This window comes from Streptomyces sp. NRRL F-525 (assembly GCF_000716605.1).
In the GTDB taxonomy this organism is placed as follows: Bacteria; Actinomycetota; Actinomycetes; order Streptomycetales; family Streptomycetaceae; genus Streptomyces.
The window spans coordinates 1-57,671 of sequence record NZ_JNXE01000027.1 but is presented as its reverse complement, the minus strand read 5'-3'; the positions used below and the strand labels follow the sequence as shown (position 1 = coordinate 57,671).

The 57,671-nt window shown below is 70.1% G+C and carries 49 protein-coding genes and 1 tRNA gene (1 of these 50 running past the window's edge); 25 read left to right on the top strand and 25 right to left on the bottom strand.

Annotated features, from left to right (window positions below; translation table 11 throughout):
- From mfd to OO69_RS31845, 3 genes are all read right to left on the bottom strand, one after another.
- Positions 1-2,399, bottom strand: partial view of a transcription-repair coupling factor gene (mfd, locus tag OO69_RS31855; RefSeq protein WP_033284320.1) — the 5' portion only. It extends 1,132 nt beyond the left edge of the window; the window shows 2,399 of its 3,531 coding nt (coding positions 1-2,399); it begins with the start codon at positions 2,397-2,399; its stop codon lies off the left edge, out of view.
- 297 nt (positions 2,400-2,696) lie between these two features.
- Positions 2,697-5,270 (bottom strand): ABC transporter permease, encoded by a 2,574-nt coding sequence (locus OO69_RS31850; RefSeq protein WP_033284319.1) that lies wholly within the window; start codon positions 5,268-5,270, stop codon positions 2,697-2,699.
- Positions 5,267-6,055 carry an ABC transporter ATP-binding protein gene (locus OO69_RS31845; protein ID WP_033284318.1) on the bottom strand — a complete coding sequence of 263 codons (789 nt, stop codon included), beginning with the start codon at positions 6,053-6,055 and terminating at the stop codon, positions 5,267-5,269. The genes OO69_RS31850 and OO69_RS31845 overlap by 4 nt, the downstream gene beginning before the upstream one ends.
- Before the next feature lie 393 nt (positions 6,056-6,448).
- On the opposite strand from OO69_RS31845, the gene OO69_RS31840 reads away from it, so the two are divergent.
- Positions 6,449-8,038, top strand: a complete 1,590-nt coding sequence (locus OO69_RS31840; RefSeq protein ID WP_420707922.1) for an MFS transporter — start codon at positions 6,449-6,451, stop codon at positions 8,036-8,038.
- On the opposite strand, the gene OO69_RS31835 is transcribed toward OO69_RS31840, so the two are convergent.
- Positions 8,025-8,453: a DUF3592 domain-containing protein gene (locus OO69_RS31835; protein WP_033284316.1), complete on the bottom strand. Its 429-nt coding sequence runs from the start codon at positions 8,451-8,453 to the stop codon at positions 8,025-8,027. The two genes, OO69_RS31840 and OO69_RS31835, sit on opposite strands and share 14 nt — an antisense overlap.
- A 188-nt stretch (positions 8,454-8,641) precedes the next feature.
- On the opposite strand from OO69_RS31835, the gene OO69_RS31830 reads away from it, so the two are divergent.
- The 4 genes from OO69_RS31830 (at position 8,642) to OO69_RS31815 (ending at position 13,278) form a co-directional block, all read left to right on the top strand.
- Positions 8,642-9,148, top strand: a complete 507-nt coding sequence (locus OO69_RS31830; RefSeq protein ID WP_033284315.1) for a DUF485 domain-containing protein — start codon at positions 8,642-8,644, stop codon at positions 9,146-9,148.
- The gene (locus tag OO69_RS31825) at positions 9,145-10,839 is read left to right on the top strand and encodes a cation acetate symporter (RefSeq protein WP_420707921.1); all 1,695 of its coding nucleotides are present in this window, start codon (positions 9,145-9,147) and stop codon (positions 10,837-10,839) included. Before OO69_RS31830 ends, OO69_RS31825 begins: the two co-directional genes overlap by 4 nt.
- 127 nt (positions 10,840-10,966) lie before the next feature.
- Entirely contained in the window at positions 10,967-12,682 is a 1,716-nt protein-coding gene (locus tag OO69_RS31820) for a PHP domain-containing protein (protein ID WP_033284314.1), read from the top strand.
- Complete coding sequence (locus OO69_RS31815) at positions 12,679-13,278, top strand: hypothetical protein (RefSeq protein WP_033284313.1); 600 nt, start codon at positions 12,679-12,681, stop codon at positions 13,276-13,278. The genes OO69_RS31820 and OO69_RS31815 overlap by 4 nt, the downstream gene beginning before the upstream one ends.
- A gap of 128 nt (positions 13,279-13,406) precedes the next feature.
- Here OO69_RS31815 and OO69_RS31810 read toward each other — a convergent pair whose 3' ends face one another.
- The 3 genes from OO69_RS31810 to OO69_RS31795 all read right to left on the bottom strand — a co-directional run bounded on the left by OO69_RS31810 (position 13,407) and on the right by OO69_RS31795 (position 18,137).
- Positions 13,407-14,294: a cellulose-binding protein gene (locus tag OO69_RS31810; RefSeq protein ID WP_033284312.1), complete on the bottom strand. Its 888-nt coding sequence runs from the start codon at positions 14,292-14,294 to the stop codon at positions 13,407-13,409.
- 178 nt (positions 14,295-14,472) lie between these two features.
- A complete protein-coding gene (locus OO69_RS49590; RefSeq protein WP_051801318.1) occupies positions 14,473-17,127 on the bottom strand; it encodes an SUKH-4 family immunity protein in 2,655 nt (884 codons plus the stop codon).
- Between the two features lie 8 nt (positions 17,128-17,135).
- Positions 17,136-18,137 (bottom strand): SMI1/KNR4 family protein, encoded by a 1,002-nt coding sequence (locus OO69_RS31795; protein ID WP_078652651.1) that lies wholly within the window; start codon positions 18,135-18,137, stop codon positions 17,136-17,138.
- Positions 18,138-18,534: 397 nt separating this feature from the next.
- On the opposite strand from OO69_RS31795, the gene OO69_RS31790 reads away from it, so the two are divergent.
- Positions 18,535-19,074 carry a YwqJ-related putative deaminase gene (locus tag OO69_RS31790; RefSeq protein ID WP_033284309.1) on the top strand — a complete coding sequence of 180 codons (540 nt, stop codon included), beginning with the start codon at positions 18,535-18,537 and terminating at the stop codon, positions 19,072-19,074.
- A gap of 114 nt (positions 19,075-19,188) precedes the next feature.
- Entirely contained in the window at positions 19,189-19,689 is a 501-nt protein-coding gene (locus OO69_RS31785) for an SUKH-3 domain-containing protein (protein WP_033284308.1), read from the top strand.
- 295 nt (positions 19,690-19,984) lie between these two features.
- On the opposite strand, the gene OO69_RS31780 is transcribed toward OO69_RS31785, so the two are convergent.
- On the bottom strand, positions 19,985-21,307 hold the full coding sequence (locus OO69_RS31780; RefSeq protein ID WP_033284307.1) for a sensor histidine kinase: 1,323 nt from the start codon (positions 21,305-21,307) through the stop codon (positions 19,985-19,987).
- Between the two features lie 194 nt (positions 21,308-21,501).
- Between OO69_RS31780 and OO69_RS31775 the strand changes: the two genes are divergently transcribed.
- The 6 genes from OO69_RS31775 (at position 21,502) to OO69_RS31750 (ending at position 26,324) form a co-directional block, all read left to right on the top strand.
- Positions 21,502-21,573 (top strand) — tRNA-Gln (locus OO69_RS31775).
- A 175-nt stretch (positions 21,574-21,748) separates the two neighbouring features.
- Positions 21,749-23,194: a bifunctional UDP-N-acetylglucosamine diphosphorylase/glucosamine-1-phosphate N-acetyltransferase GlmU gene (glmU, locus tag OO69_RS31770; protein ID WP_078652650.1), complete on the top strand. Its 1,446-nt coding sequence runs from the start codon at positions 21,749-21,751 to the stop codon at positions 23,192-23,194.
- A 77-nt stretch (positions 23,195-23,271) separates the two neighbouring features.
- Positions 23,272-24,252 carry a ribose-phosphate diphosphokinase gene (locus OO69_RS31765; RefSeq protein WP_033284305.1) on the top strand — a complete coding sequence of 327 codons (981 nt, stop codon included), beginning with the start codon at positions 23,272-23,274 and terminating at the stop codon, positions 24,250-24,252.
- A gap of 193 nt (positions 24,253-24,445) precedes the next feature.
- Positions 24,446-25,030, top strand: coding sequence for a 50S ribosomal protein L25/general stress protein Ctc (locus OO69_RS31760; protein ID WP_033284304.1), 585 nt, complete (start codon positions 24,446-24,448; stop codon positions 25,028-25,030).
- 103 nt (positions 25,031-25,133) lie between these two features.
- Entirely contained in the window at positions 25,134-25,736 is a 603-nt protein-coding gene (gene pth, locus OO69_RS31755; RefSeq protein WP_033284303.1) for an aminoacyl-tRNA hydrolase, read from the top strand.
- A gap of 87 nt (positions 25,737-25,823) precedes the next feature.
- On the top strand, positions 25,824-26,324 hold the full coding sequence (locus OO69_RS31750; RefSeq protein ID WP_078652649.1) for a hypothetical protein: 501 nt from the start codon (positions 25,824-25,826) through the stop codon (positions 26,322-26,324).
- A 65-nt stretch (positions 26,325-26,389) separates the two neighbouring features.
- On the opposite strand, the gene ppc is transcribed toward OO69_RS31750, so the two are convergent.
- Positions 26,390-29,131, bottom strand: a complete 2,742-nt coding sequence (gene ppc, locus OO69_RS31745) for a phosphoenolpyruvate carboxylase (RefSeq protein ID WP_033284302.1) — start codon at positions 29,129-29,131, stop codon at positions 26,390-26,392.
- A 307-nt stretch (positions 29,132-29,438) separates the two neighbouring features.
- Here ppc and OO69_RS31740 point away from each other — a divergent pair, with 307 nt between their 5' ends.
- Positions 29,439-30,455: an acyl-CoA desaturase gene (locus OO69_RS31740; protein ID WP_033284301.1), complete on the top strand. Its 1,017-nt coding sequence runs from the start codon at positions 29,439-29,441 to the stop codon at positions 30,453-30,455.
- Positions 30,452-31,129, top strand: coding sequence for a TetR/AcrR family transcriptional regulator (locus OO69_RS31735; RefSeq protein ID WP_019064642.1), 678 nt, complete (start codon positions 30,452-30,454; stop codon positions 31,127-31,129). The genes OO69_RS31740 and OO69_RS31735 overlap by 4 nt, the downstream gene beginning before the upstream one ends.
- Before the next feature lie 74 nt (positions 31,130-31,203).
- On the opposite strand, the gene OO69_RS50545 is transcribed toward OO69_RS31735, so the two are convergent.
- The 3 genes from OO69_RS50545 to OO69_RS31725 all read right to left on the bottom strand — a co-directional run bounded on the left by OO69_RS50545 (position 31,204) and on the right by OO69_RS31725 (position 32,637).
- Positions 31,204-31,377 (bottom strand): CsbD family protein, encoded by a 174-nt coding sequence (locus OO69_RS50545; protein WP_078652648.1) that lies wholly within the window; start codon positions 31,375-31,377, stop codon positions 31,204-31,206.
- Positions 31,378-31,467: 90 nt separating this feature from the next.
- On the bottom strand, positions 31,468-31,830 hold the full coding sequence (locus OO69_RS31730) for a VOC family protein (protein WP_033284300.1): 363 nt from the start codon (positions 31,828-31,830) through the stop codon (positions 31,468-31,470).
- 3 nt (positions 31,831-31,833) lie between these two features.
- Entirely contained in the window at positions 31,834-32,637 is an 804-nt protein-coding gene (locus tag OO69_RS31725; RefSeq protein WP_033284299.1) for a trans-aconitate 2-methyltransferase, read from the bottom strand.
- A 119-nt stretch (positions 32,638-32,756) separates the two neighbouring features.
- Between OO69_RS31725 and OO69_RS31720 the strand changes: the two genes are divergently transcribed.
- The gene (locus OO69_RS31720) at positions 32,757-33,254 is read left to right on the top strand and encodes a MarR family winged helix-turn-helix transcriptional regulator (RefSeq protein WP_019064646.1); all 498 of its coding nucleotides are present in this window, start codon (positions 32,757-32,759) and stop codon (positions 33,252-33,254) included.
- Here OO69_RS31720 and OO69_RS31715 read toward each other — a convergent pair.
- Positions 33,213-33,980: a LuxR C-terminal-related transcriptional regulator gene (locus OO69_RS31715; protein WP_033284298.1), complete on the bottom strand. Its 768-nt coding sequence runs from the start codon at positions 33,978-33,980 to the stop codon at positions 33,213-33,215. The genes OO69_RS31720 and OO69_RS31715 overlap by 42 nt on opposite strands.
- Positions 33,981-34,241: 261 nt before the next feature.
- On the opposite strand from OO69_RS31715, the gene OO69_RS31710 reads away from it, so the two are divergent.
- The 4 genes from OO69_RS31710 to OO69_RS31695 all read left to right on the top strand — a co-directional run bounded on the left by OO69_RS31710 (position 34,242) and on the right by OO69_RS31695 (position 37,476).
- Positions 34,242-34,712 (top strand): GNAT family N-acetyltransferase, encoded by a 471-nt coding sequence (locus OO69_RS31710; protein ID WP_033284297.1) that lies wholly within the window; start codon positions 34,242-34,244, stop codon positions 34,710-34,712.
- A 76-nt stretch (positions 34,713-34,788) separates the two neighbouring features.
- Positions 34,789-35,700: a sulfotransferase family protein gene (locus tag OO69_RS31705; RefSeq protein WP_033284296.1), complete on the top strand. Its 912-nt coding sequence runs from the start codon at positions 34,789-34,791 to the stop codon at positions 35,698-35,700.
- Positions 35,701-35,755: 55 nt separating this feature from the next.
- Entirely contained in the window at positions 35,756-36,994 is a 1,239-nt protein-coding gene (locus OO69_RS31700) for an MFS transporter (protein ID WP_234444582.1), read from the top strand.
- Positions 36,995-37,011: 17 nt separating this feature from the next.
- Positions 37,012-37,476 (top strand): hypothetical protein, encoded by a 465-nt coding sequence (locus tag OO69_RS31695; protein WP_033284295.1) that lies wholly within the window; start codon positions 37,012-37,014, stop codon positions 37,474-37,476.
- A 42-nt stretch (positions 37,477-37,518) separates the two neighbouring features.
- On the opposite strand, the gene galK is transcribed toward OO69_RS31695, so the two are convergent.
- The 3 genes from galK to galT are packed head-to-tail and all read right to left on the bottom strand — an operon-like array spanning position 37,519 to position 40,704.
- The gene (gene galK / locus OO69_RS31690) at positions 37,519-38,661 is read right to left on the bottom strand and encodes a galactokinase (RefSeq protein ID WP_033284294.1); all 1,143 of its coding nucleotides are present in this window, start codon (positions 38,659-38,661) and stop codon (positions 37,519-37,521) included.
- A 22-nt stretch (positions 38,662-38,683) separates the two neighbouring features.
- Entirely contained in the window at positions 38,684-39,646 is a 963-nt protein-coding gene (gene galE / locus OO69_RS31685; protein ID WP_033284293.1) for a UDP-glucose 4-epimerase GalE, read from the bottom strand.
- Positions 39,646-40,704, bottom strand: coding sequence for a galactose-1-phosphate uridylyltransferase (galT, locus tag OO69_RS31680; RefSeq protein ID WP_033284292.1), 1,059 nt, complete (start codon positions 40,702-40,704; stop codon positions 39,646-39,648). Before galT ends, galE begins: the two co-directional genes overlap by 1 nt.
- A gap of 166 nt (positions 40,705-40,870) precedes the next feature.
- On the opposite strand from galT, the gene OO69_RS31675 reads away from it, so the two are divergent.
- Together OO69_RS31675 and OO69_RS31670 are read left to right on the top strand one after the other, a co-directional pair.
- Positions 40,871-42,559: a sodium:solute symporter family protein gene (locus OO69_RS31675; protein WP_033284386.1), complete on the top strand. Its 1,689-nt coding sequence runs from the start codon at positions 40,871-40,873 to the stop codon at positions 42,557-42,559.
- Positions 42,560-42,580: 21 nt separating this feature from the next.
- Complete coding sequence (locus tag OO69_RS31670; RefSeq protein WP_033284291.1) at positions 42,581-42,898, top strand: hypothetical protein; 318 nt, start codon at positions 42,581-42,583, stop codon at positions 42,896-42,898.
- Between the two features lie 172 nt (positions 42,899-43,070).
- On the opposite strand, the gene OO69_RS31665 is transcribed toward OO69_RS31670, so the two are convergent.
- Complete coding sequence (locus OO69_RS31665) at positions 43,071-43,757, bottom strand: methyltransferase domain-containing protein (RefSeq protein WP_051801317.1); 687 nt, start codon at positions 43,755-43,757, stop codon at positions 43,071-43,073.
- 74 nt (positions 43,758-43,831) lie between these two features.
- On the bottom strand, positions 43,832-44,281 hold the full coding sequence (locus OO69_RS31660; RefSeq protein WP_051801315.1) for a hypothetical protein: 450 nt from the start codon (positions 44,279-44,281) through the stop codon (positions 43,832-43,834).
- A 184-nt stretch (positions 44,282-44,465) separates the two neighbouring features.
- Between OO69_RS31660 and OO69_RS31655 the strand changes: the two genes are divergently transcribed.
- The gene (locus tag OO69_RS31655) at positions 44,466-45,758 is read left to right on the top strand and encodes a helix-turn-helix domain-containing protein (RefSeq protein ID WP_033284288.1); all 1,293 of its coding nucleotides are present in this window, start codon (positions 44,466-44,468) and stop codon (positions 45,756-45,758) included.
- 38 nt (positions 45,759-45,796) lie between these two features.
- On the opposite strand, the gene OO69_RS31650 is transcribed toward OO69_RS31655, so the two are convergent.
- The gene (locus OO69_RS31650; RefSeq protein WP_033284287.1) at positions 45,797-46,210 is read right to left on the bottom strand and encodes an ATP-binding protein; all 414 of its coding nucleotides are present in this window, start codon (positions 46,208-46,210) and stop codon (positions 45,797-45,799) included.
- 227 nt (positions 46,211-46,437) lie between these two features.
- Between OO69_RS31650 and OO69_RS31645 the strand changes: the two genes are divergently transcribed.
- A complete protein-coding gene (locus tag OO69_RS31645) occupies positions 46,438-47,289 on the top strand; it encodes a helix-turn-helix domain-containing protein (RefSeq protein WP_033284286.1) in 852 nt (283 codons plus the stop codon).
- An 8-nt stretch (positions 47,290-47,297) separates the two neighbouring features.
- Entirely contained in the window at positions 47,298-47,588 is a 291-nt protein-coding gene (locus tag OO69_RS31640) for a DUF397 domain-containing protein (protein WP_078652646.1), read from the top strand.
- Positions 47,589-47,776: 188 nt separating this feature from the next.
- On the opposite strand, the gene OO69_RS31635 is transcribed toward OO69_RS31640, so the two are convergent.
- The 6 genes from OO69_RS31635 to OO69_RS31610 form a co-directional block, all read right to left on the bottom strand.
- Positions 47,777-48,469 (bottom strand): helix-turn-helix transcriptional regulator, encoded by a 693-nt coding sequence (locus OO69_RS31635; RefSeq protein ID WP_078652645.1) that lies wholly within the window; start codon positions 48,467-48,469, stop codon positions 47,777-47,779.
- A gap of 232 nt (positions 48,470-48,701) precedes the next feature.
- Positions 48,702-50,519, bottom strand: a complete 1,818-nt coding sequence (locus OO69_RS31630; protein WP_033284284.1) for a PQQ-binding-like beta-propeller repeat protein — start codon at positions 50,517-50,519, stop codon at positions 48,702-48,704.
- 46 nt (positions 50,520-50,565) lie between these two features.
- The gene (locus tag OO69_RS31625) at positions 50,566-52,254 is read right to left on the bottom strand and encodes a PQQ-binding-like beta-propeller repeat protein (protein ID WP_033284283.1); all 1,689 of its coding nucleotides are present in this window, start codon (positions 52,252-52,254) and stop codon (positions 50,566-50,568) included.
- A 200-nt stretch (positions 52,255-52,454) separates the two neighbouring features.
- Positions 52,455-54,257, bottom strand: coding sequence for an ABC-F family ATP-binding cassette domain-containing protein (locus OO69_RS31620; RefSeq protein ID WP_033284282.1), 1,803 nt, complete (start codon positions 54,255-54,257; stop codon positions 52,455-52,457).
- Between the two features lie 118 nt (positions 54,258-54,375).
- Positions 54,376-55,497, bottom strand: coding sequence for an N-acetylmuramoyl-L-alanine amidase (locus tag OO69_RS31615; RefSeq protein WP_234444581.1), 1,122 nt, complete (start codon positions 55,495-55,497; stop codon positions 54,376-54,378).
- 117 nt (positions 55,498-55,614) lie between these two features.
- The gene (locus OO69_RS31610) at positions 55,615-57,612 is read right to left on the bottom strand and encodes a nitrate- and nitrite sensing domain-containing protein (RefSeq protein ID WP_033284280.1); all 1,998 of its coding nucleotides are present in this window, start codon (positions 57,610-57,612) and stop codon (positions 55,615-55,617) included.
- Positions 57,613-57,671 lie beyond the last annotated feature (59 nt).

Genomic DNA, 57,671 nt, shown 5'->3' with positions numbered 1-57,671 from the left:
GACATCTCGCGGATGCCGGTGACCGCCATCTCCAGGGTTCTGGGAATCGGGGTGGCGGACATCGTCAGGACGTCGACGTTGGCGCGGAGCTTCTTCAGCTGCTCCTTGTGCTCGACGCCGAAGCGCTGCTCCTCGTCGACGATGACCAGGCCGAGGTCCTTGAACTTGGTCTCGGAGGAGAACAGGCGGTGGGTGCCGATGACGACGTCCACGGAGCCCTCGCGCAGGCCCTCCAGGGTCGCCTTCGCCTCCGTGTCGGTCTGGAAGCGGCTCAACGCCCGTACGTTGACCGGGAATTGCGAGTACCGCTCGCTGAACGTCCCGAAGTGCTGCTGCACGAGGAGGGTCGTCGGGACGAGGACGGCGACCTGCTTGCCGTCCTGTACGGCCTTGAAGGCGGCCCGTACGGCGATCTCGGTCTTGCCGTAGCCGACGTCGCCACAGATCAGGCGGTCCATCGGGACCGACTTCTCCATGTCGTCCTTGACCTCGGCGATGGTCGTCAGCTGGTCGGGCGTCTCCACGTACGGGAAGGCGTCCTCCAGCTCGCGCTGCCAGGGCGTGTCCGGCCCGAAGGTGTGCCCCGGGGCGGCCATGCGGGCGCTGTACAGCTTGATCAGGTCGGCCGCGATCTCCTTGACGGCCTTCTTGGCGCGCGCCTTGGTCTTCGTCCAGTCGGCGCCGCCCAGGCGGTGCAGGGTCGGGGACTCGCCGCCGACGTACTTGGTGATCTGCTCCAGCTGGTCGGTCGGGATGTACAGCCGGTCGCCTGGCTGGCCGCGCTTGGCGGGGGCGTACTCGACGACCAGGTACTCACGCGTGGCGCCCTGCACCGTGCGCTGCACCATCTCGATGTAGCGGCCCACGCCGTGCTGCTCGTGGACGATGTAGTCGCCCGTCTCCAGGGTGAGCGGGTCGATGGTCTTGCGGCGGCGGGCCGGCATCCGGGCGCCGTCCTTGCCGGCGGCCTTCTGCCCGGAGAGGTCGGTCTCGGTGAGGACGGCGAGCTTGAGCGCCGTGTCGACGAAGCCGTAGTCGATCGAACCGGTCGCCACGTGGACGACGGAGGGTTCGATCTCCCCCAGCTCCGTCTCCAGGCGGGCCGCGACGCCCTCGGTACCGAGGACCTCGACCGTGCGGGCGGCGGGGCCGTGGGCCTCGGTGACGAAGACCGTGCGCCAGCCGTCCGCGAGCCAGCCCTTGGTGTCCGCGAGGGCCTTCGCGGTGTCGCCGCGGTAGGTCTCCGGGGCGTGCATCCCGAGCTTCAGGGTGTCCGCGTCGAGTTCTTCGTCGGCGGCGAACGGCGACACCGACCACCACATCATGTCCAGCTCGCGCGCCCGGTCCCGTACGTCCGCGATGGCCCACAGGGAGGCCGCGCCGACGTCGATGGGCGCCTCGCCGCCACCGGCGGTCGCGGCCCAGGACGCCAGGAGGAACTCCTGACTCGTCGCCACGAGATCGGACGCACGCGTGCGTACCCGCTCCGGATCGCATACGACGGCCATCGCGCCCTTGGGGAGCACGTCCAGCAGCAGCTCCATGTCGTCGACGAGCACCGGGGCCAGCGACTCCATGCCCTCTACGGCGATGCCCTCGGCGATCTTGCCGAGCAGCTCGCCCAGTTCGGGGTGCTGCTCGGCGAGGGCACGCGCGCGCGAGCGGACGTCTTCCGTCAACAGGAGTTCACGGCACGGGGGTGCCCACAGGCCGTGTTCGGCGACCTCCAGGGAGCGCTGGTCGGCGACCTTGAAGTAGCGGATCTCCTCGACGTCGTCGCCCCAGAACTCGATGCGCAGGGGGTGTTCCTCGGTGGGCGGGAACACGTCCAGGATGCCGCCGCGCACGGCGAACTCGCCGCGCTTCTCGACGAGCTCCACGCGCGCGTACGCGGCGGCGCCGAGGGCGTCCACGATCGCGTTCAGGTCGGCGCTCTGGCCCGTCCTCAGGGCGACCGGCTCCAGGTCTCCGAGACCCTTGACCTGCGGTTGCAGCACGGACCGCACGGGCGCCACGACGACGGAGACCGGGCCCGTCTCCGGGTCGTCCTCCCTGGGGTGGGCCAGTCGGCGCAGGACGGCGAGGCGGCGGCCCACGGTGTCGCTGCGCGGGCTGAGGCGCTCGTGCGGGAGGGTCTCCCAGGACGGGTAGTCCACGACGCCGTCCGGCGGGAGCAGTGAGCGCAGGGCTGCCGCCAGGTCCTCGGCCTCGCGCCCTGTCGCGGTCACCGCGAGGACGGTACGGCCGGTCTCGCGGGCCAGCGCGGCCACGGCGAAGGGGCGGGTCGCCGGGGGGCCCACCAGGTCGACGTGCATGCGGTTGCCGTCGGTCGCGGCGCGGGTGGCTTCCGCGAGGGCGGGGTCCTTGACTACGGCGTCGAGCAGACCGTGCAGGCTCATGGAGGGCTTTCCGTCTGGGGGTGGGCAACACGAAGGGCCCGACGCGGAGGGTGGGCCGGGGGGTATCCAGCGTACGTCGGTGCGCTGCCGTGTGCCGGGGCCTGTGGATAACCCTCGCTTCATCGGCACCCCGCACTGCCGAAAAGCCTTTCCCACCCACCCACCCGTTTACTGGCAACAGAGAAGTGGCCCTCAAAGACGACAGACAAACGACAAGAACAAACAAACCCGGCGCCAAGAAGTCCCCCGTGACTTCTCGGCGCCGGGCCTGCCCCCGTTGGACAGTGGCTCGGTTGGCTACTCCGTGGCGATCGCGTTGAGGACGTTCATCCGCCCCGCCCGGAACGCCGGGATCAAGGCCGCGAACAGGCCCACGAACGCCGACCCGACGAACACCGCGATGATCGTGCCCCAGGGAATCTCCAGGACCTTCAGCCCCTCCAGGGCGAGCAGCTGCTGGGCGGTGGCGCCCCAGCCCATGCCCAACCCCAGGCCAAGCAGCGCTCCGAAGAGGGCGATCACGACCGACTCCATGCGGATCATCCGGCGGAGCTGGCGGCGGGACATGCCGATCGCTCGCATCAGGCCGATCTCCCGGGTCCGCTCGACGACCGACAGGGCCAGCGTGTTCACGACACCCAGGACCGCCACGATGATCGCGAGGGCGAGCAGGCCGTAGACCATGTTCAGAAGCTGGCCGATCTGGTCCTTCAGTTCCTGCTTGTAGTCGGTCTGGTCGCGCACCTGGTACTGCGGGTACGGGGCCATGGCCTTCTTCAGGGACGCGTACGCCTGCTTCTCCTGGCCGTCCTTGGCCTTGGCGAACATGATCTCGTTCGGCGGGACCTTGTTGGCCGGGAGGTACTTCTGCATCGTGGCGATGCTGGTGTACCGCGCGCCCTGGTCGATGGCCACGTCGTCGTCCGTGATCGCGGCGACCTTCAGCTTCGCCGTCTCGCCGCCCTTGAAGGCGACGGAGAGGGTGTCACCAACATGCACTCCGTGCTTCTTGGCGTACTTGGAGCCGACCGACATCGCGTTGGTGCCGTAGGCCGCGGACAGGTCGCCGGCCGTGGTGGCGCGGCGCAGGTCCTGGGCGTAGGACGGGTCGGCGGCGGTGATGCCGTCGGTGTCCTTCTGGCCGTCGGGCGAGGTGAGCGTGGCGTCGATGTCCTTGTAGCGGGTGACGTGGACGAGGTCCGGCGCCTGTTCCATCGCCTTCTCTGCCTGCGGCACGATCCGCTGGTTGCCCTGGACGATGAAGTCGGCGCCGACGGACTTGTCCAGCTCGCTCGTCGCCGAGGCGACCATCGAGGAGCCGACCACCGACAGGCAGGCGACCAGCGCGAGGCCGATCATCAGGGCCGCACCCGTAGCACCCGTACGCCTGGGGTTGCGGAGCGCGTTGCGTTCGGCCAGGCGCCCCACCGGACCGAAGGCCCGCAGCAGGACCACACTGATGACCCGTACGACCCCGTTGGCGAGCAGCGGGCCGATGATCACGAAGCCGATCAACGACAGCACGACACCCGCACCCAGAACCAGTGAACCGTCCGTCGCCTTCTTGGCGGTCGCCGCCGCGAACAGGGCCGCGACACCGGCACCCGTCAGCACCAGGCCGATCAGACCCCGTACCCAGCCCGCCTTGCCGTCGGCCGGTGTACCGGCGTCGCGCAGCGCGGCCATCGGGGAGACCTTGCCGGCCCGGCGGGCCGGGAGGTAGGCGGCGAGGACGGTGACGATCACGCCGAGGAGGAGGCCGAGCACCGGGGTCGTCCACTTCACCGTCAGGTCCCGGGTCGACAGGTCCATGCCCGCCGCGCTCATCAGCTTCATCAGGCCTACGGCGATGCCGACACCGGCGCCGACACCGAGGATGGAGCCGACGATCCCGAGCAGGGTCGCCTCGACCAGCACCGAGCGGTTGACCTGCCCGCGGGAGGAGCCGACCGCCCTCATCAGGCCTATTTCGCGGGTCCGTTGGGCGACCAGCATCGAGAAGGTGTTGATGATCAGGAAGATGCCGACCAGGAACGCGATCCCGGCGAAGCCGAGCATGGCGTACTTGATGACGTTCATGAACTGGCCGACGCCCTTGCGGTTCTCGTCGGCGTTCTCCTTGGCCGTCTGGATCTTGTACGTCCCCGACGACGCGAGGGTCTGTCCCACGTTCTGCTTGAGCTGAGTGTCCGTCACACCGCTCGCGGCGGTGACGCCGATCTGGGTGAACCGGCCGGTGGCACCCAGGAGTTCGCGCTGCGCGGTGGCGGTGTCGAAGTAGACGACGGCCGCACCGGGGTTGGTCACCTTGAAGGTGGCGATGCCGACGATCCGCGCGGTGATGTCACCGGTCTGCGAGATGGTGCGCAGCGAGTCGCCCATCTTCAGGTGGTGCTTGTCGGCGGTGTCGGCGTCGACCATGACCTCGGTCGCGCCGCGCGGGGCGTGGCCGGAGGTGATCTCCATCGAACGCAGGTCGTTCTTCGTCCAGTTGCCCGCGATGGTGGGCGCTCCGGTCGACGAGCCCATGTTCTTGTCGGCGCTGTCGACGACGGTCACGTTCATGGAACTGACGCCGCCCTCAACGGACTTGACGCCCTGGGCCTTCGCCACCCGCGCCAGCGTGGAGGCCGGCAGCGACTCGGGCAGTCCGTTCTGCGGGGTGCTGCCGTCGGCCTTGGCCGCCTTCGGCATGACCGTCACGTCGGACGCGGTGGCCGCGAAGAGCTTGTCGAAGGTCGTGTTCATCGTGTCAGTGAACACCAGCGTGCCGCAGACGAAGGCGACCGACAGCAGGACAGCTATCGCCGAGAGCGCCATCCGCCCTTTGTGCGCGAAGAAGTTGCGCCTGGAGGTCTTCATGACGGTCATGACGTACGCCCCCGCGCGTCGAAGTCCTTCATGCGGTCGAGGACGGTGTCCGCGGTCGGCTTGAACATCTCGTCGACGATCCGGCCGTCCGCGAGGTAGAGGACGCGGTCCGCGTACGACGCGGCCACCGGGTCGTGCGTGACCATCACGATGGTCTGGCCGAGGTCGTCCACGGAGCGGCGCAGGAAGCCCAACACCTCAGCTCCCGCACGGGAGTCGAGGTTTCCGGTCGGCTCGTCACCGAAGATGATCTCGGGCCGGGCCGCCAACGCCCGTGCCACGGCGACGCGTTGCTGCTGACCGCCGGAGAGCTGGTTGGGCCGGTGCTTGAGCCGGCTGGAGAGTCCGACGGTCTCAACCACCTGCGCGAGCCAGCCCTTGTCGGGCTTGCGGCCGGCTATGTCCATCGGGAGGGTGATGTTCTCCAGCGCGTTCAGCGTCGGCAGCAGGTTGTAGGCCTGGAAGATGAACCCGATCCGGTCCCGGCGGAGTTGGGTGAGCTTCTTGTCCTTGAGGCCGGTGATCTCGGTCTCGTCCAGGTAGATCTGCCCGGAGGTCACGGTGTCGAGCCCGGCGAGGCAGTGCATGAGCGTGGACTTGCCGGACCCCGAGGGGCCCATGATCGCGGTGAACTGGCCGCGGGCGATGTCCACGTCGACATGGTCGAGGGCGACGACGCGGGTCTCCCCGGCCCCGTACGCCTTGACGACCTGCCGCGCTCGCGCGGCAACGGCCGTACGCCCTCCAGTGCCCCCGTGCCTGGGAATGGTCACAGCCGATGTCACGGTATGTCTCCTAAGTCGGTCGGCAGCAGAGCGTGCCGGTGCCCGGTCGATGCGGTTCAACTGGTTACGTCAACTGGTGACGACGATGAGTCTGGCGGCGGGAGGGGGTCCGGCGCGCTGGTGCTCAGCGCAGTCTTTCCCGGGGGAAAACCCCACCCTCCTGGGTTCGGCCTGCCGCCCCCCAGCGGCATAAAGCCAGGTTAAGGACGGCTCCCCGCCCTTCTCCTCCTCCGCCGGTACGAACCCTCCCCGGGTCGTAGTACGGAGAGACCCTTAGGGGCTCTCCACCGCCGGGTGGAGTCGATCTCGGGGTTCGGTCCACCCAGTGACACCGCCGGCTTCCGCCCTGCCGCAACGTGAGGGTCAAGTGGGAAGCTGGTGCCCGGCAGATAGATGCAAGGGGAAAGGATTCCTGTGGACCAGGGGGACAGGGACAGCGACACCGAGATACGAACCGAGGCGGCCGAGCAGCCCACGCAGACACCTCCCGGGCAACCGCCGACGCCTCCCGAGCAACCCGCACCGGCCCCTCCCGACCGCCGCAAGCGCGCGGTCGTCGCCGCCCTCATGCTGGCGATGGCCCTGGCCGCCCTCGACTCCACCATCGTCTCGACCGCCGTCCCGCAGATCGTCGGAGACCTCGGCGGCTTCTCCGTCTTCTCCTGGCTCTTCTCCGGCTATCTGCTGGCCGTGACGGTCACCCTCCCCGTCTACGGCAAGCTCTCCGACACCTTCGGCCGCAAGCCGGTGCTGATCGTCGGGGCGGCGGTGTTCCTCGCCGGTTCGCTGCTGTGCGCGGTGGCCTGGAACATGGGCGCGCTGATCGCGTTCCGGGTCGTACAGGGCCTGGGCGGTGGCGCGTTGCAGGGTACGGTCCAGACACTCGCCGCCGACCTGTACCCGCTGAAGGAACGCCCGAAGATCCAGTCGAAGCTGTCCACGGTGTGGGCGGTGTCCGCGGTCGCGGGCCCGGGCGTGGGCGGGCTGCTCGCCGCGTACGCCGGCTGGCGCTGGATCTTCCTCGTCAACCTCCCTGTCGGAGCAGTGGCGTTGTGGCTGATCGTCCGCCACCTCCACGAACCGGAACGCACCCGCACCTCCCGCCCCCGCATCGACTGGGCGGGCGCGCTGGCCGTGTTCGCGTGCGGAGGCGTGCTGATCACCGCGCTGGTGCAGGGCGGCGTCGCGTGGGACTGGCTGTCAGCACCTTCAATTGCCTTGTTCGCTACGGGACTTGGGCTCGCCGGAGTGGTCGTCGCGATCGAACGCCGGGCGGCCGAGCCCATCATCCCCGGATGGGTGTGGCGGCGCCGTACGATCGCGGCCGTCAACTTGGCCCTGGGCGCACTGGGGTTGCTCATGGTCGCGCCGAGTGTGTTCCTGCCGACGTACGCGCAGTCGGTGCTCGGGCTCGCACCCGTGGCGGCCGGATTCGTGCTGTCCGTCTGGACGTTGAGCTGGCCGGTGTCGGCCGCGCTGAGCCAGCACGTGTACCGGCGGATCGGGTTCCGCAACACGGCGATGCTCGGGATCGGGACGGCGACGCTGATCCTGTTCGCGTTCCCGTTCCTGCCGTATCCGGGCGCGGCCTGGCAGCCGATGGTGCTGATGCTGCTGCTCGGCGCGGCCCTCGGGCTCTTCCAACTCCCGCTGATCGTAGGGGTGCAGTCGACGGTCGGATGGGAGGAGCGGGGCGTGACGACCGCGTCCGTCCTGTTCTGCCGCCAGACCGGCCAGACGATCGGCGCGTCCGTCTTCGGGGCGGTCGCCAACGGGGTGCTGGCCTCCCGCCTCGGCGGCGCGAGCGACCTGGACTCGGTCACGCGGGGCCTCGACGGAGGCGCGGTCCCCGAGGCGACCCGGCGCGCGATCGCGGACGCGGTGCACGCGGTGTACATCGGCGCGGGGTGCGCGGCGGCGGTGGCCTTCCTGGTGCTGCTGTTCCTGGCGCCTCGGCGGTTTCCGGTACTCAAGGAGCAGTGAAGACCTGCGCGACGAGAACGAACACGGCGCAGCCGAACAACAGGAGCACGGTGACGCAGGCCTTGGCCAAGCCGTCGCCCCGGTAGCCGTGGAGTTCGATCCGCTCGGGCTTGAGGGGGTCGTAGACCACCCTGACCTTGTCGTCGGGAAAGGCTCCCGGCCCCGGCGGATACGTCTTGTAGTGAGGTGATTCGGCCACCACCCGGTCGTGGCCGGGAGGGGTGAAGGCCACTACGGGATAGAAGCGGGCGCCGTCCTCCCCGTCGTCGTCCTCCCGCACCCGGAGCACGTCCGCCTCGATCCACTCCCCCCGCGTGGCCAGCCGGAACTTCCGCCACGCGACGAGCCCCTCCCCGATCCCGATCGCCACCAGGACGAGCACGAAGACGCCGCAGAGCCCCCACTCCCACCACATGCGGCCGGAGCTTACACAGTCAACTCGAATAACACCCGAGGTCAGCGGGTGTTGACGACGGCGCCTACCGACCGCGCAGTTCGGCGAAAACCACCCACATCCCCCAACCGGCGAGTAACGTGCGTGGCTCGCGCCGCCCACTCCCTGCGGTCCGCCGCCACGGACCCGAGCCACGCAAGGAGCACGGGATGTCCTACGACCCGTACCCTCCGCATGATTCGCACCGCCCGGATGATGTGCATTCGTCACCCGACCCGTACACCCCGTACGACCCCGAGACCGCCAACTACACCCCGTACGACCACGCACCGCCCCCGCCCACCGTCACCTACCCCTGGCAGCCACCCCCGCCGCCACCCGAGCGCCGCCGCCTGCCCCGTCGCCCCGCGCTCGGCAACCACAGCGATCTGCGCATCCTGCGCGGCGCGTACCGGCGGCAGCGCCGGGTGGCGACCAGCGCCGCGCTCGGCTACTTCTGTCTCTTCCTCGGGCTCTCCGCGTTCGCGCCCGCGCTGATGACGAGCACCGCCACCGACGGCGTGCCCACCGGGCTGCTGCTCGCGCTGGCCCAACTGCCCGTCACTTGGCTGGCGATAGCGCTCTACGAACGCACGGCCCGCCGCCGCGTCGACCCCCTCGCGGACCGCTTCCGCAGACAGGCCGAACTGGACGCGAGACGGGAGGCGGCACGATGACCGGAACGACCGCGATGACGACCGTGACGGCGATGACCGGCCTCAGGGACTCCTCGCAGACGATGTCGCTGGTCGCCTTCTCCACCGTCGCGACGATCACCCTCCTGCTCTGTGTGATGACAGGCCCCGACCGCGACGACCTCGACGAGTTCTACACGGGCTACGGCTCCCTCTCCCCGCTCCGCAACGGCCTTGCCATAGCCGGTGACTACATCTCCGCGGCGAGCGTGCTGGGCACGGGCGGGGTGATCGCCCTGTACGGCTACGACGGGGTGGTGCTCGCGCTGAGCACGGCCCTGTCGCTGATGCTGCTGATGTTCCTGCTGGCCGAACCGCTGCGCAACGCGGGCCGGTTCACGATGGGCGACGCGCTCGCGCGCCGGATGCCGGGGCGTCCCGTACGGATCGTCGCCTGCGCGGTGACGATCATCGCGCTGCTGCCGCTGATGCTGGTCCAACTCGCGGGCGCGGGGCAACTGTTGGCGTTCATCCTCGGCTTCTCCAGCGACTTCCTGCAGACCGGCTGCATCATCGGCCTGGGCGCGCTGATGATCAGCTACGCGGCGATCGGCGGCATGAAGGGCACCGCCCTCATCCAGATCCTGAAGATCGTGATGCTGCTCGGCTCGGGAGCCGTGATCGCCGTACTCCTGCTGAACCGTTTCCACTGGGACCTGGGCACGTTCTTCGACACGGCGGCGGAGCGCAGCGGCGCCGGACCGGCCTTTCTGCACTCGGGACTTCAGTTCGCGGGCGGCCCAAGTCCCCGGCTGGACATGATCAGTTCAGAGCTGACGGTGGTGATCGGCGGCGCCTGTCTGCCGCACATCACGATGCGCATGTACACCGCGTCGAGCGCCCGGCAGGTGCGGCGGTCGATGTCGTGGGCGGTGTCGGGCGTGGCCCTGTTCGTGGTGATCGTGACGGTCGTCGGCTTCGGCGCCACCGCACTGCTCGGCCGGGCGGCGATCGCGCGGGCCGACCCGCAGGGCAACACGGCCTATCTCCTGGGCTCACGGGCGGTGTTCGGGACGGGCCTGTCGACGACGGAGACCCTCCTCTTCACCACCGTCACCACGGCGATCTTCCTCACCCTGCTCGCCTCGGTCGCCGGGATGATCCTCGCCTGCGCCAACTCCCTTGCCCACGACGTCTTCGCGACCCGCGTCCAGGAGATGCCGGTGCGCCGCGAGATGACACTGGCCCGCTACTCGGCGCTGGCGGTGGGCGTTCCGGCGATCGTGCTCGCGACGCTGATCCAGCACCGGGGCCTGCAACCCCTGGTCACCCTGTCCTTCTGCCTGGGCGCCTCGGCGATAGCGCCCGCCCTCGTCTACAGCCTCTTCTGGCGCCGCTACACCCGAACAGGCCTGCTCAGCACGCTGGTTGGCGGCACGCTCGCGGTCCTCCTCCTGATGCCGGGCACCAACCTGGTCTCCGGCTCGCCCACCGCCGCCTTCCCCAACGCCGACTTCAACTGGTTCCCGTTCACCACGACGGGCCTCGTCACGATCCCCCTCGGCTTCGCCTGCGGCTGGCTGGGCACGGTCGCCTCGGGCCGCCGCGAGGAGGAGGAACAGCGGCGGCGGTACGACGCGATGGAGGGCTGGATCCTGGCGGGCGCGGTACGGAGAGACAGCGGCCAGACACCCGGAGAGACACCGCATGACCGACGCAAAAGCACCGCATGACCGGTGTTGTAGCCGTGCATGACTCGTTCTTTGCCACACCACCGCCTCGACTCCCGCTGTTCACCGCTCCTTTCCAGACTCTGCACGTCCGAGCGTGAAGGTCCCCCTGCATCAGCGGGAGTTGAGCATGAGCCACGGCCACAGTCACGGCGACCACGATCACCACCACCATCACCACCACGGAGACGGCGACGGTACGTCGCTGCCGCCCGCCCTCGACACGTCCGTACCGGACGCCGAGTTGACGCCCAGTCAGCTCTCGCGCAGAGGCATGCTGCGCCGAACGGGCCTGCTGGGCGCGGGACTTGCGGCGGGCAGCGTGCTCGCCGGCGCGGGGGAGGCAGCCGCGTCGGTGCAGCAGGCGACCCAGCAGGCGTCGCAGAAGTCGCGCGGCGGTGGCTACTTGTGGCTGGCCGGCGACCACCACATCCACACCCAGTACAGCAGCGACGCCAAGTACCGGGTCATCGACCACGTACGCCAGGCGAACGCGCACGGCCTGGACTGGATGGTCATCACCGACCACGGCAGCGTCGCGCACGCCAAGATCGGCGTGGAGAAGGTCAATCCGGACATCGTCGACGCCCGTGACCAGACCGACGACACCCTCGTCTTCCAGGGCCTGGAGTGGAACATCCCGGGCGCCGAGCACGGCACGGTGTTCGTGCACCCCGGCTCCAACGAGGTAGCCGTACTCAAGGAGTTCGAGAACTCCTTCGACGGCAGCGTGAAGAACGCGAGCGGCAACTCGCCCGCCAACGAGGCCCTCGCCATCGCCGGCGTCAACTTCCTCGCCGACCAGGTCCGCCGCCGCAAGGTCAAGGACGCCCTGTTCCTCGCCAACCACCCGGCGCGCAAGGGCATCGACTCCCCGCACGAGATCCGCGGCTGGCGCGACGCGCAGCCCTCGATCGCGGTCGGCATGGAGGGCGCCCCCGGCCACCAGGCGGGCGGCATCCCCAAGCCGAACGGCCCCGGCGGCGGCCGCGGCATCTACGACGGCAGCCCGAGCGCGGACTCGTTCCCCGGTTACCCGCTGGAGAGTTACCGCACCTGGGGCGGCTTCGACTGGATGACCTCGACGGTCGGCGGCCTCTGGGACAGCCTCCTCGCCGAGGGCAAGCCGTGGTGGATCACCGCCAACTCCGACTCCCACAACGTCTACGCGGACACGGCGGTACGCGGCCCGGGCGGCGACTTCAACGCCAACGGCCGCTACGAGGACCCGGTTTACGGCACCGGCATCAGCCTCACCGACACGGACTTCTGGCCCGGCCAGTACTCCCGCACGCACGTAGGCGCGGCCTCCTTCTCGTACAAGGCGGTCATGGACGGCATCCGCGCGGGCCGCGTCTGGGTCGACCACGGCGGCCTGATCAGCGGCCTCGACGCCCGTCTGTCCTACGGCGGCCGCGAGGTCACCCTCGGCGGCGCGCTCCACGTCCGCCGAGGCGCGCAGGTGGACCTGACCATCAAAATCAGCCTCGCGAACGGCCCCAACTGGGCCCAGTTCCAGCCCAAGTTGGCCCGAGTCGACGTCATCCAGGGCGATGTCACCGGCCCGGTCGCGGACAAGGACACCTTCGCCACCCCGAAGACAAAGGTCGTCAAGTCCTTCGAGGTCGACAAGGCCAACGGCACCGTCCGCCTCACGTACTCCCTCGGCCGCCTCGACAAGCCGGTCTACGTCCGCCTCCGCGGCACCGACGGCAACCGCACCGCCGTAGGCATCAACGGCCCGTCCGTAGACCCCGTAGGCCCGGCGATGGACGTCCTCGGTGACGCCGACCCGTGGAAGGACCTCTGGTTCTACTCCAACCCGATGTGGGTCCTCCCCGCATGACCACCCCCTACGACCCGTCCGGCGTCCACCCCGTCATCGGGGTGGACGCCGGCACGACCACGCTCCGCGAGGCGGACCACCTGATCCGCGACCTGGCGACCACGCTCGGCCTTCCGCCCGGGACGGTCGCCTGCACCCACCTGATCCGGACGGACACGAGGAGAGGGACGGCGGTTTCGTTCGCCCTGCCGGAGGGAGACGAGTCGGCGGAGGAGATCTGGCGCCGGCTCACGGGGACGGAGATGAGCGCGGCCCTGGACGACCGCAGACACGGCCCCGCCGAGGCGGCCGCCCTGGCCGCGGCCGAACACACCGCCCGCCGGTCCGGCCGGGCGGTGCTCTACGACGGCGTAGACCGCCTGACCGGAACAGTCACCGTGGCCGACCTGCTGGAGTCAACGGCGATCGACCAACTGGCCGTCGTAGGCGCCCCGTTGACGACCCCGGACCCCACCACCTCGATCCTCACCCAGGACCACGTACGCCCCGAGTGGCGCGAGGGCCACCTGGTCCTGGCCCTGGTCCCGGCGGCAGGCAACACCCTGGCCCCCTTCGAGGTCCCCAACCCGACACCGTGCTGCGCGGATCACCCGTGACTTAAACCGCCGACCAACCCCGACCTACCTAGGGGCGCGGGGCTGTGTTCAATTTGCGGCTACCGCCGCGTGGGCGCGACCAGCCCCCACCGGGCCCGCACACAACCACAACCGCGCCCCAGTTCACATCACTCCGCCGCAGCCCGCCCAGTAAGCGCCGTCAAACTACTCCGCACATGATCCATATGCGCCTGCACGTCATCCCACGTCTCCCCATGCTCGCGCAGCACCCGCTCCGTATCCCGAGCAACCCGCTCCGCCCGCACCCGAGCCTCCGCCACCACCTCGGCCGCCCGCGAGGCCGCCTCCTCCTGCCGCCGCCGATCCGACAACTCCGCCTCGGCGAAAGCCTGTTGAGCCTCCCCCAACGCAGCCTCCGCAAGAGCGACCCGCTCGGCGTACTCCGCATCCAGAGCAGCCACCCGAGACGACGCCTCCCGCTCAGCCACCGCCCACCGCTCCTCGTGCTCCTTGGCCTGCTCCCCCAACATCCCGGCGGTACGCTGCCGCACCTCACGCAACGCGGAAAGCGCCTCGGTACGCCCCTCCTTCACCTCCCGCCGAGCCCCGATCCGAATGTCGTCGGCCTCGGCACGAGCAGCGAGGAGCCGCTGCCGAGCCCGTTCCTCCACCTCCGCACGCAGCGCGTCGGCGTACTCCCGCGCAGCCTGAAGCACACCCGAGGCGCGCGCCTCGGCCTGAGCGACCTCGTCCTCCGCCGCACGCCGCGCGGACTCCCGTAGAGCCGCGGCCTCCTCCACCCCCAACTGGAACAGCCGCTGAGCCCGCTCCCCCAGCGCCTCGTACGTCTGCGGAGCCAGCCGGGAAACGGCACCCCGCATCCGCTCGGCCTCCGCCTCCATGTCCTTGGCGAGCACGGTCAGCCGCGCGGCCCGCTCCCACGCCACGTCCCGGTACTGCGAGATCGCCGCCGCGTACGCGTCGACCTGGTCGGGGCGGTAGCCGCGCCCCCGTACGGCCACGAAGCCACGTGGTGACACCGTTGCGCTGCTCATCCTGGAACCCCTCTCCATCCGACGGACACGACATGATGATTTGCCGCATATCTTGATGGATCGGGCGTAAGTGTTCATAACGCGACACTCCGCAGACAGGTCACGGGCATCAGGCAACACAAAAGGGCCGGACCCGATCACACACCCGGGTCCGGCCCTTTCCTTCAGAAACCGACGACTACAACAACCCGTCCCACATCTGCTCCAGCAACACCGACCACCAGCTCTCCGGCGACCCCAGCGCCGCCGGATCCAGCGAAGCGAGCTGCGCCTGGAAGTCGACGGTCCAGCGGCCCGCCTGCTCCTGGTTCAGCCCGTACCGCAGTCGCCACATCCGCCCAAGCAGCGCCAGACAGCGCGCGAACTCGGGCAGCCCCGTGTTCACGAACTGCGGCGGTACGGGCGCACCGCCCGGCCCCGCCTCCACCGGCACCGCGACGATGTTCGCCGTGCCGTACTGGACGCAGATCGCGCGGCCGAAGTCGCTGCCCATGACGAGGTACGAGCCCGCGTCGGCGGACGGCCGCACCCCGCGCTCCTGCGCGAGTTCGGCCAACGTCGGTACGGGGCGCCCGGGTTGGGCCTGTGCCCAGAAGAACGGGCCCATGTCCATCGGCAGCCCCGCCGCGACCAGCGTGTGCGCGACGACCGGCGGTACGCCCTGCCGGGACACCGCCGCCTGCTCGAACCGGAACACGCCCGGCCCGAACGCGCCCGCCAATTCCTGCGCGATCGCCTCCGGCGGGATCGGCGGCGTCGGCTGCACCGGCGGCAACGGCGCCCGCACCGGGGCGAGTCGGGCCGGTCCGTCGGCGACCTGGTGCAACTCGCCCTGGTGGGCGAGGAGTTCGCGCATCCCCTGCTGCCGGCTCGCGTGATCCGTGCCGTACGGCGCGATGCTCGCGATGCGGGCCTGCGGCCACTGTTCGCGGATCATCCGCGCGCAGTACGCGCCCGGCAGTTCGCAGGACTCCAACTCCGTGTGCAGTTCGAGTACTTGGTCCGGCGGGATGTTCATGCCGCGCAGCTCGTGGAAGATCTGCCACTCCGGGTGCGGCGTCCCCGGCGCGGACCGCCGGATCAGCTGCTGCTCGGACCCGTCGGGCGCGCGGTACCGCAACACGGCCTGGTAGCCGGGTCCTACGGTCGGCTGCCCCTGCTGCGGATAGCCGTACGCGGGCTGCTGCTGCCCGGGGAACGGCTGCCCCGGCGCGGGCATCGGAGGCATGCCCTGACCGGGCATGGGCTGCCCCGGAGGCGGCATGGCACCCGGCGGCATCGCACCGGGAGGCATCGCGCCCGGCGGCATCGGCTGCTGCGGCGGAGCCCCCGGCGGCATACCGGGTGCCCCCAACGCACCGGGCGCGCCCGGGAATTGCGGCGGCGGAGGCACCCCGGGCCCACCCGCCGGAGGCCCGGCGAGCATGGTCTGCGCGTGATGCACGGCACCGTGAGCACCGCCCTGCGAACCGGGGTTGCCGGGGGCGTTCGGCGGCTGAGGCACGCCGGGAGAACCAGGAGCACCGGGCGGCTTGGGCGCCCCCGGAACCCCAGGCCCACCCTGCCCCGGATCGGCAAGCATGGTCGCGGCATGGTGCACCCCACCCGGAGGCGTACCCCCGGGCGTGCCCGGAGCACCGGGCACACCGGGCGGCTGCGGCGCACCCGGGCCCTCCGGACCGAGCCCCGAAACCATCTGCGTCGCCACATACCCACCGGGCGGCGGCGGAGAGGACGGCGGCGGAGGCGACGCAGGCGCACCGCCCGTCCGTGCCCCCGGCGTCCCGGGCGCCCCCGGCGGAGGAGGCGTGGTCGACCCACCGCCCCGGCGCGGCGGAGGCGCCGCCTTGCTGGTCGCGGCGTCGGCGATGTCCCCGGCGTTGGGCGCGAGCGCCCGCCCCGGCACCCCGGGCCCACCAGGCGGCTGAGGCACGTTACCGGCCCCTTGCGGGTAGCCGTACGAAGGCGGAGCCGGCTGGGGCGCACCCTGCGGATACCCGTACGACGGAGGCGTGTTGCCCTGCGGCGCACCACCGGGCCCCTGCGAACTCCCCACCCCACCACCGGAGTTGGAATCAGAGCCGGAGCCGGAGCGGGAGTCGTCCAGCGCCGGAGACGTTGCCGTGCGCGGGAGTTGACTCCCCCCGGAGATCAGCGCGGTCTTGGCGTCGGACGGGGTGTTGTCCTCGGGCTCGCTCAGCGGCGGCGCGAAGACGGTCGCGGGCAGCGGTACCGAACGGTCCTCGCCGGCATCCGCGTTGGTGTCGGTCCCCGCCCAGGGAGTCGCCCCGGCAGGCACGGCGGGCGCGTCGTCCGGCACCCCGGACCCACCGGCGTCCGGCCACGCCGAAGCGGCCGGCACCCCGGCCTGAGTCTCCGGAAGCGCACGCCCCGCCCCAACACCCGCCCCCGCAGCGGGAGTCGAAGCAGAACCCGCCTCCGCCCGCCGATCCGGAATCCCCAGCTTGTCCGCCGCCTCCTGCAGCCACTCCGGCGGACTCAACAGGAACGAGGTCTGGTTGAGGTCCACCCGGGCGGCCGGAGCCGCCGGTACGGCGTCGGCGACCTCGTCGGCGCGGCCGTACTCCTCCTCGTAGCGGCGGACGACCTCACCCACCGGCAGCGAGGGCCACAGCGTGGCCTCGCCGCTGTCGCGGGCGAGCACCATCCGCTGCGCGCCGCCGTCCGAACGCGGTCCGTCGGCGCGGTCCTCGGCCCAGATCACGAAGCCGAGGTCGAACTCCCGCACCCGCACCTCGCGATGCTGGTACGACGGCACATCGCCGTTGATCCACTCCTCGGCGCGCTCCTGCGCCTGCGCGAAGGTCACCATCGTCCAGCTCACTCCCCCACCGCAGGCGCCGCGGACGACACCGGAACGGACTGGGCGAACCCGCCGTCCACCATCAGATTCGCCACCGTCTCCAACTCCGGGGGATTTCCCGCGAGTCGGGCGAGGAACTGGTCGAAGTCGTCACCGGCACGCAGCAACAACCGCTCGACGCGGTCGGCCGGAGCCTGGGACGGGTCGACGTCGCGGGCGTCGTCGTAGGCGCAGAACCAGACCGAACCGATCGCCTGCCCCTTCACCTTCACCGCGAGCAGGCCGCCCTGGACGAAGCCGACGGCCAGGTAGTCCTTGGTGAGATGGTCGCGCAGGCATTTGTTGACGTACACGAGGTCGTTGACGGCGGCCTCGTCGCGGACCGTGAAGAACGGCTGGTCGATCAGCAGCCCCAACTCGGCGTCCAGGGCGGTGCCGACGGGCGCGGAGCCCCCGGCCGCCTTGAGGAACGAGCGGTAGGCGCCCGGGAGCCGGTAGCCGAGGTCCTCCTCGACGCCCTGCACCTGCGCCTCGGTCACCGCGACCGTCGACTTCGGCAGGCCGAAGTGCGCGGGGCGGGTCTCCTGGAGCGGGCGGGTGCCGCGCTTGGCGTGGTCGACGGCGGCCGTGGCGATCCCGCCGTGGTGGCGCAGCAGCGCCTTCACGTCGACGGGGACGAGTTCGAGGCGCCGGGTGCCGACCACGTGGTGCCAGGTCCAGCCGTGCGGGGTGGCCACCGCGGGCACGGTGTCCCACAGCTCATGACCGGTCGCGGCGAGGGCCGCGTTCGCCGACACGTAGTCCGTGAGGCGCAGTTCGTCGACGCCGAAGCCCTCCGGGGGCTCCGCGATCTCGGCCGCGGCGCGCGCGTACGGCGAGAAGTCGGGATAGCCGTGCTCGTCCATCCGCACCCCTCGCGGGTGACGGGCCGCCCGGACCGGGTCCGGGAAGTGCACGACCTGCCCGGCGTAGGCCGCGTTCGGTGGCGCGGCTCGCTGCCCGAGCCGACCTGTCGTCATGGCGGTTGCCCCCTGCGGCATTCAGTACGATTCACAGCAGGCCGAATATCCAACTCGCCCCACTACGCCCCGTATCGACTGTCTCGTCTTCTTCTTGTTCTTCTTGACGTCTGCGTTCGACCGTCTCCCCGCGTGTCTCCACGCGTCGACCGCGTGGATCGCGGTGCGGACAGCCTATGCGGTACGGCGACACCGGTCACCGGCAGCGGTCGGCCGCACCCGCTCACCGCACTCCTCACCGAACGCACCGCACCCGTCACCGAACCCTCACTTCCGTGACCTGCCGTCACCCCGTCGTGACAGCCCGCCGAAGCCCTGGCGTGTCGCACCGCCCCAGCTACCGCACCAGCCACGGCATTTGGCACTCTGTGACCCGCCGGGGGATGCTCGGGAGGGGATGACGATCATGAACGCGACGCAGACGGGACCGCACACCGGGGCGCAGACCGGGCCTTCCGGCGACCCCAGGGTCGGCTGGAGCGCCACCGAGAGACGGCAGGCACCGACCCTCAGCCACCGCCGTGACGGCATACTCCCGACCGTCGCCGCCGCCCTCTCCGTGCGCGGCGCCACCACCCTCACCGGCACCGCGGCCCGCGGCGACCAGCCACCCGCGCTGCACCCGCTGGTGCAGGACTTCCTGGACACCCTCACCAGCGCCCAGCGCGACCGCTTCACCGGCCGCTGCGCCGAGGCGATCCTGATCTCCCGCCACATCACCGCCGCCGACGAGGCCCGCAGCAAGCGCGCCGCCCGCAAGCCGATGACCAACGGCGAGGCCCGCAAAACCCTCAAACAGGCCAAGCTCACCGCCCGCCGCATCCGCGAGGACGGCGACCCCCTGCACGGCAGCTTCGCGCCCCCCTGCCAGGCCTGCACAGCCCTCAGCGCCCACTTCGGCGTAAGAGTCGTCGACCCCACGACGGAAACGGGCTGACCCCACCCCCGTAAACACCAAAGACCTTCACCACCACCGCACCACCGGCACCACAGCCCTACAGCTCTACAGCTCTACAGCTCCACCGTCCCTGACGCCGACGATCGAAGGCAGATGCAAGCCGACCGCGACCGCCACTACTCCACGCGCTTCTCCGTACCCGTGGACGCAGCCCTGCGCGACGCCGGCTGGCAGCCCGGCCGCTGGGACATAAAGCAGGCCGAGATCTGGGCGGACACCCTGCGCGACCACACCTCGCCCGCGGGCCACCAGCACGCCGTGTTCCCGGCGGCGGTGGAGGCCTGGGCCGAGTTCGGCGGCCTGCGCATCACACCCTCCGGCCCCGGCCGCCAGATCTCCCCCGTCGCACTCCACCTGGACCCCCTGCACGGCCTCCACATGGCCCGCACCCTCGGCGACCTGGGCCGAGCCCTGGACACCGACGTCAGCCCCCTGGGCGAGGAACCGGACACCCAGTCCCTCCTGGCCATCGACTCCGAGGGCCGCGTCTACGCCCTGGACCACACCGGCGACTGGTACCTCGGCCCCGACATCGACCAGGCCCTGGCGTCCCTGATCTCAGGCATAGAGCCGGTACGCCTGACGGCGGGCTGACCTGAGCCAAGCGGCCGGCAAGCCGCGTACGGCGGTAAGGCGTCGTGTCGGGGGGTGTCCGCCCGCAGCGGTCGGCGCTCACACCGCCGCACTCTTGAGGAACCTTGCCGCGCCGATCCGAGGACGGAGACCCCCCGGCGCGGCGCCGACCCCAAACGAACCGCGGGCAAACCACGACGCACCGGCACCCACCCACGAAGCCGCACCCCTCACAACCTAGGGGCGCGGGGCTGTGACATTTGCGGCTACCGCCGCGTGGGCGCGACCAGCCCCCACCGGACCCGCACCCGACAACTCAAGCCGCCGGAATAACCGCCGACACCCGAAACCCACCCGCATCCGTAGGCCCCGAAACAAACACCCCGCCCAGCGCGAGCACCCGCTCCCGCATCCCCACCAGCCCGTTCCCCCCAGAGGGCAACCGCGCAGCCGACGCAGACGCCAACTCCGGCGGCGGCTCGTTCTCGACCTGCATCGCGATCTCCGACACCCGGTGCGCGAGCCGCACATGCGTCTTCGCCCCCGCCGCGTGCTTGTGGACGTTCGTCAACGCCTCCTGCACCACCCGGTACGCGGTCTGCTCGATCTCCGCCGCGTACGACCGCGTCTCCCCCTCCACCGAGAGATCCACGGCCATCCCGGCCGCCGCCGACTGCCCGAGCAACTCGTCCACGTCCGACAGACAGGGCCCGTCCCCCGCACCCTCGTCCTCCACGGCCCGAGAAGCCGCAGCCGCAGCCGCCGCGGCAACCCCCACCGCGACCAGCGGCACGGCCGCCCGCTCGCGCGCGTCCCGGCTGTCACCGCTCCTCAACACCCCGAGCATCTCCCGCAGTTCGGTGAGAGCCTGCCGCCCCATGTCCCCCACGAGCGCCGCGTTCTTGACGGCCTTCTCGGGATCCTTCCGGGCAACGGCCTGCAGCGCCGCCGCATGCACGACCATCAGACTCACCCGATGCGCGACGACGTCGTGCATCTCCCGCGCGATCCGGGTCCGCTCCTCACCCCGCGCCCACTCGGCACGCTCCTCGGCACGTTCCGCCAGGAGCTGAAGCTCCCGCTCCAGGCTGTCAGCGCGCTCCCGGAGACTCTCCATCAACCGCCGCCTCGCACCCACGTACAGCCCGAGCAGCACGGGCGGCGCGGTCATCCCGACCGCCGTGGTGATGGAGGCGAACGGAACGAACCAGTCCCCCAGTTCCCACGTCCCCCGCTGCATGTCCTGCCGTACCCGCACGAACATGACGATCAGCATCCCGAGGAAGGACATCCCGGCGAGCGATCCGATGATCCGGCGCGGCAACTCGGAGGCAGCCAGGGTGTACAGCCCCACGATGCCCATCAGGTAACCCATCTGGGCCGGGGTGATGGCGATGGACACCAGCACGACCGCGATGGGCCACTTCCGCCGGACGATCAGCGCCGACCCGGCCAGCACCCCGAAGACGACCCCCACCGCGGCCGGGATCCCCGCGTCGTGCGCGAACCGGACCCCCTCCGCCCCGCACTCCGCGGCGGACCCCACCGCGAGCCCCGTGTCCAGCACCGCACTGCGCCACCTGGTCCACCACCCCGGCCCTCCCCGGGCCGCGGCATGGTCTTCCCCCGTCGTGGTCATGCCTCCAGCCTACGGGCGTTCAGGCCCGCTTTTCCGGCGAGTTTTCGCGACCTGCCCACACCACGGCGCGTAATCGAACAGCCACGAAACCGATCACCCTCGACAAGTCCCGTCGCACGGAGGGCATCACGTACGGCATAGTGTTCTGTGCCCACTCGGCGACCAGGCTAAATGTCCGGTTCTCACGAGTTTGATCCCCCGTGGTGTAATTGGCAGCACCGTGGCTTTTGGTGCCATTTGTCCGGGTTCGAGTCCTGGCGGGGGAGCAAAAACCGATCGCGACTGATCGACATCTGATCGGCACCTGAGCAACTCCCTCCCCCAGCACCCCTGTTAGGGCCCTGACAGCACAGTCAGGGCCCACTCTCATGTCCCCCATGAAACGCCCCGGTATCCTGCGAATGTCCACCCCCCAGCATTCCGAAGCCGAAGGGCAAACCCGTGAGCGCCATTCGCCCGGCAGCCGTCGTCGTCCTCGCAGCGGGTGAGGGCACCCGTATGAAGTCGGCCACACCGAAGGTCCTGCACGAGCTCTGCGGCCGGACCCTGGTCGGTCATGTGCTGGCCGCCGCCCGCGAGTTGGAGCCGGAGAACCTGGTCGTCGTCGTGGGCCACGCCCGCGAGCAGGTGACCGCCCACCTCGGTGAGACCGACCCCGGCGTACGGACCGCGGTCCAGGCCGAGCAGAACGGCACGGGTCACGCCGTACGCATGGCGCTCGAAGAACTCGGCACCGTCGACGGCACCGTGGTCGTCGTCTGCGGCGACACCCCCCTCCTCCGCGGCGAGACCCTCCGCACCCTCGCCGCCAACCACACCACCGACGGCAACGCGGTGACGGTCCTGACCGCCGAGGTCCCCGACGCCACCGGCTACGGCCGCATCGTCCGCGACGGCGCCTCCGGCGCGGTGACCGCGATCGTCGAGCACAAGGACGCCTCCGACTCGCAGCGCGCGATCCGCGAGATCAACTCCGGGGTCTTCGCCTTCGACGGTCAGCTGCTCGCCGACGCGCTCGGCAAGGTGCGCACCGACAACAGCCAGGGCGAGGAGTACCTCACCGACGTCCTCGGCATCCTGCGCGAGGCCGGACACCGCGTCGGCGCCTCCGTCGCGGCCGACCACCGCGAGATCGCCGGCATCAACAACCGCGTCCAGCTCTCCGAGGCCCGCCGCATCCTGAACGACCGCCTGCTCACCGAGGCCATGCTCGCCGGCGTCACCGTCATCGACCCGGCCACCACCTGGATCGACGTCGCCGTCACCTTCGGCCAGGACGCGATCGTCCACCCCGGCACCCAGCTGCACGGCGCCACCCACCTCGGCGAGGGCGCCGAGGTCGGCCCCAACACCCGCCTGACGGACACCACCGTCGAGGCCGGCGCCCGCGTCGACAACACCGTCGCCGTCAGCTCGCACATCGGCCCGCAGGCGTCCGTCGGCCCGTTCGCCTACCTCCGTCCCGGCACCCGCCTGGGCGCGAAGGGCAAGATCGGCACGTACGTCGAGACGAAGAACGCGACGATCGGCGAGGGCACGAAGGTCCCGCACCTCTCCTATGTCGGGGACGCGACGATCGGTGAGTACACCAACATCGGTGCCGCCAGCGTCTTCGTGAACTACGACGGCAAGGACAAACACCACACCACCGTGGGATCGCATTGCCGGACGGGTTCGGACAATATGTTTGTGGCACCCGTCACGGTCGGGGACGGCAGCTACACCGCCGCCGGCTCCGTGATCACGAAGGACGTACCGCCCGGTTCGCTGGCCGTGGCCCGTGGCCAGCAGCGGAATATCGAGGGATGGGTGGCCCGCAAGCGTCCGGGCAGCGCGGCGGCGAAGGCCGCGGAAACCGCTTCCCGCCAGGGCGAGAGCGAGAACTGACCGGAAACGGGCGCGTCGAACACGGCGTACCGTGATAAACGCACACCCAGTTGAATGACCTCTGAGGAGACAGTGCTGTGACCGGGATCAAGACGACCGGCGAGAAGAAGATGATGTTCTTCTCCGGCCGCGCCCACCCCGAGCTTGCCAAGGAGGTCGCCCAGCAGCTGGGTGTCGGGGTCGTCCCGACGAAGGCCTTCGACTTCGCGAACGGCGAGATCTACGTCCGCTTCGAGGAGTCGGTGCGCGGTGCGGACTGTTTCGTGATCCAGAGCCACACGGCTCCGATCAACCAGTGGATCATGGAGCAGCTCATCATGATCGACGCCCTCAAGCGCGCGTCGGCCCGCTCCATCACCGTGATCGTCCCCTTCTACGGCTACGCCCGCCAGGACAAGAAGCACCGCGGCCGCGAGCCCATCTCGGCCCGGCTGGTCGCGGACCTGATGAAGACGGCGGGTGCGCACCGCATCCTCACCGTCGACCTGCACACCGACCAGATCCAGGGCTTCTTCGACGGGCCCGTGGATCATCTGTTCGCCCTCCCGCTCCTCGCGGACTATGTGGGCAGCAAGGTCGACCGCAGCAAGCTGACCGTCGTCTCCCCGGACGCCGGCCGCGTGCGCGTCGCCGACCGCTGGTGCGACCGTCTGGGCGCGCCCCTCGCGATCGTGCACAAGCGGCGCGACAAGGACGTGGCGAACCAGGTGACCGTCCACGAGGTCGTCGGCGAGGTCAAGGGCCGCGTCTGCGTCCTGGTCGACGACATGATCGACACCGGCGGCACGATCTGCGCCGCGGCGGACGCCCTGTTCGCGCACGGCGCGGAGGACGTCATCGTGACGGCCACCCACGGCGTGCTCTCCGGCCCCGCCGCCGACCGCCTGAAGAACTCCCGCGTCAGCGAGTTCGTCCTCACCGACACCCTCCCCACCCCGGGCGAGGTCGGCGCCGACCTCGACAAGATCACGGTCCTGTCGATCGCCCCGACCATCGCGAGCGCGGTCCGCGAGGTCTTCGAGGACGGTTCAGTGACAAGCCTCTTCGACGAACACTGAGACAACCCCTCACAGACCGATCCGTAGATCGATTTCCGGTACGGCCTTCCCGCCGAGTAAGCTGCCACAGTTGCTCGGCGAGGGAGGCCGTACCGGTTTTCGGTTACGGCGGTCCGTTATCGACGCGCTCTTCGTAGCAGGCCGATGTTCGGCCGGGTGACCGCCTTCCCCGACTGTTCTACGAGGAGTGACCATGGCCGACGTCAAGCTCGCCGCCGAGACCCGCACCGAGTTCGGCAAGGGTGCCGCCCGCCGTATCCGCCGTGACAAGAAGGTCCCCGCCGTGGTCTACGGCCACGGTGTCGACCCGCTGCACATCACCCTGCCGGGCCACGAGCTGCAGCTCGCCCTGCGTACCCCGAACGTCCTGCTCACCCTGGACATCGAGGGCAAGACCCAGCTCGCCATCCCGAAGGCCGTCCAGCGTGACGCCATCAAGGGCTTCCTCGAGCACGTCGACCTGCTCACCGTGAAGAGCGGCGAGAAGGTCACCGTCGAGGTCTACGTCCACACCGAGGGCGAGCTGGCCCCGGGCTCCTTCCTGCTGGAGCACGTGCTGAGCACGATCACCGTCGAGGCCGAGGCCACGCACATCCCCGAGTCGGTCACCGTGTCCATCGCGGGCCTGGAGGCCGGTGCCTCCATCGCCGCCAAGGACATCCCGCTGCCCAAGGGCACCACGCTGGCGATCGACGAGGACGCGGTCGTCCTCCAGGTCCTGGCCGCCCAGGCCGAGGAGGCGTCCGCCGACGCCGAGGCCGAGAGCACCGAGGCCTGATCCTCACCGCTCACCGTTTCGTCAGCCGCTGTTCCCACCGGGAGCAGCGGCTGGCTGCCCGGGGGTCCGGGGGGTGTCCCCCGACAAGCACAGCGATGGAGACATGGACGTGACGACCGACGCCAATGCCCCCTGGCTGATCGTGGGACTCGGCAACCCCGGCCCCGAGTACGCCAACAACCGGCACAACGTGGGCTTCATGGTGGCCGACCTGCTGGCCGATCGGATCGGCGGCAAGTTCAAGCGGGCCGGCAAGGCACAGGCGCAGGTCCTGGAGGGCCGGATCGGAGCGCCGGGTCCGGCCAGCCGCCGGGTCGTCCTCGTCAAGCCGACGTCGTTCATGAACCTCTCGGGCGGCCCGGTCAACGCGCTGCGCGACTTCTACAAGGTGCCGCTCGCGAACGTCGTCGCCATCCACGACGAACTCGACATCGACTACGGCACCCTCCGCCTCAAGCTCGGCGGCGGCGACAACGGACACAACGGCCTGAAGTCGATGACGAAGGCGATGGGCCCGGACTACCACCGGGTGCGGTTCGGCATCGGACGCCCGCCGGGCCGTATGCAGGTCGCCGACTTCGTCCTGAAGGACTTCTCCTCGACGGAGCGCAAGGAACTGGACTTCCTGGTGGACCGCGCGACGGACTCCGTGGAGTGCCTGGTGAGCGAGGGCCTGGAGCGGGCGCAGAGCGCGTACAACTCCTGACCCGTCCGCCTCACCCGACTTGCCTGAATTACCCGGCTTAACCTGCTTGTCCCGCGCGGGAGTTGACCGCGCGTGCGGGTATGGCCAATGATCCCCGCCATGTCACCCGCAGCCTCCGCATCCCCCGGCGCCTTCGCCGCCCTGAACTTCGGACGGCTCGCGGCGATGGGCACGGTCACCGTGCTGATCCTGATCGCCGGAGTGTGGGGCTCGTGGCCGACCGCGCACAACGTGATGCTGACCAAGGGCCGCGAGACCGGCACGATCCAGGTCACGACGTGCGGCGACGACACCTGCACCGGCCCGTACACCCCGGTCTCCACGGGGTCGAAGGCCCGCGCCGAGGTCGTCATCGACCACACCGTCGCGGTGAAGAAGGGCCAGACGTACGCCGTGGTCGTGAAGCCCGGCACCGACGAGGTCATGCGCTCCGGCCCCGCCGGCATCCTCTACGCCTGGGTCCCGCTCGGCGGCGCCCTGTTGCTCGCCTCGGTGGTGGTCGCGGGCGGGCTGCGGCTGACCCGGGCCGCGTGGGTGCTGGCCGGGTCGGGGATCGCGCTGCTGACGGCGGCGTTCCTGGCGCTCTGAACGACGGACGAGGGGTGCCCCCGAGCTTCTACGACAGCTCGGGGGCACCCCTCGTCCGTATCCGGTCAGCCGGTGTTGCGCAGGCCCGCCGCCACACCGTTGACGGTGAGGAGCAGGGCGCGGCTGAGCAGCGGGTCGGGCTCCGCGCCCGCCGCCGCCTCGTCCCGCTGGCGCTTCAGCAGCGTCACCTGGAGGTAGGAGATCGGGTCGAGGTAGGCGTCCCGGATGGTGAAGGTCTGCTTCAACACCGGGGTGGCGTCGAGGAGTTCGGCCTCGCCGGTGACGCGGAGCACCTCGGCGACGGTCAGGTCGTGCTCGGCCCTGATCGTGTCGAAGACGTGCTTCAGCTCGTCCGGGACGAGGGTGTCGACGTAGTGCTGGGCGATCCGCAGGTCGGTCTTGGCCAGCGTCATCTCGACGTTGGAGATGAAGTTGCGGAAGAAGTGCCACTGGCCGTGCATCTCGTCGAGCACGGTGTCGAGACCGGCCTCGCGCAGCGCCTTCAGCCCTGAGCCGACACCGAACCACCCCGGCACGATCTGCCGCGACTGGGTCCAGCCGAACACCCACGGGATCGCGCGCAGTCCGTCGAGCGAGACACCCGAACCGGGGCGGCGGGAGGGCCGCGAGCCCAGGTGCAGTTCGGCGAGCTGGTCCACCGGCGTGGAGGCGAGGAAGTACGTCGGCAGGTCCGGGTCCTCGACCAGCCTGCGGTAGGCGGAGTGGGCGGCATCGCTCACCACGTCCATGGCCGCGTCCCAGCGGGCCAGCGCCTCGTCGGACTGGCGGGGCGAGGTGTGCAGCGCGGAGGCCTGGAGGGTGGCGGCCACCGTCAGCTCCAGGTTCTCCCTCGCCAGCGACGGCACCAGGTACTTGTCGGAGATGACCTCGCCCTGCTCGGTCACCTTGATCTCACCCTCCAGCGTGCCCCAGGGCTGGGCGAGGATCGCGTCGTGGGACGGACCACCACCGCGGCCGACGGTTCCGCCGCGACCGTGGAAGAGCCGGAGCCGGACGCCGTAGCGATGGGCCACGTCACGCAGGCGCCGCTGCGCCCGGTGGATCTCCCACTGCGAGGTCGTGATGCCACCGAACTTCGACGAGTCCGAGTACCCGAGCATGACCTCCTGGACGTCCCCGCGCAGAGCCACGAGCCGCCGGTAGGACGGGTCCGAGAGCATGTCCTCAAGGATCGTGTCGGCGGCCTTCAGCTCGTCCGTGGTCTCCAGCAGCGGGACGATGCCGACCTTCGCCCACCCGGCGTGCAGGTCGATCAGCCCGGCCTCGCGGGCCAGCACGGCGGCGGCGAAGACGTCGTCGGCGCCCTGGCACATCGAGATGATGTACGACTCGATGACCTCGGGCCCGAAGACGGCGAGCGCCTTCTTGACGGTCTCGAAGACGCCGAGGGTCTTCTCACCGGCCGCGTCGACGGGCGCGGGGGTGGGAGCCAAAGGCCTGCGCGACCGCAGCTCCTTGGCGAGCAGCTTCGCGCGGTACTCGCGGGGCATGTCCGAGTACCGCCAGGACTCCTCGCCGAGCCGGTCGAAGAGCTGGCCGAGCGCGTGGTGGTGGGCGTCCGCGTGCTCGCGTACGTCCATGGTCGCGAGCTGGAGGCCGAACGCGCCGAGCGTGCGGATCGTACGGTCCATGCGGCCGTCGGCGAAGAGGCCGCCGCGATGGGCGCGCAGGGAGGTCTGGATCAGGGTGAGGTCGTGCAGCAGCTCGGCGGTGCCGAGGTAGTCGCGGCCGTCCTCGTGCGGGGTGCCCTTGGCCAGGCGGCTCTTGGTGTTCTCCAGCTTCTGCCGGATGCAGGTGGCCTTGAGGCGGTACGGCTCCTCGGCGTTGAGGCGCTTGTAGCGGGGGCTGATCTCCGGCAGCCGCTCCAGGTCGGACTGGAGGGAGCCGAGCAGCTCCTCCGTCGCGCCCGTGTAGCGGATGGAGTTGGAGAGGAAGCCGCGCAGCTCGTCGATCGTCTCCAGGGCGTCGTTGATGCCGTGCTCGTGCTGGAGGATCAGGACGTCCCAGGTGACCTGCGGGGTGACGTTCGGGTTGCCGTCCCGGTCGCCGCCGATCCAGGTGCCGAAGGTGAGCGGGCGGGTGTCGTCGGGGAGCTTGACGCCGACGCGCTCCAGCTCGGCGGTGAGGTCTTCGAGGACGTCACCGACGGCGCCCGCGTGCAGCTCGTCCAAGTAGTAGATGGCGTTACGGGCTTCGTCCGCGGGCTCCGGGCGTACGACACGCAGCTCGTCGGTCTGCCACACCAGGTCGATGTTCTCGGCCAGACGGGTGTCGTAGCGACGGCGGTCGGACTCGATGACCGGGGTCTCCAGGAGCGTGGCGATGCGCCGGAGCTTGTTGAGGACCGACCGGCGCGCGGCCTCGGTGGGGTGCGCGGTGAAGACCGGGCGGACGTTCAGGTTCTTGACCGTCTCGCGCAGGTGGTCGGGGTCGGCGTCCTTGAGGCGGTCGGCCGTACGGGCGAGGAGACCGCCCTCGGCGGCACGGCGGGCGCGCAGCTCGCGGCCGCGGTGCACCTGCTCGGTGACGTTGGCGAGGTGGAAGTAGGTGGAGAAGGCGCGGACCAGCTTCGCGGCGGTCTCCAGCTCTATGCCGCGCAGCAGCTCGGCGGCGGCCTCGCCGTCCTCACGGGTGAGGCGGCGGACCTTCTCGACCAGTTCGAGCAGCTCGGGGCCCTCCTGGCGGACGAGGGTCTCGCCCAGGAGGTCGCCCAGGCGCCTGATGTCGGCGCGCAGCGCACTGCCGGTCGAGGTGGTGCTCGTGGTCAGGTCGTCGGCACTGCTCACAGGTGCGGCTCCTTGCAGTGTTTGAAGCTCGTCTGGAGGGAACCCGGACGGCGGTCCCGCGGCGGCTGCCGCATACGGGACGGACATCCGGGAAGAAAACAGAGCGGACCGCGCTGTCCGACCGACACCCAGGATAGGTGTCCACTCTGACGCGCGGTCTCACGGGCTTCGTCCACCGGTCGACGCGCTGCCATACTTACGTCGCCGTAGGTTACGGAACCGTAGGGAAGTCCATGCTGAACTGTTGCTGCCCGGCTCCCGCCGTCCGACGCTCCGCCTCCACCTCCGAACCCCACAGGGGACGCCCATGACCACGAGCTCCGATGTGATCGACGACGCCCCGCGGGCGAACGACGACGGCACTCCGCTCCCCGCCGCCACCCTGGGCGGCGAGAGGAAGGGGTCGCTGGAACAGATCACTCTTCTCCTCTTCATCACCGTCCCGTTCCTGGCCCTGCTCGCGGCGGTGCCGCTGGCGTGGAGCTGGGGCGGGGTGAGCTGGCTGGACCTCGGCCTGCTGGTGTTCTTCTACTACCTCGGCTGCCACGGCGTGACGATCGGCTACCACCGGTACTTCACCCACGGCTCCTTCAAGGCGAAGCGCCCGCTGCGGATCGCCATCGCGATCGCCGGGTCGATGGCCGTCGAGGGGCCGCTGGTCCGCTGGGTCGCCGACCACCGCAGGCACCACAAGTTCTCCGACGCCGAGGGCGACCCGCATTCGCCGTGGCGCTACGGCGAGACCGTGCCGGCGCTGATCAAGGGCCTGTGGTGGGCGCACATCGCGTGGATGTTCGACGAGGAGCGCACCCCGCAGGACAAGTACGCCCCTGACCTGATCAAGGACAAGGCGATCCGGACGATCTCCCGCCACTTCATCTACTGGACGATGCTGTCGCTGGCGCTGCCTGCGCTGATCGGCGGGCTGGTGACGATGTCCTGGTGGGGCGCGTTCACGGGCTTCTTCTGGGGCTCGCTGGTCCGGGTGGCCCTGCTGCACCACGTCACCTGGTCGATCAACTCGATCTGCCACGCGGTCGGCAAGCGCCCCTTCAAGTCCCGGGACCGCTCGGGCAACGTGTGGTGGCTGGCGATCCTGTCCTGCGGCGAGTCCTGGCACAACCTGCACCACGCCGACCCGACCTCCGCGCGGCACGGTGTGATGCGCGGGCAGCTGGATTCCTCGGCCCGGATCATCCGCTGGTGCGAGCAGCTCGGCTGGGCCTATGACGTGCGCTGGCCGTCACGCTCACGTATCGATTCGCGCCGTATCTCCGGTACGGACGGCTCTCAGCCCCGGAAGGAGTCGGCGGAGGCGGCATGATTGACGCCGTGGCGACCGATCCCAGCAGCACCCCGAGCAACGAGAAGCCCCGACGCGCGCGCCGCACCCGGATGACGGGAGCGGAACGCCGGGCGCAGTTGCTCGAGGTCGGTCGCACGCTCTTCGCGACGAAGGGCTTCGAGGCCACGTCGGTGGAGGAGATCGCGGCGAAGGCCGGGGTCTCCAAGCCGGTGGTCTACGAGCACTTCGGCGGCAAGGAGGGCCTGTACGCGGTGGTGGTGGACCGCGAGATGCGCCGCCTGCTGGACATGGTGACCAGCTCCCTGACGGCCGGCCACCCCCGCGAACTCTGCGAACAGGCGGCCTTCGCCCTCCTCGACTACATCGAGGAGTACACCGACGGCTTCCGCATCCTGGTCCGCGACTCCCCCATCCCCCAGTCCACCGGCTCCTTCGCGTCCCTGATCTCGGACATCGCGACGCAGGTCGAGGACATCCTGGGCCGCGAGTTCAAGAGCCGGGGCTTCGACGCGAAACTCGCCCCCCTCTACGCCCAGGCCCTCGTCGGCATGGTCGCCCTGACCGGCCAGTGGTGGCTGGACGTCCGCCGCCCGAAGAAGGCGGAGGTCGCCGCCCATCTGGTGAACCTCGCGTGGCACGGGCTGGACGGGCTGGAGTCGAAGCCGCACTTGATAGGGCGCCGAAAGAGCTGAACCCGTGAGTACGGAGACAGTGGCGGGGCCCCTGTTTCTCAGCAGGGGCCCCGCCACTGTCGTCCACCGTCACCTCAGCGCTTGAAGGCGTCCTTGGCCTTCTCCTTGGCCTGCCGAGCGTCTCCCTTGGACTTCTCGGCCTGGCCCTTGGCCTTCATGGTCTCGTTCCCCACGGCCCGGCCCACGGTCTCCTTGGCCTTCCCCTTGGCCTGTTCCTTCTTGGCCTTGGCCTTCTCGTCCTTCGCCACGGTTCATCAACTCCCGGTCGGATCGGTACTCGGAACTCTGTACTCGGCGCCACGACCCGGGTAGCCGCGACGGCGAGGGACAAACACCGATCAGACGTCGGGCTCCAGGAACTCCAGCCGGTTCCCCACCGGATCCTCGGAGTAGAAACGCCGGTGCCCAGGCAGGTCGTCGTCCCAAGTGACGGGCGCCCCAAGGGACTTCAGCCGGGCCGCGTACGCCTCGATGCCGGTCACGCGGAGCCCGGGGTGGGCCTTCTTGGCGGGGCGGAAGTCGTCCTCGATACCCAGGTGCAGCTGGACCTCCCCCGCCCCGAACCAGCACCCGCCCCGCGCGGCCAGCACAGCCGGCTTCGGGATCTCGGTCATCCCCAGGACGTCGACGTAGTACGCCCGAAGCGCGTCCTCCGACCCCGCCGGAGCGGCCAACTGCACATGATCCACGGCCGCGAGCACCCCTCACACCTCCTTGCGGGCCACCGCGAACAGGCGGCGGAACGGGAGCACCGTGCCGTAGTCCTTCGTCGGGTACGCCTCGCGGAGGAGGTCGCGGTACTCGGTGACGAACGCGTCCCGTGCCTCCGGGTCGTCCGCCAGGGCGGTCAGGGCGGGGCGCAGGCCCGTGCCCTTGACCCAGTCGAGGACCGGGTCCTCGCCGGGGAGGATGTGCTGGTACGTCGTCTGCCAGACGTCCGGCGCGCAGCCGAGGCGGGCCAGGTGGTCGAGGTAGACGCCGGGGGCGTGGACCGAGTCCTCGCGGCGCAGCACCTCGCCCAGCCTCCCCTTCCAGCGGGCGCTGCCCGCCAGTTCGCGCATCAGGGCGTGCAGGGGCGCGTCGATGTTGTCCGGGACCTGGAAGGCGAAGGTGCCGCCGGGGGCCAACGCGGCCACCCAGTCGCCGAACCGGTCCAGGTGACCCGGCACCCACTGCAACGCCGCGTTCGACACGATCAGGTCGTACGTCTGGGTCGGCGTCCACTCGGTCGCGTCCGCGTGGGCGAAGTCGAGCCGGCCGCCGCCGGGGGTGGGGCCGGCGTAGGCCTCGGTCTTGGCGAGCATCTCGGGTGAGTTGTCGTAGCCGGTGATGTGCGCGGTGGGCCAGCGGTCGGCGAGGACGGTGGTCACGTTGCCGGGGCCGCAGCCGAGGTCGGCGATCCGGGGCGCGGCGCCGGGGAGGTCGGTGACGCGGGCGAGGAGGTCGGCGAACGGGCGGGCGCGGTGGCCGGCGTGGCGCAGGTACTGAGCGGGGTCCCAAGTCGTCATGGCTTCTACCTTCCCCGCCGACATATCTTGATGTCAAGAGACTTTGGGCCAAGAGACTCCGAATCAAGAGGCTTGATATCAAGAGACTTCATGTCGACACAACCACTACACTGATCGTCATGGAGGACGAGGTCGATCGGCTTGTCGCAGCGTGGCGCCGGGAGCGCCCCGACCTCGACGTGGAGCCACTTGAGGTGCTCAGCCGGGTGAGCAGGCTGGCCCGGCATCTGGACCGGGCCCGGCGGCTGGCGTTCGCCGAGCACAGCCTGGAGCCCTGGGAGTTCGACGTGCTGACGGCGCTCAGGCGCGCGGGCAGCCCCTACCAGCTCTCCCCCGGCCAGCTGCTGACGCAGACGCTGGTCACGTCCGGCACGATGACGAACCGTATCGACCGGCTGGCGCAGAAGGGCCTGGTCGAGCGGCTCCCCGACCCCAGCGACCGCCGGGGCGTGCTGGTCCGGCTCACCGAGGAGGGCCAGGACCGCGCGGACCAGGCCCTGGCCGGGCTGCTGGCGCAGGAGCGCGCGATCCTCGCGGAACTCTCCCGCGCCCAGCGGGGCGAACTGGCGGGCCTGCTACGCCAGTTGACCGCCCCGTTCGACAACATCCCCGGCTAGGTCGACGGGACCGACCCCCGCGCGCCGGGCGAGTGCGACCGCCGCGAGGGTGGAGTGGACGCCCAACTTGCCGAGCACGTTTTGCATATGCGTCCGGACTGTGTGCGGGGAGAGGAACAGCCGCTCGGCGACCGCCTTCCTCCCCAGACCGGCCACCATGCAGCGCAGTACTTCCCGCTCCCGCGGAGTCAGCGACTCCACCAGGCGCTCGCTCTCGGTGCGGTGCTTGCGCGCGGCCGTCAACTCCCGCAGGACGCCGGTCAGCAGGGCGGGCGGCAGGTGCGTCTCATCGCGAAGCACCCCTCGGATGACGGTTAAAAGCCTGGACAGCGAGCAGTCCTTGGCGACCCAGCCGGAGGCCCCGGCCTGCAGGGCCAGCGCGGCCCGGCGCGGATCGTCCTTCTCCGCCAGCACGACCATCCGTACGCTCGGCTGGGCCGAACGGACTCCGGCGACCAGGGAGATCCCGTCCACCAGCCCGTCCTCGTTGCCCGCCTGAACAGGGACGGCGGGCCGTACACCGGGCACATTGCCGCCCAGGTCGGCGTCCACCAGCAGGACGTCGAATCTGCGGCCCTCGGCGTTCGCGCGCTCCATGCAGCGCAGCGCGGCGGGACCACTGCCGGCCGCGGACACGTCGACATCGGGCTCGGCCGCCAGTGCTGCGGCGAGCGATTCGGCGAAGATGCGATGGTCGTCGACGACCAGGACTCGGATGCGAACCACGAAACCCCCTTCCCCAGGCTCCTGGTGGAGCAGGGGATACCTCATCGTCGGGAGACGAAGCGATGATTGCGGGTACGACGCCCGGGAGCGGCCCGCGCCGCCCGGCCGCCGCCGTGCAGACACTGCTACCCCCACATCGGGCGTCGTACCCGACTTGTCTCGCCCCCTGATCAGCACCGGCCCCCACCGGTGCTGCTCACAGCGTACGGCCGGGGCGCAGCAGCGGAACCTAATTTGCAGAACTGATTGTCCGGCGCGTTTATGGTGAGCCGCATGTTTCGTATTGAGACGGAAGTCGACAAGGAGCGACGCGATCTGCTCCGCGCCCGGCTGCTCGAAACCAACACGGCCGCCTCCCCGGTGCTGCGCGCCCTGCGCGGGACCCCTCGCGAACGTGAAGTTCCGCTCCAGGTGTGGGCGTTGGACGCCGCCGGTGATCTCGCGGGCGGGCTGGTCGGGCACAGCTGGGCGGACTGGCTGCACGTGACGTACCTGTGGGTGGACGGCCGCCACCGGGGCACGGGCCTCGGCTCCCGCCTCCTCGCCGAGGCGGAGCGCGTCGCCCGCGACGAGCGCGGCTGCGGGGCGGCCCGGCTGGAGACGTGGGACTTCCAGGCGCCGGAGTTCTACAAGAAGCAGGGGTACGAGGTGGTGTGCGTGATCCCGGACTATCCGCCGGGGCTCACCGAGTACACCCTGACGAAGAGGCTGGGCCGAGCGAACCCCGGGTGAACACATCCGGGGCGAACACATCCGGGGCGAACGAGACGCTCAGCCCAGTCTCATACTCTCCTCTTACCGTGCCGCCATGAGCATGCTGCGGAAGCTGAACTCCAAGCTCGCCCAGGCGACCGGCTACCAGATCCGCCGGGCGCCCACACCGCCCGCGGCGACGACGGCGGGCTCCCTGGGTACCATCCCCGCACCGCGCGGTTCCCGTCCCGCGCGCCCCGACCCCGTGGCGCCGCAGGCACCGGCGGTGGATCCGGCGGTCGACCGGTTGCTGGAGCGACCGGTGTTCATCCTGACCTCGGTGCGTTCCGGATCGACGCTGCTGCGCATGATGCTGGGGGCGCACTCCCGGCTGCACGCCGCGCACGAACTCCATCTCACCGGTATCGAGGTCTACTTCAAGCCGGGCACCCCCACGGAACGTTCCCTGCGCACCCTGGGCCTGGGCCACGAGCAGCTGGAGGGCCTGCTCTGGGACCGGGCCCTGCACCGTGAACTGGTCAAGTCCGGCAAGCAGTTCATCGTGGAGAAGACCCCCGGCAACGCCTTCCAGTGGCAGCGCATCGCCCAGACCTGGCCCGACGCCCGCTTCGTCTTCCTGCGCAGACACCCGGGCGCGGTGGCCCGCTCCTGGCACGAGGCCGTCCCGGACCGCACCCGCGAGGAAGCGGCCGAACGCGTCCTGAAATACATGGAGTCCATGCAGGAGGCCCAGGCGGAACTCGGCGGCCACACCCTCCGCTACGAAGACCTCACCACCGACCCGACCGCCGAACTCCGGTCCCTCTGCGCCTACTTGGACCTCCCCTACGAACCCGGCATGACGGACTACGGCAGCAGCCTGGAGGGCGCGGTCCTCGGTGGCGGCTTCGGCGACTGGAACGAGAAGATCCGCTCCGGCCAGGTCCAACCGGACCGCCCGGCACCGGAGTTGGAGGAGATCCCGGAGGTGCTGCGGCCGATGTGCCGGGCGTGGGGGTATCTCTAGGTGAAGTGGCCGGTTGCGGCCCCGCGTCGACGCGCGTCCCTTAAAGTCCCTGGCCGTGACATCCACTTCAGCCACCACCGCCGAGAGTCCCGGAAAATCGTCACTGTGGCGTGAGCCGGCGTTCGTGCTGCTCGCGACCGCGCGAACCGTGTCCGTGCTGGGCAACGGCTTCGCCGCCGTGGCCCTCGCCTTCGCGGTGCTCGCCCTGCCCGGGGCCGGTCCGGGCCGGCTGTCGCTCGTGCTGGCCTGCCAGGCGTTGCCGCAGCTGATGTTCATCCTGGCGGGCGGGGTCATCGCGGACCGCATGTCACGCGCCCGCCTGATGGCGCTCGCGGAACTGATGGGCGCGGTGGCGTACACGGGGCTGGCCACGCTGGTGCTGACCGGGCACGCACCGCTGCCCGCGATGTGCGTGCTGGCGGTGGCGGCCGGTACGGCCTCGGCCCTGTTCATGCCGGCGATGGACGGCATCGTGCCGCTGATCGTCCCCGCCGAACGCCTCCAACAGGCCAACGGCACGCTGCGGGTGGGCACCAACAGCGCCCGGCTGCTGGGCCTGGCGCTGTCGGGCGTGACGGTGGCCCTGGTGGGCGCGGGCTGGGCACTGGCGTTGAACGCCGCGTCCTTCGTCGTCAGCGCGGCCCTCACGGCCCGCCTCCCGGTCGCCGTACGCCCGCCCAGGAAGTCCTCCGGCTGGGCCGATCTCCGGGAGGGCTGGCGGGAGTTCGCGTCCCGTCAGTGGCTGTGGGCCGTGGTGGCCCAGTGGTCGATCGTGATCGCGGCGCTCAACGCGAACGTGGGAGTCCTCGGCCCGCTGACCGCCGACCGCTACCTCGGCGGAGCCCGCGCCTGGTCGGTCATCGTCGCCGCGCAGGCCCTGGGCACGATCGCCGGGGCGGGCCTGGCCGCCCGGGTCCGGGTCCGCCGCCCGATCCTGGTGGCCGTCCTCGCCACCTTCCCGGCGGCCGTCCCGATCGCCCTCCTCGCCGTCCGCGCCCCGGTCTGGCTGATCGCCGCCGCGATGTTCACCGCCGGGATCTCCAATGACGTCTTCGGTGTCCTGTGGTCCACGACGATCCACCGCGAGATCCCCGAGGAGTCCCTCTCCAGGGTCAGCTCCTACGACGGCTTCGGCTCCCTGGCCTTCGCCCCGCTGGGGCTGCTCATCGCCGGCCCCCTGGCGACGACGGTGGGCCTGGGCCACACCCTCGCGGGCTGCGCGTCCCTGATCGTCCTCGCCACGCTCGGGGCGCTGCTGGCTCCGGGGGTACGGGGGCTGCGCGCCACGCCCTGACGGAGGAGGCTGGGCTCGTGGACACCTGGCAGGACTGCTCCGCGTGGAGCCGCCGCATCCTGACGGCCGCCGATCAGCTCCCCGGCTACCGTCACGTCCGGCAGCGACGCTACGAGGACTGGTGGGCGCACCCGGATTCGGCCGACGCGGTGGTGCGGACCCTGCTCACCCTGAGCATCCATTCCCTCGTGCTGGATGCCCTGACCCAGGGGCAGCCGTACACACCGGCCGCGATCGGGCGGCTCCGGCTGGCCGCCATCGCGCACACGGTGACGAAGCGGCCCGATCATGAACTGCTCGCCGGTCTCCCCGCGCTCGGCGAGATCGACCAACTGCACGTCGACGTGGTGCGGATCCTCACCTACGACAACGCGTCCGCGCTGACCGCGGCGCGGCTCCGCGCACTGGTCCACAGCGCGCTGCACCGACTGGCCGGGAGCGTCGCCGCCGAGGATCCCGTCTGCGACGACGTGCCTGGGTGAGCGGGACGCCCCGGCAGCCCGGGGCGTCCTCGCCATGACCCGTCAGCTCAGGCGCCGCGCCCCCGCCGAAGGCACCGCCGGGAACACACGCGGAGCGGTGTAACCCGCCGCCGCGAACGCCTCCTCGACCGCCTTCGTCACCGTGTCCGTGTCCGAGGCCTCCACCAGCACGACCGCCGAGCCGCCGAAGCCGCCCCCCGTCATCCGCGCACCCAGCGCCCCCGCGCCGACCGCCGTGTCGACCACGAGGTCCAACTCCGGGCAGGAGATGCGGAGATCGTCGCGGAGGGAGACGTGGCCCTCGGTGAGGATCGGGCCGATGGCGCGTACGTCTCCCGCGTCGAGCAGGTTGATGACCTGGTCGACCCTGTGGTCGTCCGAGACCACGTGGCGGACGTAGCGCTGGATCCGCTCGTCCGACAGGCGGGCCAGGGACGCCGACAGATCCTCGTACGCCACGTCCCGGAGGAACGGCACGCCCAGTTGACGTGCGCCCTCCTCGCAGCCCTCCCGGCGTTCCGCGTACGCGCCGTCGCCCAGCGCGTGCTTCACACGGCTGTCGACGACCAGGAGCGAGAGGCCCTCGGACGCGAGGTCGAACGGGATCTGACGGATCGACAGGTCCCGGCAGTCGAGGTGGAGCGCGTGGCCCTCCTCGCAGCAGGCCGAGGCCGTCTGGTCCATGATGCCGCAGGGGACGCCGACGAAGTCGTTCTCCGCGCGCTGGGAGAAGCGGGCCAACTCCGGTGCGGACAGGCCCAGTTCGAACAGGTCGTTCAGGGCCAGGGCCGTCACCACCTCCAGCGCCGCCGACGACGACAGGCCCGCGCCCGTCGGGACCGTGGACGACAAGTGGATGTCCGCGCCGGTGACTTGATGGCCCGCCTCGCGCAACACCCAGACCACGCCCGCCGGGTACGCCGCCCAGCTCGTGTTCGTGCGCGGGGCGAGTTCCTCGACGTGCAGTTCTACGACCGGGCCCTCGATGTCCGCCGAGTGGAGGCGCAGGACGCCGTCCGTGCGGCGGGACACCGCCGCCACCGCCGTGTGCGGCAGGGCGAGCGGCATCACGAAGCCCTCGTTGAAGTCGGTGTACTCGCCGATCAGGTTGACCCGGCCCGGCGCGGCCCAGACGCCCTCGGGAGCGGTCCCGTACAGCTCCTCGAAGCCCTCACGTACACCCACGTGCGATCCCCTAGCCCTTCGATCAGTTCGATACGTTCTGCGCGAACGCCCACGCGTCCGCGACGATGCCCGCGAGATCCGCGCGGGACGGGTTCCAGCCGAGGCGCTCCTTGGCCCGGGTCGCCGAGGCCACCAGGGTCGCCGGGTCGCCGCCGCGGCGCGGGGCGACGACCTCGGGGATCGGGTGCCCGGTGACCTGGCGGACGGTCTCGATGACCTGGCGGACTGAGAAGCCTTCGCCATTGCCGAGGTTGCAGATCAGGTGCTCGCCGGGCGTGGCCGCCTTCAGCGCCAGCAGGTGCGCGTCCGCCAGGTCCGCCACGTGGATGTAGTCACGGACGCACGTGCCGTCCGGCGTCGGGTAGTCGTCGCCGTAGACCGAGATCGCCTCGCGCTTGCCCTGGGCGACCTGGAGCACGAGCGGGATGAGGTGCGACTCGGGCTCGTGCCGCTCGCCGCAACTCCCGTACGCACCAGCCACGTTGAAGTAGCGGAGGGAGACGGCGCCCAGGCCGTGCGCCTGCGCCTCGCTCGTGATCATGAAGTCGACCGACAGCTTCGAGGCGCCGTAGGGGTTCGTCGGGGAGGTGCGGGCGGTCTCGACGATCGGGACCTCGTCCGGCTCGCCGTACGTGGCCGCCGTGGAGGAGAAGACGAGCTTGCGGACGCCGGCCTCGCGCATGGCGGCGAGGAGGGCCATCGAGCCGCCGACGTTGTTCTCCCAGTACTTCTCCGGCTTGACGACGGACTCGCCGACCTGGGAGAACGCGGCGAAGTGGAGGACCGCTTCGTAGGAGGAGTCGAGCCACTTGGCGGCGTCGCGGATGTCACCCTCCACGAACGTGGCACCCGCGGGGACGCCCTCGCGGAAACCCGTCGAGAGGTTGTCCAGGACGGTGACCTCGTGGCCCGCCTCCAGCAGGTGCTGGGCGACCACGCTGCCGACGTAACCCGCGCCGCCCGTGACCAGGTACTTACCGCTCATCAACTCGCTACCTCTCGCAGTCGCTGTGCCGCGAACTCCGGCGGCACGTCGTTGATGAACACGCTCATGCCGGACTCGGAACCCGCGAGGAACTTCAGCTTGCCGGACGTACGGCGAATGGTGAAAAGCTCGAGGTGGAGCGCGAAGTCGTCCCTGCTCACACCGTCGAACTCCTCCAGCGTGCCGAACGGCGCCTGGTGCCAGGCGGAGATGTACGGCGTCGGAGGCTCGCCCTCACCGAAGATCCGGTCGAAGCGCCTCAAGAGTTCCAGATAGACCTTGGGGAACTCTGTGCGGGCCGCCTCGTCGAGACCGAGCAGATCGGGCACCCGGCGCTTGGGATACAGGTGGACCTCGTAGGGCCAGTGCGCCGCGTACGGCACGAAGGCCGCCCAGTGTTCACCCTCAAGGACGACCCGCTCACCGGCGAGTTCGCGCTCCAGGACGGAGTCGAAGAGGTTCTCACCGCCCGTCGCCTCCTTATGAGTTGCGAGTGAGCGCAACATCAGCGCGGTGCGCGGGGTGGTGAAGGGGTAGGCGTAGATCTGGCCGTGGGGATGACCGAGCGTCACGCCGATCTCCTCACCCCGGTTCTCGAAACAGAAGACCTGCTCGACGGAGGGAAGATGCGACAGCTCCGACGTCCGGTCGGTCCACGCGTCGAGGACGAGGGCCGCCTGCTCCTCGGTCAGCGAGGCGAAGGACGCGTCGTGGTCGGAGGTGAAGCAGACCACCTCACAGCGCCCGGAGTCGCCGGCCAGCGAGGGGAAACGGTTCTCGAACACGGCCACGTCGTACGACGAGTCCGGGATCTCGCTGAGCCGGTCGCCCGTGGTCGGGCAGAGCGGGCACTGGTCGGCCGGCGGGTGGTAGGTGCGGCCCTGGCGGTGGGAGGCGATCGCCACCGAGTCGCCGAGCAGCACGTCCCGCCGTACCTCCGAAGTGGTGACCGTGCGCTCCAGCGGGCGTCGGTCCACCGCGTCGCGCACGGTGTCGTCCCGCAGGTCGTAGTAGATGAGCTCACGACCGTCGGCCAACCGGGTCGAGGTCTTCTTCACGCCGGGCTCTCCATCCGTACGTACATCCACGCCGCATCCGGGCTTCACACAGAACTAAACACATCAAACCACCAATCCCCCCAGTCGTCACCATCAAAATCAAACAAAGAACACCAACCAAAGACATCGAACAGACATCAACCAAGGTGAGCGCTTGATGCAGACCATGCAGACCCTGCGGCCCCCCACCTCTCTCGCCGCCGGGCTCCGGCTCCCCACCAACGGGCTCGACTACACGATCCTGGCGATCTACTTCGTGGTCGTCCTCGGCATCGGCCTGGCCGCCCGCAGATCGGTGAAGACGAGCCTCGACTTCTTCCTCTCCGGGCGTTCCCTGCCCGCGTGGATCACCGGTCTCGCCTTCATCTCGGCGAACCTGGCCGCCACCGAGATCCTCGGCATGGCCGCCAACAGCGCCCAGTACGGCGCGTACACCGTCCACTGGTACTGGATCGGCGCCATCCCCGCCATGGTCTTCCTCGGCCTGGTGATGATGCCCTTCTACTACGGCTCGAAGGTCCGCTCGGTCCCCGAGTTCCTGCTGCTGCGCTTCGACAAGGCCGCACACCTGCTGAGTTCGATCCTGTTCGCCTTCGCCGCGATCCTGATCGCGGGCGTGAACCTGTACGCCCTCGCGATCGTCGTCGAGGCGCTGCTGGGCTGGCCGCAGTGGGTGGCGATCGTGGTCGCCGGCGCGTTCGTGCTCGCGTACATCACCCTCGGCGGGCTGTCGTCGGCGATCTACAACGAGGTCCTCCAGTTCTTCGTGATCCTGGCGGCCCTCATCCCGATCTCCTACCTCGGCCTGAAGAAGGTCGGCGGCTGGGACGGCCTGACCCACAAGCTGGACGCGGCCCACGGCCACAACTTCACCACCGCGTGGGGTGGCACGGGGATCGGCAGCGTGAACCCGCTGGGCGCGAACTGGCTCACGATCGTCCTCGGCCTGGGTTTCGTGCTGTCCTTCGGCTACTGGACGACCAACTTCGCGGAGGTCCAGCGCGCCCTGTCCGCGAAGAACCTCTCGGCCGCTCAGCGCACCCCGCTCATCGCCGCGTACCCGAAGGTCTTCATCGTGTTCCTGGTGATGATCCCGGGGCTGGTCGCGGCGGCGCTCGTGCCGAAGATCGGTACCAGCGGCTCCGACCTCCAGTACAACGACGCGATTCCGTACCTGATGCAGGAGTTGCTGCCCAACGGCGTGCTCGGCATCGCGGTGACGGGTCTGCTGGCGGCGTTCATGGCGGGTATGGCGGCCAACGTGTCGTCCTTCAACACGGTGTTCACGAACGACATCTGGGCGAAGTACGTGGTGAAGGACCGCGAGGACGAGTACTACGTCCGCTTCGGCCGCCTGATCACGGTGATCGGTGTGGCGGCGTCGGTGGGCACGGCGTTCCTGGCCTCGTCGTTCTCGAACATCATGAGCTACCTCCAGACCCTGTTCTCCTTCTTCAACGTGCCGATGTTCGTCGTCTTCATCGTCGGCATGTTCTGGAAGAAGGCCACGCCGAAGTCCGGCTTCTGGGGCCTGCTCGCGGGCACGGTGACGGCGATGGTGAACTACTTCTGGATCTACAAGCAGGGGATCATCTCCATCCCCTCCGACCAGGGCGCGAACTTCGTCTCCGCGATCGCCGGGTTCGTAGCCGGCGCGGTGGTCATGTTCGTCGTCTCCCTGTTCACCCAGCCGAAGTCGGCGGAACAGCTCCAGGGCCTCGTCTACGGCACGACGTCACCCGGTATGACCGAGGCGCCGGCCGCGGGCGACGACGCGTGGTACCGCCGGCCCGCACTCCTCGGCTGGGGCGCGGTGATCCTGGCCGCCCTCTGCTACATCCCGTTCTCGTTCTAGTCGCGGGAGGATTGAGAGACCATGTCTGAGAACTCAGGACGCTCCGAGCATGACGTCCAGCGCGAGGTCAGCGAGCTGGAGGGCAAGTCGACGACCGCGTCCCGCCTGTTCGATCTGCGGCTGATCATCGGGGGGTTGTTCGTCGTCTACGGCGTCATCGTCACGATCGCCGGGATCAGTCCGTCCCAGGCGACGCTGGACAAGGCCGAGGGCGTCAACATCAATCTGTGGACCGGGATCGCGATGTTGCTGCTGGGGATCTTTTTCCTGGGGTGGCTGAAGCTGCGGCCGGTGCCTCCGGTAAAGGTTGAGGCTACGGAGGAGGAAGAGGGGGCTTAGGTCGGGTGCCGGGTGCGGGTGAGCTGTGGCTGGTCGCGCCCACGCGGCGGAGCCGAAAATGTCACAGCCCCGCGCCCCTTAAGGTGTCGGAGCTGGCGGTGTTGGTCAGGGCGGCTGGTCGCGGACACCCGGCGGAGCCGCACATCGATACATGCAGTGGATGCGACCAGGGCTAACGCACTGCGGTGACCAGCAGCGTGTCCGCGGTGCCTGGGCCTTCGGCGGTCGACGGCAGTACGTCAACGACTGCCTCGGTGAACCCGGCCTCGTCCAGGACCTTCATCCAGACCTTCTCCTGGAGCACCCACCGACGCATCGTGCACGTTTCCCCCTCTGGCGTCTTCGCCGGGACGGCGGCGGCTACGACGTCCGGCCGTGGGGGAGCGCCGCTCAGGTAATGCGCCAGGGTGGAGAACACCAAGCGTCCGCCCGGCCTGAGAGCGGCGGCAGCCGCAGGCAACAGCTCACGAGGCTCGGTGAAGTCGAGCGCGCCGAAGACGCTGTACAGCACGTCATACCCGCCGACCGTCGCCCGCAGATGCGACACGGCGTCGGACGGCACGATCCGCAGGCGCGGCGCGAGGTGTCCGAACAGGCCGAGCGCCATCTCGTACTGCGCCGGTGAAGCATCGACGGCGACGACCTGTGCGGGCCGGTGATGGACGGCGAGGTGCGCGGCGTGCCGTGCGGCCCCGGCGCCGAGGTCCCCGACCAACAATCCGGACAGGCCCCCCAGCACCTCCGGGCCGGGGCCGCTGTCCTGGCTCCAGTTCCAGTGGAAGGTGTCGGGGACACTGCGGTCGTGCTCGGCGCGGGTGCGGCCGTAGTGGTGCCAGAGGTCTGAGGGGGTGGTCGTCACCCGGACAATCTTGACGAGCAGGGGCCGGTGCTGTGCCGGTTCCGGGGATTGTCACCCCCTCGCGCGCTCCTTGGTCAGTGCGAGTCGTTGCCCGGGTGGCAGGGGCCGCACTCGGCGGCGTCCGTCCACAACGACAGGTCTACGTCCCAGCCGTCGGCGGCGATCACAGTCGCCGTCCTCATCACCGAGCCGTCGTTCTTCATCTCGACCTTGGGCACGTGGTGCAGGAAGTGTCCGCCGTTGAAGCGGTCGCACAGGTCGGCGTACGCCACGGTGTCGAGGATGATCGTGTGGACGCCGATGTCGACGAGTGTGCTCGGGGCGAGCCCCAGGGACTCGCCCCGGTGCCTCATCGCGGTGAGCAGGTAGGCGTAGCCCTGTCCGAGAACCCGGCCGGCCATGGCCGAGTCGTACGGGTAGTCCCGTACGAGGAGCCCGACCTGCTTGTCCCACAGATCGGTCGGCACGACCTCCCGCGCGGAGCGGGACGGGACGGTCATCGGGTGCACAAGAGCCGTTGTCATGATGCCTCCGTCGGACGGTGCCCCGCGTTTCGGGGCGCTGAGCCCAGCACACCGCGCCGAACGGCCCAGGTGCGATCAACTCGCTTTCCGCGCAAGGGCTTTGCACGGTATGCAAGCGACCTCGACGGCCCCGCTCCGCACCCGTAGCGTGAGAGGCCCCGGCCGTGCGGTGTGGGAGGGGCCCGTGCCCGTTGACCCGCTCTGGAACAGCACGAAAGCACGCGAGTTGGCCGCGCAACGACGCCCCGGCGCGCTCATTCGCCTCGGCCGCGAACACCGCGCCTGGACCCTCGCCGCCCTCGGCGACCGACTCGGCTGCTCACCGGCCACGGTCTCCCGGCTGGAACGAAGCACCAGGGTCGTCGATCTGACCTTGGTGCACCGCGCCGCGCTCGAAGTCGGCGTTCCGCGACACGTCCTGGTGAGTTCTCTCGCGCCACCCACCCCGACGGTATCGACGGCCACTAGAGTGACGGCCAGTCCGCACGCCGAGGAGGACCCGATGCGCCGCCGTACGCTGCTCACCGCAACGGCAGCCGCCGGACCGGCCGCCCTGCTGCTGGGGGTGGACGAGGCCCTGGCCGACACCCCCGCACCGACCGGCGCCGGACCGCTGGACGCCCGGCTGGCCGCCGCCCGCGACCTGTACGACAAGGGCACGCACGCGCCTCTGCTCGCCGCCCTGCCCGGCCTCATCGCCGACGGGCACGCCGCCGCCGCCTCGCGCCGGGAACTCGATCAGGCCCGGCTCTCCTCCGTGTACAGCCTCGCCGCCGCCGTACTGAGCAAGCTCGGTTCCTACGAGCAGGCCCGGCTCACCGCGGACCGCGCCCGTACCTGGGCCGAGGTCTCCGGCTCCCCGCTCGCATCAGCCGCCGCGGTCCGGGAGTTGGCGATCGTGCTACGCCACCAGGACCGCGGTGAGGAGGCCCAGCGCCTCATGTCGGCGGCGGCTTCCGGGGTGCGGGCGACCGGGCTGAGGACCGACGCGTCGGCGTCGGCGTACGCGCAGATGCTCTGCACCCTGGCCTACACCGCCGCCCGGGGCGGCCACCGCGCCGAGGCCCTCGCGATGACCGAGGAAGCCCGCCGCGCCGCCAGCCGGCTGCCTCAAACCGCCCCGCCGGGACGCCTGTTCCCCATCAACCCGGCCGCCGTCGACCTGTACGCGGTCGGAGTGCACTGGGCGCTCGGAGACGCGGGCGCGGCCCTGGAGGCGGGGAAGAACCTGCGCCCCGCGCAATTCCCGACCGCCGAGCGCAAGGCCCGCCTGGGCACCGACATGGCGCGGGCGTGGTGGGCGTGGCAGCGCCCTGAGCAGACCGCCCAGGCCCTGCTCTCCGCGTACCGCGCCAGTCCGGCGGAGGTCCGGGACCGGCCCGCGATCCGCGGCATCGTCCACGAACTGGCGGAACGGCATCCGCGTACCACCGGTGTCCGTGAGTTGCAGGCGGCTGTACGTCAGCAGTCGAGCTGACACACGGCGAGCCCTGGCCTCCGGCCGTGTTCTTGGCCCTAGGCCACGCCCAGTTCGCACCAGACGTACTTGCCGCGCCGGCCGTTCCTGGACAGCGGCTGCCAGCCCCAGTTGTCGGCACAGGCCCGCACCAGCGCGAGCCCTCTCCCCACCTCGGCGTCCAGCAGATTCGCCAACTGGCCCGGCGGCTCCGGGGGTTGGGGGTCCGCGTCCCACGCCCCGACCCGCAGCACCCCGGCCGAACACCCCACCCGGAGCATCACCGGCCCCTTGGTGTGCAGTACGGCGTTGGCGACCAGCTCCGTCGCGAGGAGTTCGGCGGTGTCCACGACCCGGATGAGGCCGTGCGCGGTGAGGACGAGGCGGAGAGTGCGGCGACAGACGGTGACGGCACGGCGATCGTGCGGGACGGAGAGGGAGTACTCCCAGGGTTCGGCTTCGGTTTCGGGCATGCGTGAACTCCGTTGATGGTGTGGGGAGTTGATGCGGTTCACGGGCAGTGGCCTGCCACGCCGTCATGGCAGGACGGGGTGGTGCGCTTCCGGAGTCCCCGGGTTCCGCAGGGTGTGCGTCGCATCACTGACGGTAGGACCTTAATTTAGGACTCCGCAAGTCGTTGCCGTAATCTGCCTCCGAACGAGTCGCCGCCTCCCGGCAGTTGGGGGGCAAGGAGGAAGCCATGCCCCGTCGTAAACAACCCACCGCACGCCAAGTACGACTAGGCGTGGAGCTGCGGAAACTACGCGAATCCGCAGGGCTCAAGGCGCGTGAGGCAGCCACCTTGCTCGGAGCGGATTCCGTCCAGATGAGCCAGATCGAGTTCGGCATCGCGGGCGTGAGCGAGGCCCGTGTACGACGGCTCGCTGCGCACTACGACTGCACGGACGCCGAGTTGATCCAGGCGCTAGTGGCGATGGCGACGGATCGGACCCGTGGCTGGTGGGAGGAGTACCGGGGTCTGCTGCCCACACCGTTCCTGGATCTCGCCGAGTTGGAGCACCACTCCACCTACCGACTCGACGTGGAGTTCCTGCACATCCCCGGGCTTTTCCAGACCGAGGACTATGCCCGCGCCGTCTTCTCGTACCGAGTCCCCGAACTCCCGGCCGACGACCTCGAACTGCGCGTGCGCCATCGTATGGATCGCAAGGCGATCATCGAGGGCACCACTCCAGCCCCGTACGAGGCGGTGATCCACGAGGCGGCGCTCCGCATCAAGGTGGGCGGTCGAACCTGCTCACGAGCTCAGCTCACCCGCGTTCTCGAATTTTCCGAAGCGGAACACATCACCGTGCGCGTCATCCCCTTCGCCCTGGACGACTTCGCCGGTGCCACGAACGCCATGATGTATGCGGGAGGCGCCGTACCGAAGCTCGATACCGCGGTACGCGACGCACCCCACGGCGCGGCCTTCATCGACTCCGAAGCCCAACTCGGCGCCTTTCGAACCCTCTTCCGTAAAGTGGAGGCGGTGTCACTCGACCCGGAACAGTCGCGTGACCTCATCCATAAGCTGGCGAAGGAACTGTGAGGCGCGCCGTGACCATCCCCGACAACTGGCAGAAGTCGTCCTTCTCCGGCAGCGGCGACGGAAACAACTGCATCGAACTCGCCGGCACCTGGCAGAAGTCGTCCTTCTCCGGCGGCGGCGACGGCAACGCCTGCCTCGAACTCGCCACCACCCCCACCACCCTCCACCTCCGCGAAAGCGAAACCCCCGCCACCCTCCTCGCGACCACCCCCACGGCCCTCGCCGCCCTCCTCGACGGCATACGGTCCGCCGGCCTCTCCCCAGCGGGGCGGGGCGCTCGCCTGCCCGACTCGCCCTGAGCGAAGCCCAGTTGAACGCCGCCGCCCCGCCCTCCCGCGTAAGCGCGGCCTCCGCAGGACGCTGTCGGCGAATCCAGCCCACCCAGACCACCCATCCGAAAAAGTGTGACACTCTCCCCGAAAGTGTCACACTTCCTCAGCGATACACGGCACCCCAAGCCCACTGACGGGATTGGCGACAGCATCCCCTACAGGTCCGGCCCCGCCGAATGGTTCACCGGCCCCGCCCTGTCGAGCAGCCCCGTCCGCGCCGCCAGTGCCGCCGCCTCCAGCCGCGATCCCACGCCCAGCTTCATCAGGACCCGCTGCACATGGGTGCGGGCCGTTGACGGGGCGATGCCCATGCCGGCCGCGATCAGGCGAGTGTCCTCGCCGTCCGCCACCCGGACCAGGACCTCGACCTCCCTCGGCGTCAGCATCTGGAGCAGGCGTTGGCCCTCGTCGTCCGGTTGGGCTGCTGGGTTGAGCAGTTCGCTGAAGGCTCCCTGTAGCAACTGCGGGGCTACCGCCGCCTCGCCCGCCCTTGCCTTCATGATCGCTCGTTCTACGCCCTCGATGCGCTCGTCGTGACGGACGTAGCCCGACGCGCCTGCCGCGAACGCCGCCGCGATGCCTCGGGGGCTCGGGACCGGGCCCAGGACCAGGACCGCCACCTGGGGGCGTTCCCGCTTGATCTTCACCACCGGGTCGAAGATGCCCGGTTCGGCCGGTGTCGCGGTGCCCAGCAGGCAGACCTCGGGGGCGCGGGTGATCACCAGCTCGGCCGCGCCCGCCGCGGGTGCGGCGGCTGCCAGCACCCGGTGTCCCCGCAGCTTCAGTGCCGAGGCCAGTGCCTCGGCGAGCAACCGGTGGTCGTCGACCACCATCAGCCGCACTCCCATCGAGCAACCCCCCAGTCCCCCCAATGGATGCCCACTATGGATGCCCACCGGTCCCCAAGAACAGAGGGCCCCCAGCACCCCCGCTCTTCATGCCCCCGGAAGCTACACGCTTGTTCGACGTTGCGCTGCCCCTACTGGAGAGAAGTGCCCCAGATCGACGGACTTTTTCGCATTCCTGGCATTCGGGAGTGGTGGGGGTGCTGGGGGCCGTGGGGGTGCTGAGGGTTTTGGGTCAGCTCGTTGTGCCGAAGGCGATCGCCAAGTCCTTGTCGCCCGTTGACGACGACGACGCCTTGTCCGCGTAGACCGCCGACATGTAGAGGTGGCCCTCGCCGTAGAGGATCTCCGCGTAGTCCGGGAGGAAGGTGGTCTCCGTGCTCCGTACCGTCTCCGTGCTCGGGTTCTCCAGCAGCTTGGTCTCTTTGAAGGAGGTGCCGTCGATGCTGACGATCTGGCCGCCCTTGTTGTACGGCGGGGACTTGTAGGCGATGACGTTGCTGCCGTCCATGCGCAGCGGGGTGATCGTGTACCCCTCGCCCGCGTCCGCGCGCTGGCCGGTCTGCTTGCCGGTGGCGAGGTCGAAGGCGACGATCTCGTTGGTCTGGCTGTAGGAGTCGCCCGAACCGTCGTGCTCCTCGGTCGGCACGTACAACCGGTCGTTCCCTACGGCGAGTTCGGTGCAGTACTCGACCCGGGTGATGCCGTCGCAGCGGGCCGCGTACTGCTTGCCCGGCGCCGGGATGTGCGAGCGCAGCGCGCCCGTCTTGTTGTCGATGGAGAAGAAGTCCGAGACGCCGCTGCCGTCGCCCGCGCTGTCGCCGACGTCGGCCGCGACGACCAGCGGGTCGGTCGACACGATGCTCGCGTACTCGATGCCCTCGGCCATCTTGTAGTCCGAGAGCACCTTCCCGGAGACCGGGTCGATGGTCTGGATGTGGAGCACGGGCGCGTCGTACGTACCGCACCGGCGCACCGCGACCAGCTTGGCGCCGCCGCCGTACCCGGCGTCGTAGCAGTCGGCGGTCTTCGGGCTCCACAGGACCTTGCCGGTGGAGATGTCGAAGGCGGCGCCGCCGTCGGTGCTGCCCACGGCGACCGTGTTCGCGCTGACGGTGACGTTCTCGAAACTGATCGGCTGGTCACCGGAGTTGGCGGTCTTCGTCCACAACTTGGTGCCTGTGTTGAGGTCGATCGCCGCGATCTGGCTACAGCCGTGCGAGGGCTTGTCCTTGGTCGGCATGGCGGGCTCGTAGAGGATGGCCGTCTTGCCGTCCGTGGTGGTGTGCTTCGTCGCCTGGCAGACCGGGCCGGGGAGCTTGATCGTCCACTGCTTGGCGCCGGTGTCGCGGTTGTAGCCGACGACCTCGGCGCTGCCGGTCTTGGCGTACACCTTGTCGGTGAGCCAGGAGCCCGAAGTCACCATCGTGTCGCTGACCTTGGGCATCGGGACCTCGAAGAGGACCTTGGACGCGGTGTCGGCGGGCACCTTTTCCTTGCCGCCGGACGTGGTGCCGCCCTTGTCGTTGGTGCCGCCCGTGGAGCCGCCGGCGGTCGCGGTCTTCTTCGTGTCGTCGTCCTTCTTGCCGGACGAGGACGCGTACCAGATCCCGCCGCCGACGATCAGCGCGATCGCGACGACCGCGGCGGTGATGATCACCGCGGGCGCCCCGAACTTCCGCCCGCCGCCGCCCGGTTGGCCCGGCTGCGGGTGCAGCGGCATGGTCGGCTGGCCCGGGTAGCCGTAACCCGGCTGCTGGCCATAGGGGTTGGGCTGCTGCGGCTGACCGTACGGCTGCTGCGGCTGCGCGTACGGGTTCGGCTGCTGGCCCGGGTAGCCGTAGCCGGGCGGCGGGGCCTGCGGGGGGCCCTGGGGCGGCTGGGGCTGCTGGGGTGCCTGGGGGTAGCCGTAGACCGGCTGCTGGGGCGGAGGCGCCTGCGGGTGGCCGTAGCCCGGCGGGGTCTGGGGCGGCTGCTGCGGGGGCTGGTCCTGGGGTGGGCCGAAGCCGCCCTGCGGGGGCTGGTTCGGCGGGGGCGGTGGGGGCGTGGTCATGACGAGTACCTCGGGGAGGACGGCGGGGCGGGGAGAAGTCGGGGTCTCACTTGCCGTACGCGAGCATCAACTTCTCCTTCGTGTCGTCATTGCCGTTCAGCCTGGTCGACGAGATGTAGAAGCGCCCGTCGACGTAGTCGATGTCCCGGGAGAAGAAGCTCGACTCGATCTGCGCGGTGCCGGACGGCATCTGCAGCAGCTTCGTCGTCGCGTGCGAGGAGCCTGCCGTCGGGATGGACACGACCTGGCCGCCCGCGTCGTAGGACGCCTCGACGTAGGCGACGAGCTTGCCGCCCTGGACCTTGACCGGGACCATCGACTCGGACGCGGGTGACTTGACGCGCCACTTCTCCTTGCCGGTGGCGAGGTCGATCGCGACGATCTGGTTGGCGCCGGTCGTCGCGTCCGTCGGGAGGTACAGGGTGCTCGCGTCGACCGCGACGCCCTGGCAGCCCTGGAGGTCGCTGTCGACGAACGACGAACCGCAGGTGGGTGCGAACGCGGCCTTGGAGTCGACCTGCGAGCGGACCGAACCGTCGTTCTTCAGCGTCGAGATGTTCCAGTGCTTGTTGTCCGAGTCGGTCATGTAGAGGACGACCGGGTCCACGGAGTAGACATGGCCGACCGTCCAGCCCTTGGGGATCGACTTGGTCCACCTGGCCTTGCCGGTCGCCGGGTCCAGCTCCTGCACCTCGTCGTGCTCGGTGGAGGAACCCGCCCCGCAGGACGCGACCGAGATCAGCTTGGCGCCGCCCGCGAACGCGCCCGGGAAGCAGGCAGCGCCGTACTTCTTCTTCTCGTAGAGCTTCTTGCCGGTGTCGATGTCGTACGCGATCCCGGACTCCGAACGGCCCACCATCAGCGTCTTGCCGGTGACGGACAGCCCGATGCTGAGCGCGCTGTCGAAGAGGTCGCCGTCCGGCACGACCGCCGTCCAGCCCTTCGCCCCCGTGCTCAGGTCGAGCTGCTGGAGCTGGTTGCACTTGGCGTTGTCGCTGACACCGCTCTCGTACGCCACGACGATCTTGCCGTCGGACGACTGCTGCGCGGTGACCGCGCAGATCTTCTGCGGGAAGGTGACCGCGGGCCAAGTCGGGTTGCCGTTGCCCACGTTGTAGGCGACGAGTTCCTTGTACGCCGCCTTCACCGCCGTCTTGCCGGTGATCCACATGCCGGGGGCGTCGGCGCCGGAACCGGGCGCGTCCGGCGCCTCCTTGTACCAGAGCACCTTCGCCTCGCCGGACTTGCGGCCCTCGTTGAGGTTCTCGGGGTCCTTGGCGCCGTCGCCGCTGCCGTCGCCGGGGTTGGCGGGGTCGTCGGCCGTGCCGCTGGCGGAGGGCGACGGGCTGTCGCTCTTCTCCGCGACCGGCTTCTTGTCGTCACCGCCGCTGGTGACCGCCCACACCGTGCCGCCGACGACGAGGAGTCCGGCCACCGCTGCCGCGATCACCAGCGCGGGCTTCCCCTTGAAGGGGTTGCGGGAGCCGCCGCCGGGGGGTGACGGCGGGGCGAACTGGGGCGAGGGCGGCGGATATCCGTAACCGGGCTGCTGCCCGTACGGGCCCGGCTGCTGCGGATAGCCGTAGGGGCCGGGCTGTTGTGGTGGCTGCTGCGGATAGCCGTAACCGGGCGTCGGTGGAACAGGAGCCCCGAAGCCGCCGGATGGTGGCTGTGGCGGTTGGTTCGGCGGCGCTCCGTAACCGCCGGACGGCGGCTGTTCGGGCGGCTGAGTCATCAGCGGCTCCCCCTCGTTCACTGATTTTTAGCCACGCCCTGAGGTTCGCGAAGGACCCAGAGTCGTATTCAACAGTGCTCAGACAGTTCTCAGACGGCCCTTTCTATCACTGAGCTGTCCATGAAGAACGGGCCGGTTCCTCCCTGTTCCCAAGGGAGGACCGGCCCGTGACGCCCCCGTTATGCGCCTTCACGCACCCTTCACGCGTCCTCGGCGAGTTCCAGCCACCGCATCTCCAGCTCGTCCCGCTCGCCGCTCAAGTCCCGTAGCTGAGCGTCCAGTTCGGCCACCTTCGCGAAGTCCGTGGCGTTGTCCGCGATTTGGGCGTGCAGCTTGGCCTCCTTCTCGGAGACCTTGTCCAACTGCCGCTCGATCTTCTGGAGTTCCTTCTTCGCGGCCCGCTGGTCGGCGGCGCTCACGGCGGGTGCGGCCTTCTCCACGACGGGGACGGCGGCCGCGGCGACCTCCTCCATACGGTGGCGCCGCTCCAGGTACTCGTCGATCCCGCGCGGCAGCATCCGCAGGGTCGCGTCGCCGAGGAGGGCGTACACCTTGTCGGTGGTGCGCTCGACGAAGAACCGGTCGTGGGAGATCACGATCATCGACCCCGGCCAGCCGTCGAGGACGTCCTCCAGCTGGGTCAGGGTCTCGATGTCGAGGTCGTTCGTGGGCTCGTCGAGGAAGAGGACGTTGGGCTCGTCCATGAGGAGCCGGAGGAGTTGCAGCCTGCGCCGCTCACCACCCGACAGGTCCCCGACCGGCGTCCACTGCTTCTCCTTGTTGAAGCCGAACGTCTCGCACAGCTGCCCGGCGGTCATCTCCCGCCCCTTGCCGAGGTCGACGCGCTCGCGCACCTGCTGCACGGCCTCCAACACCCGCAGCGTGGGCTTGAGTTCGGCCACCTCCTGCGAGAGGTAGGCGAGCTTCACCGTCTTTCCTACGACCACCTTTCCGGCCGCGGGCTGGGTGTCGCCGTCGCTGCGGGCGGCCTCGGCGAGGGCGCGCAGGAGGGAGGTCTTTCCGGCGCCGTTGACCCCGACCAGGCCGACGCGGTCGCCGGGGCCGAGGTGCCAAGTGATGTGCTTCAGAAGGACTTTGGGCCCGGCCTGGACGGTCACGTCCTCCAGGTCGAAGACCGTACGGCCGAGGCGCGACGACGCGAACTTCATCAACTCGCTGGTGTCACGCGGCGGCGGTACGTCAGCGATCAGTTCGTTGGCGGCCTCGACGCGGAAGCGCGGCTTGGACGTACGGGCCGGGGCGCCGCGGCGCAGCCAGGCCAGCTCCTTGCGGACCAGGTTCTGCCGCTTGGTCTCCTCGGTGGCGGCGATGCGCTCGCGCTCGGCACGGGCGAAGACGTAGTCGGTGTAGCCGCCCTCGTACTCGTAGACGTCGCCCTTCTGCACGTCCCACATCCGCGTGCAGACCTGGTCCAGGAACCAGCGGTCGTGCGTCACGCAGACGAGCGCGGAACGCCGCTCGCGCAGGTGCTGGGCGAGCCAGGCGATGCCCTCGACGTCGAGGTGGTTCGTGGGCTCGTCCAGGACGACCAGGTCCTGGTCCTCGATGAGCAGTTTCGCGAGCGCGATACGGCGGCGCTCGCCGCCGGAGAGCGGGCCGATGACGGTGTCGAGTCCCTGCGGGAAGCCCGGCATGTCCAGGCCGCCGAAGAGTCCGGTCAGTACGTCGCGGATCTTGGCGTTGCCCGCCCACTCGTGGTCGGCCATGTCCCGGATGACCTCGTGGCGGACGGTCGCCTCCGGGTCGAGGGAGTCGTGCTGGGTGAGGACGCCGAGGCGGAGTCCTCCGGAGTGGGTGACGCGGCCGGTGTCGGACTCCTCCAGCTTGGCGAGCATCCGGATCAGGGTGGTCTTGCCGTCTCCGTTGCGGCCCACGACCCCGATCCGGTCCCCTTCGGAGACACCGAGCGAGACGCCGTCGAGCAGGGCACGGGTGCCGTACACCTTGCTGACGTTCTCGACATTGACCAGGTTGACGGCCATTTCTCTCCTGACAGGGGGGACGGTCAGCCTCCCAGCCTAGGCGCTCCGCCCGGGTAGCCACGAAGCGCCGTCGGAGTCCGCGGGTCCGCTGTGGCTGGTCGCGCAGTTCCCCGCGCCCCTAACGGGGCGCTGCCGCTGAGCTTCGTACCTCGCTCAGCAAGTCGTACATCGTTTGGCCGGGGCAGTCCGTCTGTAGCCAGTCCCTGTGGCCGCTGATGGTTTCGTTGTCCTTCTTTACGCCGTTTACCGGGTTGGTGTAGGTGATCTTCGCTTGGGGGTCCAGGCCCTTGAAGCGGGTGATTACCTTGATCAGGCGGATCAGGGAGGCCTTGGCCGCATCGGTCGGGGGCTGGGCTACGAGGTTGCCGATGAGGGCGATGCCGAGGTTGCCGGAGTTGAAGCCCGCCGTGTGGAAGGCGGTGACGAGGTTGCCGTTCTTGTCGAAGGCCGGGACGAGGTCGTCGCCGGAGTAGCGGCCCTCGTAGATCACGCCTGCCTCGTCGATCAGGAAGTGGTAGCCGATGTCGCCCCAGTCGAGGGTGATCGCGTGGTACTCGTAGATCCCGCGGACGGTCGCGGCCGGGTCCGGGTCGGCGTTCGGGGTGTCCGTGTGGTGGACCGTGATCGACTGCAACGGATAGTACGCCTCAGGCGTGTTGACCTTGCCGTCCTTGTACCGCTTCGACTCGTCGGCGCCCCAGGCCGGGCGCGAGAGGTAGCGGACGCCCCGGACGCGGGTCGCCTCGGACGGCACGTGGAAGGTGTGGCCCGGGCCGCGGGTGCAGTCGATGGCGACCGAGCGTACGTCCGTCGCGCCGGCCGGTGCCTTCACCTGGTAGCTGGTGGCCTCGTCGGCCGCGACCAGGGCCGTACCGCCGCCGTCCACGGTCGCGCAACCGGTGCCGGTCTGCTGCCAGTCGCCGTCCGCGAGGCGGATTCCGGCGCCGTCCTGGGTGCCGGTCCAGCGCAGGCCGACGTAGGACGCGGCGAAGGTGGTGGTGGCCGGGGTGGTCCCGGTGGCGGTCGCGGTGCGGGTGGCCGGGAACGTCTCCGGCTTGGTGCCCGAGGGGGTCTCGTCGGTGGCGGACATGGAGCCGGAGTCGGTGGCCGCGAAGACCACCGGGGTGAGGGCGGCCCCGGCGGCTACGGCTCCGGCGGCCCCTATCGCGCCGCGACGCGAGAGGGACCGCTTCCGGCGGTGGGACGGAGTGGGGGACGACGGTGTGGGGGTGTCGGACACGGAACTGACCTTTCCGGTGGTGCACTTGAAGTATCAAACGAACCTATCCGTCCCATCCGCCCCACCTGTACCGCGATTGCGGTACATCTGTGTGGAGATGGTGCGAAGAGTGCGATCTCAGGCGCCGGCTCCGCGCAACCGCTGCTTCGGGACCAGGGCCGACGCGGGCGCCAACCCCCTCCCGCCGGGCGCCTGTTGCTGATCCCCCACCGGCATGTCGTCGCGCATCAGGGTCTCGGGGATGAGCACCGCGGCCGTGACCCCGCCGCTCGACGAGTGCCGTACCTCCACGCGCAGGCCCTGCCGTTCGCGCAGCCGGTTGACCACGAACAGGCCGATCTGCTTGGCGTCGAGGAGGTCGACCTTCTCGGACTGGATCTTGCGGTTGGCGTCGGCCATCGCGTCGTCCTTCATGCCGAAGCCGCTGTCCTCGACCTCGATGAGGACGCCCTCGCGCATCCGGGCCGCCCGCACCTGCACCTGGGTGCTGGGCGGTGAGAAGGCGGTCGCGTTCTCGACGAGTTCGGCGAGCAGATGGATCACGTCGGCGACGGAACCGCCGGTCAGCGACACCTTGGGTACGGCCCAGAGCTGGACGCGGGCCGAGTTCTCGATCTCGGCGACGGCCGCGCGCAGGATGTCGGACAGCGGGATCGGGTCCCGCCAGCCGCGACCGGGCGCGATGCCGGAGAGGATCAGCAGGCTCTCGGAGTGCCGGCGCATGCGCGTGGCCAAGTAGTCGACGCGGTAGAGCTCTTGAAGTTCGGCCGGGTCGCGCTGTCTGCGGACCATCGCGTCGAGGAGGTCGAGTTGGCGGTGGAGCAGGACCTGGCTGCGGCGGGCCAGGCTGACGTACACGCCGGAGATGCCGCTGAGGAGTTCGGCGCGTTCGGAGGCGGCCTTGAGGGCGGCGCGCTGGACGGCGGTCAACGCGGTGCCGACCTGGGCCAGTTCGTCACCGGCGAGGCGGCGCAGGGGGGCCTCGGCGTCGATGTCGACGCCCTGGCCCGCGTGCAGTCGGCGCATGGCCTGCGGGAGGCGGCGGCCGGCGACTTCGAGGGCGGAGTTGCGCAGGTCGAGGAGTTCGACGATGAGGCCGCGGCCGACGAGCACGGAGACGAGCAGCGACAGCAGTACGCCGACCAGGCCGAGCACGACGGCGACCCCGGAGGCGCCGAGCGTGTCCCAGCCGAAGGGGTCGGCGGCGGCCGTGGCTCCCGTACCGGCCTCCGTCTCGGCCGTACCGAGCCCCTTGAGGACTCCGCCCACGGTGGCGTCCCAGCCCTTGAGGAAGCCGGCGGACGCGGCCGGGGTGCCGGGGCCCGCGCTGGTCACCCGCTTCTCGATCGCCTGGAGTCGGCTGTAGCCGGTGCCGTCGAGGACCGTGCGGTACGCCGTCCGGTGCTCGGCCCTGAGGTCGGCGACCGCGGGGGCGAGCAGTTCGCGCTGGGTGGCGACGGCGCCGACGAACAGCGCGTACTGCTCCTTCGTCAGCTCGCCCCCGGTGCGGGCGGCACCGAGCAGCGCCTGCTCGCGGGCGACTGCCTCGCGGGCCCGGGACAGTTCGAGCACCACGCGTGCCTCGGAGGCGTCGGCGGCGGTCTTGTCGCCGGTGAGCGCGCCGGTGACGGAGAAGCCGTGCTCGACGATCGCCGAGTAACCGCTGTACGTGGCCGTCGACTTGGTGCCCTTGGCGGTGGCCTGTGCGCGCAGCGCCGCGAGGCCGTCGGCGTCCGTCTCCAGCTTGTCGATACGGGACGGCAGCGTGGAGTCGATGAGTGCCGCGTCGGAGCTGGACGCGTTGACTCCGTCGAGCAGCGCGGCGGCGGCCCTGTCGGTGGCCTTCGTGGCGCTCGTGAAGGTGCCCGGTGCGTCCGCGTGCCGCAGGGCGGCGGTTCGTTCGGCCTGCACCGCGGTGACGAACTCGGCTACGGGGGTGAGGAGTTCGGCGTTGACGTCCTTGGCTGTCTCGGTGGCCGCGATGCTCGACGCGGTGGTGACCGCGGCGAAGCCCCACAGGGCCATCAGGGACACGACGGGCAGCATCAGCAGGGCGACAATCTTCGCGCGGACCGATCTGGGGCGGAGTCGGGCGGGCGTGCGGAGGACACGCATGGGGACCTCGTTCGGGGAGCTGTCTCTTATACACATCTCCGAGCCCACGAGACTAGGCA

Excerpts from the sequence above, each read along its gene's own strand:
- OO69_RS31670 (WP_033284291.1), top strand. The coding sequence starts at position 42,581 with ATGTCTGAGAACTCAGGACGCTCCGAGCATGACGTCCAGCGCGAGGTC.
- OO69_RS31710 (WP_033284297.1), top strand. The coding sequence starts at position 34,242 with ATGGTGAGCCGCATGTTTCGTATTGAGACGGAAGTCGACAAGGAGCGA.
- OO69_RS31720 (WP_019064646.1), top strand. The coding sequence starts at position 32,757 with ATGGAGGACGAGGTCGATCGGCTTGTCGCAGCGTGGCGCCGGGAGCGC.
- OO69_RS31850 (WP_033284319.1), bottom strand. The coding sequence starts at position 5,270 with ATGACCGTCATGAAGACCTCCAGGCGCAACTTCTTCGCGCACAAAGGG.
- OO69_RS31790 (WP_033284309.1), top strand. The coding sequence starts at position 18,535 with ATGACGATCATGAACGCGACGCAGACGGGACCGCACACCGGGGCGCAG.
- OO69_RS31725 (WP_033284299.1), bottom strand. The coding sequence starts at position 32,637 with ATGACGACTTGGGACCCCGCTCAGTACCTGCGCCACGCCGGCCACCGC.
- OO69_RS31610 (WP_033284280.1), bottom strand. The coding sequence starts at position 57,612 with ATGCGTGTCCTCCGCACGCCCGCCCGACTCCGCCCCAGATCGGTCCGC.
- OO69_RS31815 (WP_033284313.1), top strand. The coding sequence starts at position 12,679 with ATGACCACCCCCTACGACCCGTCCGGCGTCCACCCCGTCATCGGGGTG.
- OO69_RS49590 (WP_051801318.1), bottom strand. The coding sequence starts at position 17,127 with ATGGTGACCTTCGCGCAGGCGCAGGAGCGCGCCGAGGAGTGGATCAAC.
- OO69_RS31780 (WP_033284307.1), bottom strand. The coding sequence starts at position 21,307 with ATGACCACGACGGGGGAAGACCATGCCGCGGCCCGGGGAGGGCCGGGG.
- OO69_RS31785 (WP_033284308.1), top strand. The coding sequence starts at position 19,189 with ATGCAAGCCGACCGCGACCGCCACTACTCCACGCGCTTCTCCGTACCC.
- OO69_RS31645 (WP_033284286.1), top strand. The coding sequence starts at position 46,438 with ATGCCCCGTCGTAAACAACCCACCGCACGCCAAGTACGACTAGGCGTG.
- OO69_RS31795 (WP_078652651.1), bottom strand. The coding sequence starts at position 18,137 with ATGACGACAGGTCGGCTCGGGCAGCGAGCCGCGCCACCGAACGCGGCC.
- OO69_RS31835 (WP_033284316.1), bottom strand. The coding sequence starts at position 8,453 with ATGTGGTGGGAGTGGGGGCTCTGCGGCGTCTTCGTGCTCGTCCTGGTG.
- OO69_RS31830 (WP_033284315.1), top strand. The coding sequence starts at position 8,642 with ATGTCCTACGACCCGTACCCTCCGCATGATTCGCACCGCCCGGATGAT.
- pth (WP_033284303.1), top strand. The coding sequence starts at position 25,134 with ATGGACGTGACGACCGACGCCAATGCCCCCTGGCTGATCGTGGGACTC.
- OO69_RS31820 (WP_033284314.1), top strand. The coding sequence starts at position 10,967 with ATGAGCCACGGCCACAGTCACGGCGACCACGATCACCACCACCATCAC.
- galE (WP_033284293.1), bottom strand. The coding sequence starts at position 39,646 with ATGAGCGGTAAGTACCTGGTCACGGGCGGCGCGGGTTACGTCGGCAGC.
- OO69_RS31650 (WP_033284287.1), bottom strand. The coding sequence starts at position 46,210 with ATGCCCGAAACCGAAGCCGAACCCTGGGAGTACTCCCTCTCCGTCCCG.
- OO69_RS31625 (WP_033284283.1), bottom strand. The coding sequence starts at position 52,254 with ATGACTCAGCCGCCCGAACAGCCGCCGTCCGGCGGTTACGGAGCGCCG.
- OO69_RS31840 (WP_420707922.1), top strand. The coding sequence starts at position 6,449 with ATGCAAGGGGAAAGGATTCCTGTGGACCAGGGGGACAGGGACAGCGAC.
- OO69_RS31675 (WP_033284386.1), top strand. The coding sequence starts at position 40,871 with ATGCAGACCCTGCGGCCCCCCACCTCTCTCGCCGCCGGGCTCCGGCTC.
- OO69_RS31750 (WP_078652649.1), top strand. The coding sequence starts at position 25,824 with ATGATCCCCGCCATGTCACCCGCAGCCTCCGCATCCCCCGGCGCCTTC.
- OO69_RS31810 (WP_033284312.1), bottom strand. The coding sequence starts at position 14,294 with ATGAGCAGCGCAACGGTGTCACCACGTGGCTTCGTGGCCGTACGGGGG.
- OO69_RS31620 (WP_033284282.1), bottom strand. The coding sequence starts at position 54,257 with ATGGCCGTCAACCTGGTCAATGTCGAGAACGTCAGCAAGGTGTACGGC.
- OO69_RS31735 (WP_019064642.1), top strand. The coding sequence starts at position 30,452 with ATGATTGACGCCGTGGCGACCGATCCCAGCAGCACCCCGAGCAACGAG.
- OO69_RS31630 (WP_033284284.1), bottom strand. The coding sequence starts at position 50,519 with ATGACCACGCCCCCACCGCCCCCGCCGAACCAGCCCCCGCAGGGCGGC.
- OO69_RS31660 (WP_051801315.1), bottom strand. The coding sequence starts at position 44,281 with ATGACAACGGCTCTTGTGCACCCGATGACCGTCCCGTCCCGCTCCGCG.
- OO69_RS31635 (WP_078652645.1), bottom strand. The coding sequence starts at position 48,469 with ATGGGAGTGCGGCTGATGGTGGTCGACGACCACCGGTTGCTCGCCGAG.
- OO69_RS31740 (WP_033284301.1), top strand. The coding sequence starts at position 29,439 with ATGACCACGAGCTCCGATGTGATCGACGACGCCCCGCGGGCGAACGAC.
- OO69_RS31760 (WP_033284304.1), top strand. The coding sequence starts at position 24,446 with ATGGCCGACGTCAAGCTCGCCGCCGAGACCCGCACCGAGTTCGGCAAG.
- OO69_RS31705 (WP_033284296.1), top strand. The coding sequence starts at position 34,789 with ATGAGCATGCTGCGGAAGCTGAACTCCAAGCTCGCCCAGGCGACCGGC.
- OO69_RS31825 (WP_420707921.1), top strand. The coding sequence starts at position 9,145 with ATGACCGGAACGACCGCGATGACGACCGTGACGGCGATGACCGGCCTC.